Raw genomic sequence first — 56,270 nt, forward strand, 5'->3', positions numbered from 1 at the left:
CGGCAAAAAAATACGGGTAGAGATCCTCCGCAAGGGGGCGCGTATGAAAAAAGAAATGCAGCTAAGAGATCAAATCTGAGGCTCACGAAATTTTTTACTGCTGCCTAGCCGGCAGCCTACTGCATATATTCCATCAACTGCTTCTTGCGCTTTTTATACGCCTGGTATAAATACAGTTGTGTGCGACGGAACCGCAGGGAATTTTTTATGCTGTTATACAGGTCTTCCGCCGACAAATTTTGCTTGAGTAAATAATCCAGGATGCTGCCCGAAGCCAATGCTTCGTGGTAGTTGGAATTTTTAAGGACGGTGATGGGAATGTCTTTCGTCTTATTGTGCGTCGACAATTCGTTCACGGTTTCCAGCAACTCGCGTTTGCCGATGTTGTCGTCGATGAGAATAAAATTCGGGCGAAAGCGAATCAGGCGTTCCAAAATGCTTGTCAGGTCGAACGCGATTTCGGTGTCCATTTTCTGGCTGCGAACCTGGTGCAACTTGTCCAGGACCTTGCCCATGTCGATGGGATTGTTTCCGATCAGTAAGACGTGCAAAGGCTCCAATGCTTGACGCTTTTGAAGAGGGGTAGAGATTGTTTCCATAAAGCCAACTAAGTCCTTAAACACTGTATAAACGTAAAAGGTTGCTTCGCAAGATCTATTCCAGCACGGATTTTAATAGCACAGTTGATTCTTTCTTTATAATTTTCTCACTTATGGAAAATAATTCTTGAAACGGGTTGTCGTGATCGGGGGTGGCCTGGCGGGCCTGGTGGCGTCTGTGCAGTTGGCGAAGGCGGGTGTTTCGTGTGCGCTTGTCGAAAAAAAGGTCTATCCCTTTCACCGGGTATGCGGCGAATACATTTCAAACGAAGCCGTTCCCTTTTTAAAGGCCAACGATCTCTTCCCCGAAGCATTCAACCCACCGCGCATCACGCGATTCACCCTTTCTTCGGCAACCGGAAAAAGCAGCACGATGCCGTTGGATCTTGGCGGGTTCGGCATCAGCCGATACACGTACGACCATTTTCTGTATGAAAAAGCAAAGCAGCTTGGTGTTGAATTTTTTCTTTCGGAAGAGGTTGAAGCCACTGCCTTTGATGGAGAACGATTTCAGCTTCGCACTTCGGCGCGAACGCTGGAAGCCGACGTCGTGATCGGCTCTTTTGGCAAACGCTCGCGCCTGGATCACACGCTGCAGAGAGACTTCATCCGCGAACGCTCGCCCTACGTGGGCGTGAAATACCACATCCGCACGCAGCATCCCGACGACCTCATCGCCCTGCATAATTTTAAAGGTGGCTACTGTGGTATAAGCAACATCGAAGACGGGAAGACCACCCTCTGTTATTTAACACACCGCGATCATTTGAAACGATTCAAAAATATTCGCGACATGGAAGAGCAGGTGATGTTTCTCAACCCGCTGCTGAAGGAAATTTTCACGCAGGCAGAATTTCTTTTTGAACGCCCCGAGGTGATCAATGAAGTGTCGTTCCTCACCAAGTCGTGTGTGGAGGATCATGTGTTGATGGTGGGGGATAGTGCAGGCATGATCGCGCCGCTGTGTGGCAACGGCATGGCGATGGCCATTCACGGCGCGAAAATGGTGAGCGAACGGATCATTCAATTCGATCGGGGAGAGGTGTCGCGCGAGGCGATGGAAAATTTGTACACGCAGCAATGGAATAAAAATTTTAAAGGCCGTTTATGGTCCGGTCGGCAGATCCAAAAATTGTTTGGCAGCTATTGGGCTTCGAACCTTGCGGTGAACCTGGCGCTCTACATTCGGCCCGTTGCCAACACCATTATGCGCAACACGCACGGTGAGCCGTTTTAATACCTGAAATCTGGCTTTTGCGCCACCCACGGAAAACAGGGATGGCCTTGCCGGAAAGTATCCTTATTTTAAAATATCATCAACCAGAAAATCATGAACCAGGAAACCAATCGCAGAAATTTTTTGCGCTCCCTCGGCCTCATCACCGTGAGTGCTCTTCCCGGAGCGGCCCTTTTAAGTGCATGCGGCAAAAAACCAACCGCCGCCGACACCGCCGCTGCCGTTGACTCGGCCGCCATCAAGGCTGCCGCTGCTGCTCCCAAAGAATTGTTCTTCAAGATCTCCCTTGCCGAATGGTCGCTGCACAAAACACTGTTTGACAAAAAACTCGACAACCTCGACTTCCCCGCAAAAGCCAAAAACGACTTCGGTGTGTCGGGTGTTGAATTTGTGAATCAATTCTTCAAGGACAAAGCCAAAGACCAAACCTACCTGACCGAACTGAAAAAGCGCTGCACCGACAATGACATCACCGCGGTGCTCATCATGATCGACGGCGAAGGAGGTCTGGGCGATACCAACAAGAAAAAACGCAATGAAGCAGTGGACAATCATAAGAAGTGGGTGGATGCCGCTAAATTTTTGGGTTGCCACTCGATCCGTGTAAACGCTCACGGCGAAGGCACCCGCGAAGAAGTGGGCAAAGCTGCCACCGACGGTCTGCACCTGCTTTCCGAATATGGAAAAGGAGCCGGCATCAACGTGATTGTTGAAAACCACGGAGGCTACTCTTCCGACGGCGGCTGGCTGACCAAGGTCATCAAAGACACTGGCATGGCCAACTGCGGTACCCTGCCCGACTTTGGCAATTTCTGTCTGAAACGCGAGAAGGATAGCTGCGTGGAAGAATACGACCGCTACAAAGGCACCACCGAAATGATGCCCTTTGCCAAAGGCGTGAGCGCAAAAACCCATGAATTCGACGCCGCCGGTAACTGCGTTGAGACGGATTACACCAAGATGCTCCAGATCGTGAAAGACGCCGGTTACACTGGCTTCATCGGCATTGAATACGAAGGCAGCAAGCTCTCTGAAGAAGAGGGTATCCGCGCCACGAAAGCCCTATTGGAAAAGGCTGGCGCTGCCATATCATAAACAGTATTTCCTCTGCGCCGACTTTCTGTACCCGCTGAAGGTGAAAAAAGTAGGCGCAAAAATCATCCATAGTTCAAAGGGCCGGTATACCGGCCCTTTCTGTTGAAATCGTCGGTGAACGACGAAACTCTTCGGAGCAACCGGGAGTTAATTTTTATGACGTTGCGCCACTTGCTGCGGAACCTCAGATCGAATTGTTCAACTAAAAAAAATCTCTATGGAAACCCTGAAGATGAACATGACAGCCACGTCAACGGTGCGTATAGACGCACCCGCCACCGAAGTTTGGAAAGCCCTGACCACGCCTTCCCTCATCAAATTATATTTCTTCGGAACCGAGGCCCAGTCCGACTGGCAAGTGGGCAATCCCATTGTTTTTAAAGGTGAATGGAATGGCCAGGCCTATGAAGACAAGGGCATCATCATCGCCAACGAGCCCAACCGGCTTTTGCGCTACTCCTACTGGAGCTCCATGAAGGGCACACCCGACCTTCCCGAAAACTACGCGAACATCTCTTACATCCTCACCCCCGACGGTGCCGCCACCCTGGTGACCGTGGCCCAGGACGGTGTGGAAACCGAAAAAGAGAAAAAACAAAGCGAGCAGAACTGGGTCAAGGTGCTGCACAACATGAAAGATCTGCTAGAAAAGAAGGCTTAAACCCTTCTTTTTCGGCCTTTTTATTTTTTTTGACGAGATCATTTCATAAATGAATGAACATTCATTTATATTTGAGGCGTCAATGAGAACACGCGACGAAGCAAAAGAAGTAGCCATCCGGGAAAAAGCGATCGAAATGATCGTAAAGGAAGGCTTTGACGGTTTCAGCATGCAGAAACTGGCCAAAGCGGCCAATGTATCCCCGGCCACTATTTACTTGTACTTCAAGAATCGCGAGGACCTGTTGAACCAACTTTACATCACCATTGATGAAGTGTTTTCGGATTCGAGCCTGAGAGGTTTTGATCCGGAAATGACTTTTGAGGAAGGCTTGTGGCTGCAATGGAAAAACCGCTTCGACCATCATGTGAATTATCCAAACCATATTTTGTTCATGGAGCAATTCCGGAGCTCGCCCCTCGTCGACCATAAGGACATCAAGATCACGAAGTTCAAAGCGGCCATGGAGCAGTTTTTTAGCAACGCCATCAAGCGTGGTGAGCTGACGGAACTGCCCCTGGAGATCTTCTGGGCCATTGCCTATGGGCCCCTGTACACCCTCATCAAATTTCACATGTTAAAAAAGTCGTTGGCGGGAAGAAAATTCTCACTGACCGAAGCCAAAATGCGCGACGCATTTAATTTGGTTGTGAAAGCACTAAAAAAATAAGTTTTACGTCTACAGCAGCGGAAAGCTTGTATCTACAATAAAGAATGAACATTCATTTATTTACCAAAATGCGCAACCCCATGAGAAATACCGCGTATGGCATTAGTAGCAACCTGGAAAACCACCCTATGAAGGGCACCTATATGAATGAAATATCCCCCGACATTCATGTGTTCAAGACCAACATCGGATTTGCACACGACGTAAAGAAGATTTCACCCGTTCTGGGCGAGGAATCGCGCATTAAGAAGTGGAGTGTGGATGTCGAGGATGTGGACAATGTTTTGCGTGTGGAGGCCCACCGCATCGAGCCCACGGAGATCATTTCGCTCATTACACAATGCGGCTATTCCTGCGAGGAATTGACCGATTAAATTAACACAACCTTTATATGACCCAACCTTTGACCACTAAGCAAAAGATTTTTTCCTCGTATGAGGTATTCATCATTGCCGTTTTAACCTTTCTTCAGTTTACGATCATTTTGGACTTTATGGTGTTGTCTCCGTTGGGAGCGATACTCATGCCCAAACTGCACATCACGACCGCCCAATTCGGGATGGTCGTGTCGGGCTATGCCATCAGCGCCGGTCTTTCCGGATTGCTGGCGGCGGGTTTTGCCGATAAGTTCGACCGGAAGAAAATGCTCTTGTTCTTTTATGCCGGCTTCATTGCCGGTACCGCTTTCTGCGCGCTGGCCCAGGACTATTACGCACTTTTATTGGCGCGCATCTTCACCGGAATTTTCGGGGGTGTGATCGGCTCCATCTCGTTTGCCATCATTACCGACTTGTTCAAACTGGAAGTTCGCGGCCGCGTGATGGGCTTTGTGCAAATGGCCTTCGCCGGCAGCCAGGTGTTGGGTATCCCGATTGGATTTTATCTGGCCAATAAGTGGGACTGGCATTTGCCTTTCGTGCTCATCGTCGTGGCGAGCCTCATCGTGGGCGTATTGATTGTGATGTACATGAAGCCGGTGGATAGCCACCTCCACAACAAGGTCCAGCGAAACGCCTTGAAGCACCTTTTCCAAACCGTGACGCGGTCGGAGTATGCGAAAGCTTTTGCGGCCACCACGTTGCTGGCCACGGGAGGTTTCATGCTCATGCCTTTCGGTAGCGCGTTCAGCATCAACAACCTCGGACTCAGTGCGGATGTGTTGCCTGCACTCTATATGATCACCGGTGTTTTCTCCATGGGCACAGGACCGTTCATCGGAAAACTTACCGACTCGATTGGCAAATACAAGGTTTTTGTATTGGGATCGGTGCTCACTTCGGTGCTGGTAGCCTACTACTGTAATCTGGGTGTCACACCGTTTTGGCTGGTCACGGTGATTAGCATATTGATGTTTGCCGGGGTATCGTCGCGCATGATTGCCTCTTCGGCGTTGATCTCGGCCGTGCCCGACCCTCAAGACCGCGGCGCTTTTATGAGCGTTAACTCATCGGTGCAGCAAATCTCCGGAGGTATCGCCACGTTTATCGCGGGGCTGATCGTGGTGCAGAGCCCCGACGGCAAACTTGAACGTTACGGAACGTTGGGATGGGTCGTTATCGGTGCCACCGCGCTGACCGTTTTCCTGATGTATTTCTTGAATCAATACGTGATGCAAAAAGCGGCGGCGACTCCTCCTAAACCCACCGTGGTAGAGGCGGCGCCACAAGAAGTTGCCCCTTCGATCGAATAGAAAATATTTTCTCCTTTATAAAGAAGAGCCAGCGACAACCTTCGCTGGCTTTTTTTATGCTATGAATTTCAATGTGGAAAGCGTGAGGTAAAGAAAAAAAGCGTTGAGACATGTCGCCGAAATAAAATTGAGCCACATCGTATGCTGGTAGTCTGCTTTGGTTTCATCACGGTAGGCCTGGGCGAACCAGTATAAGAAATAGAGCACCACGGGCGACAAGGCGATCAAAAATGCGATGGCCTGACGGTTTGAAAAAAATGCGTTGAAATAGATCACGAAGCCCAGCGTAACCACCCCAAAAACGGCGCCCACAAAATAGAACGTACCCCGGATGCCGAGCAAGAGGCTTAGCGTTTTGTCGCCGCGGCGTCCGTCTTCGTCGTGTTGATAGATCTGCGTCATGGGATAGTTGCCCCAAAGCATGAGAGTAGACAAGGCTGCGGGGATGAGCACGGGCCATTGCCAGGCGGTCTCCAGCGAAAATTTGTTTATGCCCACATAGCACATGATGAACGTGAAGAACCCCTGGAAGATCCCGGCCACCAACCAGCCGCCGATGGGATACTTTTTTAACCGGATGGCGGGATGGCTGTAGGCTTTCGACACCAGGCCGTAGACGAAGAGCATCACGGCAAAGGTGAAGCTGATCATCAACCATCCTAAACCAATGGCGAGTGCGTCGAAAAGCAAGGCGAGGGAATAGAGACCTTTGTTTACAGGAGGAGGATTTTTCAGACCGCCGATGCTTTTTTCATCTTTGTCGAAATAGCTGTTGTAACCGTTACTCGCCGGGTACAGCAACAGGTGTATAATGATGAATGTCCAGAACACCGTTGCATACATGCTGTTATTAGGAGATACCGAAAGGCTAAAAAGGAACACGGGCATCAGAAAATAAGAAAACGGAATGCGCATGTGCAACCATGAAGACAAAGAAAGCATAGGCGAAAAATTAATTTCCGAAGCTAAGAACAGCCTGATCTAAATTATAGTTTTTTGGAATATATTGAAACGCATGAGCCACATCAGCGCCATTGGAACGGCCAACCCACCGCATCGCTTCAGTCAGTCACAGATCGCCGACTTCATGACCCGGGCCATGCAGTTGTCGTATGAAGACGGTCGTAGGTTGCGGGCGATCTTCAATGCCAGTGGCATCTCCTACCGCCACTCGGTGCTGGAAGACTACGGACGTTCCGGCGAGTTCACTTTCTATTCCAACACCGACGACTTCGAGCCGTTTCCATCCACCTCCAAGCGCCTGCACTTTTTTAAGCAGAATGCGTTGAACCTCAGCTATTCGGCCGTGCAGAACATGTTGGCGCAGCGTCCTGGATTTGACGTGAAGAGCATCACGCACCTGATCGTTGTGTGTTGCACCGGCATGTACGCACCCGGTTTGGACGTGGACCTGGTGAAGAAGTTGAGCTTGTCAACAAACGTGCAACGCACAGGTGTGAACTTTATGGGCTGCTATGCCGCCTTCAACGCCTTGAAAGTGGCCGATGCCTTTTGCAAGGCCGACGCCAAAGCCAAAGTGCTGGTGGTGTGCACCGAACTCTGCAGTCTGCACTTTCAAAAAGTGGCCACGGAAGATAATCTTTTGGCCAACGCGCTTTTTGCCGATGGCTCGGCAGCCGTGCTGGTGGAAGGTGAAACCACAGCTTCCCCACGTTTGCTGCTCGAAAATTTTTGCAACGAGCTTGCCATCGAAGGCGAGGGGGACATGGCGTGGGCGATCGGTGACCTGGGGTTTGAGATGAAGTTGTCGACGTATGTGCCGGATATAATAAAGAGTGGCATCGCCCGCCTCACAGCTGCGCTACTGAAAAATATCTCGTCCGACATTTCGGCGATCCGTTTTTTTGCCATCCACCCCGGAGGCAGAAAAATACTGGAAAGCATAGAGGATGCGTTGGGGATCGACAAGGAAAAGAACGCACCGGCCTACCGCGTGCTGAAGAACTATGGCAACATGTCGTCGCCCACCGTCTTGTTTGTGTTGAAAGATATTTTTGACGGGCTGACCCCCGAGCACAATGGCCAACCCATCTTGAGTTTTGCATTTGGTCCGGGGTTGACGCTGGAAAGCATGGTGTTAAGAATAGAAACCGAATAAAAAAATCTATGCCCGATTTTTCGACCCGCAGCACCGACGCCGAGATCATGGACGACCTAGACTATGCGGGTGGATTGATGGACAAGACGCTGCGTGAGTTGGAGATCATCAACAAATGGCTTGGCGGAAATGCCGTTACGTTCTCGGCGTTGTCGCAGTTGTTGAATGGAGTTGATCGCGAAGGAACGGTCCGCATCGCCGACCTGGGTTGTGGCCGGGGAGATATGCTGGCGTTGGTGGATGCCTGGGCTTCGAAGCGCGGCTATAAAACGGAGCTCACGGGCATCGATGCCAATCCGTACATCGTCCGTGCAGCCGAACACCAACTAAAGCATTATCCACACATCCGGCTCTTGGCGCAAAATATTTTCTCGCCCGCATTCCGGGAACAGAAATTTGATGTGGTCATCGGCACGTTGTTCTATCATCATTTCACTCAAGAGGAGCTTGCGACTTTTTTCATGCAGCTGAAGCATCAATGCACCAAAGGATTTATCATCAATGACATTCATCGCCACCCCTTGGCCTATTACTCTATTAAATGGTTGACCCAGACCTTTTCGCGTTCGTCGATGGTGCAGTATGATGCGCCGCTGTCGGTTTTGCGGGCGTTTAAAAAAGGCGAATTGTTGGAGTGCCTGGAGAAGGCTGGAATAAAAAAGTATTCCATACGCTGGAAATGGGCATTTCGATGGCAGGTGGTGGTTTGGACGCACTAAAGTGTGGCGACCTGGAGGTGCAGGCAATATCCACTCGTGTATTCTCCCCCGACAATTGGCACAATTTTCGTAGTTTTACGATTGTTTAAACCGAATGGGCTTTATGAGGTCATTTTGTTCGCTTCTGATATTGTTTTCGCTGTTTTCGTGCGCTTCGGGGCCGTTTGGCAAGAAGGTGAAAGAACCTTTTCAGGGGAATGCCTATGAATCGAACAATCGTTTTTTCAGAGGCACCGGCAAGGGCACCAGTTCGCAAGACAACATTGCGCGCGCCAAAGCCGACCTGGAAGCCAAGGCTGAACTGGCGGGACAGGTGAACACCACTGTCAAACAAGTGGCTGACCAGTACCTGGGGCAAGCGGAAAATGAAAAGGGTGCCGACGTAGCCGACAAATTCCAGAGCCTGGTGCGCCAGGTAATGAACACCAGCATCAGCGACCTGCGCAAGACCGGGGAGAAGAAATATTACGATAAGAAGGAGAACGAATACACGGTGTTCATCGCCTACGAGATCAAGAAAAACGCCATGTTCCGGTTCCTGAAAAAGCAGGCCAAAACCGACCAGACCATCGATGAAAGACAACGCGAGGTGATCGAGAAGATCATCGACGAAGAAATAAAGAAAGCCGATGCCGATGATGCGGCGGGCGACAACTGATCATTAAAGATCGTTTTACAGGTAGAATCAGACCTGTTGGGCTTCGCGCCTGGCAGGTCTTTTTCATTTGCAACCTGCGGTCCAGGGAATGCGTCTAATGGGATATAGACTACCCCTTCACTATGAAAAATCTGATCCTAACCCTGTTTGCCGTGATCTTTGCCTCAAATCTTTTTGCCGGCGAGGGCGATTTCCATCTCGATAAAGAATATAAGATCGACAAGGCCGGGCTGCTGGACTTGCGGACGTCCGACGCCAAAGTGTTCATCACCGGCTCCGTGCGCGGCACGGCGCATGTGAAGATCGACCGCACCATCACGGCCAAGGGATGGACGTGGGGATCGGATGATTTTAAAGTGGAGGTGAAGGAAGAGAACGGCAACCTGATCGTGCAGGAAAGACAAAAAGGGGATCACGTGGCGGCCATCGGCTATTATATGGAAGTGTACCGGATCGAAATTGAAATACCCGAAGGCGTGAGCCTGAAGGTGCGGGGTGATGACGGCGACTATTACATCAAGAACGTGAACGGCGCCATCTCCCTGCGCATGGACGATGCCGACGCGGAGCTGGCCGGTTGCAAAGGCGACCACTTCGAGTTTAGGCTGGACGACGGCGACATTCACATGGACCAGGGCCGTGGCTCGCTCGAAATAGTGGGCGACGATGCGGATGTCGAGATCTACAAAGCCAACTTCACTTCCATCCGCGCCGATGTGGACGACGGCGACCTGGTTATTGAAACCTCGCTGGCCAACAACGGCGACTACAACATCGCTTCCCAAGACGGCCTCATTTCCCTGAACATCACCGGCGGCGGTGGCGAATTTGAGATTCGTCACGACGATGGCCGGGTCATTACGGATGGTGGCTTTAAAACCCTGGAAGAAGGCGAACACGAAACACGCCTGGCCCTGGCCAACGGCACGGCTAAGGTAAACCTGAAGGCAGACGATGCCCGGGTGAAGTTAAGAGCGCAATAATTTTCCGCAGCCGGTCTTTTCTACACATCGCAGAGTTGCACCGCCGCGCGCAATGACGTGAGCGGGTCTTTGACAGGAATGAATTCCTGCGCAACAAATCCTTTATAGCCTGTGGCCACGATGGCCTCCATGATGGCCGGGTAATACAACTCCTGGGTCGTGTCGATCTCATGCCGGCCGGGAACGCCGCCCGTGTGGTAGTGAGCAATGTATTTTTTGTTTTGCCGGATGGTCGCGATCACATCGCCTTCCATGATCTGCATGTGATAGATATCGTAAAGCAGTTTGAAATTTTCAGAGCCCAGTTTTTCGCAGAGGGCCACGCCCCAGGCGGTGTGGTCGCATTGATAATCTTTGTGGTCCACCCGGCTGTTGAGAAGCTCCATGCAAACCGTGATGTTGTGACGGGCCGCTATTTTCAAGATAGGTTCCAGTCCGCGGGCGCAGTTTTCCAGGCCTTGTGCGTCGCTGAGGCCGTTCCGGTTGCCGGAGAAACAGATCACGTTTTGGAGACCGGCGTCGGCGGCCTTGGGGATATTGAGGGAATAGTCCTTGAGCAATTGTGCGTGCAGCGACAAATCATTAAAGCCCGTTTCCAGACCGAGTGGCGTGGCATGGGCCATGGCGCAGGTGAGACCGTGTTTTGTCACCAGGGGCCATTGTTCGGGGGTGAGCAGTTCGACGGAGGTGATGCCGATATCTTTCGCGGCCACGATGAGATCTTCCAGGGGCATCGCGTAGCACCAGGGACAAACGGAATGACGGATATTGCCTTTTAAAGCCATAGAGTTTAGGGTTCGGTTGGAGGCGAGCGTGTAGACTGTGTCGTTAGGTTTTTATGATCCCTTCAAAAGTAATGAATCCACCCTTGTCTTGGGTGCCGGTCATCTGTCTTTGCAACCCAAAAAAGTAATGAAACAATAAAGACTTGGGATGGAGAAAACGGGGTCAAAATCGAAATAATGGTAATAAATTTGCGCCGGAGGGTTTTATTATGATCCGCGTCTACACCATCAGCCAGGGAAAAATCAACCAATACAAAAATCCGTCTTTTAAAGAGATCGATTCGCTGGAAAATATGGTGTGGATCGACCTTCAGTCGCCTACGCGCGAAGAGAAGGAATTCATTGAAAAGAACTATCACATCGAGTTTTTTACCTCGCAGGAGTTGCAGGAGATCGAAAGCAGTTCGCGCTTCCTGGAAACCGACGAGACCGTGGAAATGAACCTGGGCTTCCTCAGCAATGAGGCCGAGCTCACGGTGCAGAGCGTGACTTTTATTTTGAAGGAGAACCTGTTGTTCACCTATCGCCAGGGGGACTTGAAGATCTTTGCGGAAACGGTGCGCCGTCTGAAATCGGCCAGCTCGTCGGAAAAGAAGGAACACGGGCTCAACGTTTTCCTCACCGTTTTGGAGACCCGCATCGACGGCGATGCCGACTTGATTGAAGGGATCAATCGCAAGCTGAATGGTATCAGTAAGGAGCTCATCTCCCAACAATCGTTGAAACAAGATCTGCTGTTGGGGATCGCGCAATTGCAGGAGAACGTGATGCTGCTGCACGAGACCATCACGGAGAAACAACGGGTGGTGAGTTCGCTGGTGCGCATCCCCGAATTTAACCGGATCGAAAGCGAGCGGCTCAAGATCATCCTCAAAGACATTGCCTCCCTGTTGCAACACTCCCAGTTCAGCTCCGAGCGCTTGGAATATTTGCAGAACACCTTCCTGGGTTTGGTGAACATCGAACAAAACCAGGTGATCAAGATCTTTACCGTGGTGACGGTGGTGTTTATGCCGCCGACCCTGATCGCCAGCATTTACGGCATGAACTTCACGTTTATGCCCGAACTGCAATGGATGGCCGGCTATCCGTTTGCCATTGCTTTGATGATCTTTTCGTCGCTCATCTTTTTATGGTATTTCAAGCGAAAACGTTGGCTATAATCGTCTACTGAATCCTTCAACTTTTAAAAACGTGCAAGCACGATGAGCAAGAATCGCGAAAAAATAATGCACGACCTCCAGCGGCTGCTCGCTTCTCAAAATTTTCAATCGAAAGAGGAAGCGGAGAAGTTTATGGACAAACTCAAAGGTCAGTCCATCGGTGAAGGGTCTGCCACGCCGGAGGGACGTGCTCAACACCTGGTGTATGAAGCGCGCGAACTACGCTCGGCCTTGGACGCGGACAAGAAGATCTTCTCTGCGCTGAAACTGGACCCGGAATGCGTGGAGGCCTTTGAGTATATGGCGGAGTTTGCGGTCAGCCCGTTGCAGAGCCTTATTTTTTATCGGAATGGGATGAACGCCGGCCGTCGCAAGCTGGGAGAAAAATTCTTTGAAGAAAATAAAGGACGCTTTTGGGCACTGCATGAAACACGACCTTTTATGCGATGTCTGTTCGGCTATGCTATGACGCTCTATGAACTCGATGAGAAACAGGCTGCCTTGAACCTGTTCAAAGAACTATTGACGCTCAACCCGAACGATAACCAGGGCGCCCGCGACTACGCCATGCTTTACAGCCTTGATCTTTCACAACCCGATGTGTTTGATGAAATTCAGTCGCTATACGTCGACGATCGAAGCACGTTCAGGTTATTCAATAAGACTCTGCACATCTTTAAAAAAGAAGGCGACACCGCCGCAGCCAGGGAAATGTTGCAACAAGCCCGGTCGCAAAACGGTCATGTGATGGCGTTTTTGATGTCGGATAAAACGCTGCCACCGGGTGGAAGTGAATATGTGAAGGGAGAAAAAAGTGAGGCGGTTTATTATGCCACTGTTGCCCGTGGTGTTTGGCATCATACTCCGGGAGCGCAGGCTTGGCTGAATAATGTTTACCGGAAAAAGTGACACTATTCATAAAGGACACCATCCTTCATCACCCATTTCACCTGGCGCAGATCCGAAATGTTTTTGGAAGGGTCGCCTTTCACCACGAGAATGTCGGCTTTTAAATTTTCCTTGATCCTTCCCACTTCCTTGTCGAGGTGAAATACTTTGGCGTTGACGCTGGTGGCTGAACGCAGAACTTCCAGTGGATTCATGCCATAGGCCACCATCAGCTCGAGCTCATAGGCATTTTGACCGTGCGCGAAAACGCCCACATCGCCACCGGCGCAGATCACAACGCCTGCCTTGAGTGCTTCCTGAAATGTTTGGCGTTTTTGCACCAGGCGTTCAGGCTCCGGCTGTGAATCTTTTTTCCATCCACGATACTGGGCAATCGAAGCGCCTGCCGCGAGCGTTGGACAGAGGGCAATGCCTTTTTCCTTCATGAGCCTGAACACTTCCGGTGTTCCATTGTCGCCGTGTTCGATGGTTTCCACGCCGGCGACCGCAGCCCGTCGCATGCCTTCGGCGGTGACGGCGTGAGCGACTACGGGACGGCCACTGCTTTTGGCAGTTTCTACCACCAGCTTAAGTTCTTCCACAGAAAACGTCGGTTGTGCTTCTTCTTTCAGACCCCAACGATAGTCGGCGTATACTTTTACGATGTCGGCGCCTTTGCCAATCTGGTCCCGGACCACCTGGATCAGGTTGGGGCCGTCGGCTTGTTCGGCGCCCAGCATCACCGTGAAGTCGGTGTCAAATCCTTTGGGGCCATAGCTTCCGGTGGCTACGATGGCGCGACCAGCCACCAACATGCGGGGGCCGGGGATGATGTTTTGGTTGATGGCTTGTTTCAAACCCACGTCGGCATAGCCGGCACCCTCCGAGCCGAGGTCGCGCGTTGTGGTGAAGCCGGCGCGCAATGTTTTTTCGGCATGCACGGTGGCGCGGGCTACCCGCAAGGCGTCGGATTCTTTGAGCACCTGGTCGTCCCACGGCGTTTCGTTATAAGGATGGAGGAGCAGGTGCGAATGACCTTCGATGAGTCCCGGCAGAAGTGTGCAACCGGGTAGCTTTAGCGTGGTGGCCTCCGGGGGCAGGTTGAGTTGGGATGGGACTCCGGCGGCCGTAATTTTGTCGCCGGTCACCACCACCACCCAGCCACTGTGCAGTTGTTCGCCATCGAAAACGCGGTCGGGCTCGAGAATATATTTTTGTTGGGCATGAACGGCGATCACCAGCAAGAAACCAACGGCGGCCAGCGTTGTTTTAGCGAAGGGTTTTTTCATGATTAAAAGGTAACTTTAATTGCAGATGCTTACAACACTTCTATGATCAGGATATTTGCCTTCATCTTTTTTATGATGTGTGGCGGACTGGCCTATGCACAGCCCGGCACCGAAATTTATCTCTTCGACCTGTCGCTGGAGAAAGATCGCATCACCTTGGTGCAATCCAAAAACATTACCGACCGGCCCGGCTATGACAACCAGCCGTTCTTTCATCCTGACAAAACCGTGCTGTACTATAGTGCCGCCGACAGCGCCGGGCGAACGGACATCATCGAGTTCAACTATGCGACCTTCAGCCGGCGAAACATCACGCGAACACCGGAAAAGGAATTTTCACCCACGGTCACCCCCGATAAGAAATTTCTCAGCTGCATCATCCAACGCGACGATGGCAAACAGGACCTGGGTAAATATCCCATCGACGGCGGCGCCCCTGTGGTGTTGATCGACAATCTGACGGTGGGCTATCATGCCTGGGAAAATGCTCAAAGCCTGGTGCTATTTGTTTTGGGCGAACCCCATACGTTGCACCGTCACGCGATAAAAGATCATACCGATAATGTGGTGGCCGAGAACATCGGGCGTTCACTGCACAGCATCCCCAAATCGTCCAACATCAGCTTTGTTCAAAAAACGGGCGACGATGCCTGGATCATCAAAAGACTGGAGAAGGACGGCACATCTACCGAACTGGCAAAGACGCTTCCAGGCCGCGAGGACCTGACCTGGACGCCCGACGGACGGATCATCATGAGCGATGGGGAAAAATTATTTTTTATTCGTCCCGGCAAAGATGCAGTGTGGAAAGCGGTGGAGATCAACACGTCACTGCCGTTGAAGGGGATTACCCGCCTGGCCGTGAATGCTAAAGGCGACAAGATGGCGATCGTGGTTTCAGAATGAAAGGCTTAACGACAGGGAATTATTTTTACCTTGGCGCCTTGAAAAAATAAGGATGCAGCACAAGATCAAACACATTGCCATCAGCGGCAACATCGGATCAGGGAAAACCACGTTGGTGGAAAAACTTTCCAAACACTATAACTGGCTCCCGGTCTACGAGTCGGCGGACGACAATCCTTATCTGAAAGATTTCTATGAGGACATGACCCGGTGGGCATTCCACCTTCAGATCTATTTTCTCAACAGCCGCTTCAAACAGGTGACGTCCATCAAGCACAGCGACCGGACCATCGTGCAAGATCGCACCATCTATGAAGACGCCTATATTTTTGCATCCAATCTCCGCGAAAGCGGTCACATCGCCGAACGCGACTATCAGAACTACCTCGACATTTTCAACTCGATGGTAAACTTTGTGCAGCCCCCGGACCTGCTCATCTACTTGAAGGCCGACATTCCCAAGCTGGTGCAGCAGATCCAAAAGCGCGGCCGTGAATACGAATACGCGATGAGCCTGGACTATCTCAGAAAGCTGAATACACACTACGAGCAATGGATCAGCAACTACACGCTGGGTAAATTGCTGATCATCGATGTGAACCATCTGGATTTCGTGGAGCGCATCGAGGACTTTGCTTTCATTATCGGTAAGGTAGAGCTGGAGTTGAACAACCTGTTCGAGATGTGACCATCTCCCTCGAAGACATTCGCTTTACTTTTTCTTTACGCTGATCATCAGCACGCCCATGAGGATCAGCAACGTGCCCACTAGTTGCAACGCGTGAATCGGCTCCTGCAAGAAGAAATAGGCCTGCAAGATCGTGGACACCGGTCCAATGCTCCCCGCAATGGCGGCATTGTTTGAGCCAACACGTTTAATGCCCCAGGTGACGAGATAAGAAGGAATGACGGTGCCGAGAATGGCCATGAGAAAACTATAGAGATAGGTGGAAGCATCCTGATCCCACAGCGAATTGGATGACGTCACAAAAAAATGAAGCAGCACGGCCGCTGCTGCAAAGCTCATGGCATAGCTGTTGAACTTGGCTGCACCCACGGAAGGGATGAGCCGCCCGCTGCCCACGATGTACATGGCATAAGTGATGGCGCACGTAAAAATGAGCAGCGCACCTTTGTAAAAATCATTGGCCACGTCCACACGGGCCTCGCCCCAAAAAGCGATGAGCAAACCGCCATAGGTAATGAGCAAGGCCAGCCACTGCTGAACGCTGATCTTCGAGCGAAACACCAGGGCCGACATGAGCAGCACAAACGTGGGATAAATGAAGAGAACTAGCCGCTCGATGCCTGCCGAAATGTATTTCAGCCCCATAAAGTCCAGCAAGCTGCTCACATAATAACCGAGGCATCCCACCAAGGCAATGCCCAACCATTGTTTTCCCGTGAATTTCACGTTATCGCTTTTTTGAGACGACACAAACGCAGACACGACAAAGAAAGGAAGCGAGAAAAGCATGCGCAGGGCCAACAGCGTGATGGCATCCACGGGTGCTTCACGATAGGCGAGCTTGACAAAGATGGCCTTCGTGGAAAAGAAAATTGACCCCAGTAAGCAAATGACAATCCCACCAATGAAGTAGGCGTACGATTTTTTGTCAGACATGCTCTAGCGTGATATCAACGTAGCGAATTTTTTCAGGTCTTTTTCCGTGTTGTACACGTTGGGTGCTACGCGGATGGCGTTGCCCCGGAACGACACATAGATATTGTTTTTAAGCAGTTGGGTTTTGATCTTTTCAGGATCGTGCTGACCAAGCCGGATGCCGAACAGGTGTTTCGCACGATGGGCTTCATCTTCAATGAGAAACCCTTTGTCGCGCAGGGTTAGGGTGGCCTCGCGACTGATGTGACCGCAATACTCCTGGATATTGGCTACTCCCCAACGGTTGAGCTGTTGGATGGACTTCAGCAGCATGGGCACCAGCACAAAGTTGCTATGCTCACCCACCTCATAGCGCAAGGCTCCCGCCTGGTATGTGGATTGATAGTTGGTGAGTTGTGAAAACTGCTCGCTATGCGCCCGGTTCAGCCAGCTTTCTTCGATGGGCTTGCCGTGATCAAAATACTCCCCGTAGTACGCCAGGCCGGTGGAATAGGGACCGAGCAGCCATTTGTATCCTGCGCAAACCAATGCATCGGGTTGGAAAGCTTGTACATCGAAGGGCAGGGCTCCGACGGACTGGGTGCCGTCGATGATGAGCGCGGCGCCCACCTCGCGGGTGCGCCGGCGAATGGCCATCAGGTCAAACAGGGTTCCGTCCACCCAGTGGACGTGCCCCAGGGCGACTGCTTTTGTGTGGATGTCGATGGCGTCGAGGATGCGCTCGTTCCACTTTTGGCCGCGGCCTGAAAATTCTTCGGGAGGGGCGATGGATTTTAGTTGGGCGCCGGTCTCTTCACACAGGCGTTGCCAGGGATAGTAGTTGCTCGGAAACTGCTCGGCGGCCACGATCATGTTGTCGCCGCGACCGATCTTGAGGTTGCGCGCCACGTTGGCCATGCCATAGGAAACCGAGGGAACGACGACAATGCGTTTGGGATCGTCCGCATGAATGAGTGTGCCAAATTCCTGTCGCAACAATTCGGTGTCGCTGAAAAAATCTTCGGGTTTGATAGCGGCCGGGTTGCGCTTGCGGCGCAGGTTCCGGATGCCCACCTTCTCGGCATCTTTCAATTGAGGCGACATATAGCCGCAATTGAGATAGGTGATGCGCGGCGGCAAGGTGAAAGCAGAGCGTTTACAAGTGAGCATGGATGATGTTAAGCGATATACGATCAGGATTTATAGCGATTATAGAGAAACAGCAGGAGCGACAGCAGCAGACTGATGAGGATGCAGGTGGTGAGCGGAAAATAAAATTTGAAATTTCCCCGCTCCACGGAAATATCGCCCGGGAGTTTGCCCAAAGGGAACTTGTCGGCATAGGTAAGGATGAGTCCTATCGCGATGCAGACGATGCCTATTACGATCAGCCACTTGCCCATATTAAAAATTTCTTCTCAACTTGGAGCCTCAAACCGCGACTTTGTCACGAAGCATGCCAGGAAAGCTATACCTCATCCCCAACGTCATTGCCGACGACACGCAGAACGTGGTGATAACGGCACAAGTCCGGAACGAGTTGCCCCACATAGCTCACTTTCTGGCCGAAGATATACGCACGGCCCGACGATACCTAAGCAGCCTGAAGATTTATGAGTCCATCGAGCCGTTGCATTTTGGCGTGCTCAACAAGGACACGAAACCCCAGGAGCTGGAGCAATTGTTCGAGCCCATCACACAGGGTCACGACATGGGGGTCATTTCCGAGTCGGGTTGCCCGGGTGTGGCCGACCCCGGGGCGCTGGCCGTGAAGTATGCACACGATCGCGGCATTCGGGTAGTGCCCCTGGTGGGTCCGTCGTCGTTGTTGCTGGCATTGATGGCCTCGGGTCTGAACGGTCAGCGCTTTGCTTTTCAAGGCTACCTGCCCATCGATGCGCGCGAAGCCGCCAAGGCGGTGAAAGAATTTGAGAAGGAGTCCCGGCAAAAGAACCAGACGCAGCTCTTTATTGAAACGCCCTACAGGAACAACGCTGTTTTCGAGGTGTTGCTAAAAAATTTAAACCCGGAGACCTTGCTTTGCGTAGCCGTAGAGGTTACCGGCAAGGAGGAGTCCATCCTAACCCAACCGGTAAGCCGGTGGCGCAAGACGAGCCCCACCTGGCCGAAGGCCCCGGCCATATTCTTGTTTTTAGCCATTTAATTCGATTGATTTGGTAGACTTTTTTCTTTTTCAATAATCGCTCTAAATTTGCGATTCGAAATTTTTCAAAACAGTCCTTTAATCTATAAACACTTTAATCCAAAAATCCTTATGCCGTATTTATTCACCTCAGAGTCCGTTTCGGAAGGGCACCCCGACAAAGTAGCCGACCAGATCTCGGACGCGCTTATTGATTACTTCTTAGCCTACGACCCCAATTCCAAGGTGGCTTGTGAAACCCTGGTAACTACCGGACAGGTCGTATTGGCCGGCGAGGTGAAATCTGAGGCATACCTGGATGTGCAGGACATCGCCCGCGAAGTGATCCGCAAGATCGGTTATACCAAAAGCGAATACATGTTCGAAGCCAATTCGTGTGGTATCCTTTCAGCTATCCACGAACAGTCGCCCGACATCAACCAGGGCGTTGAGCGCAAGAAGAAAGAAGATCAAGGCGCCGGCGACCAGGGGATGATGTTTGGTTATGCCACCAACGAAACCGACAACTACATGCCGCTGCCGTTGGACCTGGCCCATGCCCTGCTCCGCGAAATGGCCACCATCCGCAGAGAAGGCAAAGTCATGACCTACCTCCGCCCGGATGCCAAGTCGCAAGTGACGATCGAATACAGCGACGACAACAAACCCATGCGCATCGACACCATCGTGGTCTCCACCCAGCACGATGATTTTGCAAAGGATGCCGTGATGTTGAAGCAGATCAAAGAAGATGTGATCAACATCGTTGTTCCCCGCATCAAGAAAAAGCTCCCGAAACGTGTTCAAAATCTTTTTGGCGACGATATCAACTATCACGTGAACCCCACCGGCAAGTTCGTGATCGGCGGTCCCCACGGCGATACCGGTTTGACCGGCCGCAAGATCATCGTAGACACCTACGGTGGCAAAGGCGCTCACGGTGGTGGAGCCTTCTCCGGTAAAGATCCCTCTAAAGTAGACCGCTCGGCAGCCTACGCAACCCGTCACATCGCCAAGAACCTGGTTGCTGCCGGTGTATGCGACGAAGTGCTGGTGCAGGTAGCTTACGCCATCGGCGTGGCACAGCCTGTGGGCTTGTATGTGAACACCTACGGCACCGCCAAAGTGGGACAAAGCGATGGCGAGATTGCCAAGCGCGTTGCCAAGATCTTCGACATGCGTCCTTACTTCATTGAACAGCGCTTCAGCCTCAGAACTCCTATCTATGCGGAAACCGCTGCCTATGGTCACATGGGCCGCGAGCCGAAAGTGGTAGAGAAGATCTTCAACAAAGGCAAGAAGAGCGAGAAGAAAGTGAAAGTAGAATTGTTCCCCTGGGAAAAATTAGACTTTGTGGATGCGGTTAAGAAAGCTTTCAAAATAGCGTAAGCATCTTCCAGATATTCAAGGAGAAGAGGTTGCCGGAAGGCAGCCTCTTTTTTTGCTTATTCAAATACAATGAACACCCCCGAACCCATCGGTGTGCGCTGTGTTCAGGTTGATTGACCATTGAAACCGCCATTTCACGAACTCTTCCCAAAACGAAATGGAGGAATGCTTTTCCTTCCCTATCTTTCTTTCATAATCAGATCCCGTGAAAAAAATTCTACTCTTTAGTTTTTCGATACTCTCCGCCGGCTTTGCTTTTGCTCAGGAGGCCGCAGCCCCTTCGGCACCAGCGGATACGACAAAAATCCTGAATGAGGTGGTGGTGCAGGCCTATGTTTACGACCGGCCCATGAGTGAAGTGCCCGCCGCGGTGGGTGTTGTGTCCACCAAAGACCTCGAACGTTTTAGCAACACGTCTATTCTCCCCGCGGTGAACACCATACCCGGTGTGCGCATGGAGGAGCGGTCGCCCGGAAGCTACCGCTTTAGCATCCGGGGCAGTTTGCTTCGCTCGCCGTTTGGTGTGCGCAATGTGAAAATGTATTGGAATGGTTTGCCGTTAACGGATGGTGGCGGCAATACCTATTTGAATTTGATCGACTTCAACGCCATCACCAACGCCGAGATCATCAAGGGGCCCGGTGGAAGTTTGTATGGCGCCGGTACCGGTGGAGTAATGTTGTTGACAAAACAGATCGAGCCGGTTCCCCAGCTTCAGTTTTCAGCGATGGCAGGCAGCTATGGTTTGCAGCGTTATCAATTGTCGGCCTCCGGCGGATCGGATAAAGTGAAAGCATCGGTACAATTTGCGCATCAACAATCGGATGGATACCGGCAGCAGACGGCTATGCGCCGTGATGCGGTGAATGCGGATCTGGCATTCAAATTAAATTCAAAGAGCACGCTGTCGGCTACGATTTTTTATACGGACCTTTTTTATGAAACACCCGGTGGCCTCACGAAAGCGCAGTTCGAACAGGATCCCAGCATGGCTCGACCCACTACCCCGGCAGCGAAAGGCGCCGTGGATCAAAAGGCGGCGGTCTACAATAAAACAGCGTATACAGGACTTGTGTATGACTATGCCTGGAACAACCGCTGGTCTATAAAGACTGCGGCCTATGGCTCGATCACGGATTTCAAAAACCCCACGATCCGAAACTTCGAAAAGCGCCATGAAGACAATGTCGGTGGGCGCGTGACGACTCAATATAATTTCGACAAAGAAAAATGGAATGGAAAGATCTCCTTTGGCGGTGAGTATCAATACTTTTATTCACCTGTAAAAGTATACGACAACAACCTCGGCGTCGCGGGCAACATCCAATCGGACGACAAGTTGAAATCCAATCAGCTCCTTGCTTTTGCGCAAGCCGACCTGGAATTACCAGGCGATCTTTTTTTGACGTTGGGAGGCAGCATGAACTTTTTGAAATATGACTATGCATCGCTGATCGTCACACCGGTGATCAATCAAGAGCGCAAATTCGATCCTGTATTTTCACCGCGGGTCGCGCTGTTGAAAAAATTAACGCATACACTTTCGGTGTATGGCAGTGTGAGCAAAGGCTTCTCGCCGCCTTCCTTAGCAGAAGTACGCCCGTCGACTGGAAATTATAACAACAGCCTGAACCCCGAGCGGGGCCTCAGCTATGAAGTGGGCATACGCGGCAGCGCGCTCAATCGTCAGGTCTCCTTCGATCTGACAGCCTATGACTTCCGCCTCGATGAAACCATCGTGATCCAACGCACACCCGATGGTGCCGATTATTTTATAAACGCCGGCAGAACCTCTCAACGCGGGCTTGAAGCCACCCTTTCGTGGATGCCGTCGCTCGCGGCCGACCAAACTGTGTCCTACCTGCGCGTGTGGGGAAGCTATACGTATAATCACTATCGTTTTTCGGACTACGTACAAGACGGTGTGAATTATTCCGGCAACCAACTCACGGGCGTTGCACCCAACATCGGGCTCATCGGGGTGGATCTTACGGTGAAGAAATTCTACGCGAACATCACCACCAGCTTCACAGACGACATTCCGTTGAACGATGCCAACAGCGAGTTCGCCAAGTCCTATGTATTGGTGGGTGGCCGCATTGGTTACCGCACCCTGCTCACAAAGAATGTTCCGTTTGAGGTCTTCTGCGGCATCGACAATGCATTGAACAAGACCTATAGTCTTGGCAACGACTTGAATGCTGTGGGCGGCAGATTTTACAACGCCGCTGCGCCGCGTAATTATTATGGAGGCATTCGCATCAAGCCGCTGCTAAAGAAAGGATCGTAGCGATCATGTTGACAGAAGTTCCATCGGAGGTTCAACAGGCGGTGAGCGCCTTTCTGCAAACCACGATGCCTTCTGTAGCGTTGAAAGATTTTTCGTTTGTGAGCGGGGGCTGCATCAACAGCGCTGGCAAGTTGAAAACCACTGCGGGTGATTTCTTCCTGAAATGGAATCTGGCCGGCAAGTATCCGCGCATGTTTGAAAACGAGCGAAGCGGACTGCAACACCTTCGCCAACCAGCCGTGATCGATATCCCGGAAGTACTCACCGCAGGACAGGCCGGTTCTTTTCAATTTATTCTGATGGAATTCATCGCCAAAGCACCCATTGCAAAACGGTATTGGGAAATGCTCGGCGAAAGACTGGCACAACTGCATCGCGTCACAGCCGCCCGGTTTGGGTTGGACCACGACAATTACATCGGATCACTTCCCCAAAGCAACGCACAACACGACGCCTGGATCGATTTCTTTATTCATGAACGACTGGGGCCGCAATTGCAACTTGCCTACAACACCCATCGCATAGACCCATCGTGGCTCCACGCTTTTGAAGGCCTCTATCCCAAGCTTCGTTCCCTGCTCTCGGATGAAAAGCCGGCGCTGCTACACGGCGATCTCTGGAGTGGCAACCTGATGGTAAATGAAAAAGGGGAACCGTGTCTGGTTGATCCGGCCGTATATTTCGGTCACCGCGAAATGGAATGGGCCATGACAAAACTTTTCGGAGGTTTCCACGAAGCGTTCTACGCATCCTATCACCAGGCCTTTCCCTTGCAACCTGGCTACGACGACCGTGAGGATATTTACACCCTGTATCCTTTACTCGTGCACCTCAATTTGTTTGGTGCATCCTATAAACTTTCGCTCGATAGCATTCTGCGAAAATATAGCTGACGGGTCAGCGGCTCAAAGACGGACAAACTTTTTCTTCAGCGCGTCCACGATCATGACCGCATGCACACGGCTATTTTCGATAAACCATTTATTTGTTTTCAAACCTCCCACCATAACACCCGCCAGGTAGAGATTTTCAACATTGGTTTCCATGGTCTCCTCGTTGTATACGGGCGTGTGAAAGGCATCGTCGTGAAACGTGATGCCACACGCGCGCATAAATGCGAAAGGAGGCTGGTAGCCGGTCATGGCCAGCACAAAATCGTTCTCCAGCGTTTTTTCGCCTTGCGGCGTTTTGATGACTACGGTGGTGGGATTGATCCGCAGCACTTCCGACTCGAAATAGGCCGTGATGGAGCCTTCGGCGATCCGGTTTTCAATGTCCGGCCTCACCCAATATTTGACGCTTTCGCGGATGGTTTTTTCGCGGATCACCATGGTGACCTCGGCGCCCTTGCGAAAAGTTTCCAAAGCCACGTCCACCGCCGAATTGGCGGCGCCTACCACCACGATCTTTTGCGCGTAATAGGGGTGGGGCTCGTCGTAGTAATGTTTCACTTTTGGCAACTCCTCGCCGGGCACGTTGAGCAGATAGGGCAGATCATAAAATCCCAGCGCCAGGATCACCGCCGCGCTGCGATAGTTTCCTTTGGATGTGACGACCTCGTGCGCGCCCTGCCGGTTGTGAATGGAGAGCACCGGCTCATACAAATTGACATGCAACTTCCATGTTGACGCTACCCGGCGGTAATATTCCAGCGCTTCCGAGCGAACCGGCTTGGGTCCGTGCGAAACAAATGGCACCTCGCCGATCTCCAGCCGGTCGGACGTAGAAAAAAAGGTCATGTTCAACGGATAGTGATAGAGCGAGTTGACAAGACAACCCTTTTCCAAAATGCAATAGCGCAATCCCGCCTTTGCCGCCTCAATGCCACACGCGAGGCCGATGGGTCCTGCGCCAATAATAATAAGATCGTATTCGGATTCTGAATTCATGAATAATTGCTAATTTTAATCTATCGGCTATGATCTGACCCCTGATTAGCTCTCACCTTTAAAGTGATATCGCGTGTTCCGTAACAATTTCAGGGTGGCTTTTCGAAGCTTACTCAAAAATAAGGTTTATTCGCTCATCAACATCGCCGGACTTTCCATCGGCATGGCGGTGTTTGTGCTCATCCTTCTCTACATTCAACACGAGCGCACCTTCGACCAGTTCCACACCAACAAAGACCGCATCTTCCGCATCCAGCAAGATCGTTTCAACCGTGGCGAGCGCACGCTGCATTCGGTAACGGGCTGCTATGCGGCAGGCCCCGCCATAAAAGCCTCTTTCCCCGAAGTGGAAGACTATGTGGCCCTCCACAAAGTGGAACCCATCATCGCCTACAAAGGTGAAGGCTTCAAAGAAGAAAACACCTGCTTTGCTACCGATAAATTTTTCAAATATTTTTCATTCCACCTGCTAGAGGGCGTCGACACGCTTGTGCTCAAGGAACCACACACGGCGGTGGTGTCGCGCTCGTTTGCAAAACGGGTTTTTAAAAACGAAGATCCCATAGGCAAGACGTTAAGCTTCCGAGGCACCTACGACTTCGATGTGACCGGCGTGTTTGAAGACATGCCCGAAAACTCGCAGATGAAGTTCGACCTCATGATCTCCTATCCCACGTTGGAGCAACATCCTTACAAGGGAGTGCTCGATCTACCGTGGCAATACGACGGCATCATGACCTATCTCGTGTTGCGCAACGGCGCCAGTGCAGCCGAATTGGAAGCCAAGTTCCCGGACTTCATCATGGCCAACACCGGCACGTGGCTGGAAGAGACCGACCAGAAGATGACCTGGCAACTTCAACCACTCACCAGCATCCACCTGTACTCGGATTTCGATCACGAGCTGGAACAAAACGGCGACTATCACAACATTGAATACCTCACGGTAGTGGCTATTTTTATCCTGGTCATCGCATGGTTCAACTACATCAGCCTGGCCACGGCCAAATCGCTGGAGCGCGCCAAGGAAGTGGGCATTCGAAAAGTGCTGGGGAGCTACCGGATCCAACTGGTTGGGCAATTTTTACTGGAGTCTATATTTCTAAACCTGGCGGCGGGCGTGCTGGCGTGTTTTATTGTGTATGCCATGCTGCCTACGTTCAACAACCTGATGAGCACGCACGTAACGCTATCGTTGCTGCGCCCGGAATTTTGGTGGATCATGGCGGGGATTCTTTTTGGCGGAAGCTTCGCGTCGGGAATGTATCCTGCTTTTTTTCTCAGCACATTCAAGCCGTCGCTTATCCTGAACGGAAACTTCACCACGTCGAGTTCGGGGCGGTGGGTGCGCCGCGGCATGGTAATGATACCCTTCATTACGGCCATTATTCTGGTGAGCTGTTTGTATATTATTTTTAGCCAGATCAGCTTTCTGCGCAAACAACAGCTGGGATTTGATGTGACCCAAAGGTTGGTGATCCGCGATTCGGAGATCTACGACTCACTGGCAGACCAGCGCATTGCGACCTACAAAAGTGAGATGATGCGCATTCCCGGTGTGAAAGCCAACACGTTTTTGAACGTGGTGCCGGGCGACCACATTTTATACTCGGCCAACGGTGTGCGCCGGGTCAAAGACGATGACACCAAGTCGTATCAATACCAGCGCATGTGGGTGGATGAAAATTTTGTCGACGTGCTCGATCTCCGGTTGCTCGCGGGCCGGAACTTCACCCAGAAGAGCATCCCGCGCAAAACGCTTTTTGTGAACGAACGAGCCCTGTCTACGCTGGGCTTCGAGAAGCCAGAGGACGCCATCGATGAGAAAATTCTTTTTATGGACGACACGGCCACCATCATCGGGGTGGTGAACGACTTTCATCATGAGTCGCCGCGCGATCCGATACTCCCCGTCATCTATGCCTACCGGCCCGAAGGCGGGTTGTTCTATCTGATCAAGATCGAAACCGCCCAAGCCCAGCCGGTGGTGCAAAAATTGGAAACGCTTTTCAAACAGGTTTTCCCCGGCCAGCCTTTCAGCTATTATTTCCTGGATGAAAAATATAACCGCCAATACAAACGCGACATACAATTTGGAGAGCTGATCGGATTTTTCTCCACGCTGCTGGTCCTTGTCACGGCCTTGGGCCTCTTTGGATTATCGGCCTACATGGCGTCGGTACGGACCCGGGAGATTGGCATTCGCAAAGTGTTGGGCGCCACCGAGCGGGGCATTGTGTTGTTGCTCTGCCGCGAATACCTGATCCTGATTTTTTTGGCCACCTGCATCGCCATCCCTGCGGCTTGGTATGCGATGGACAATTGGCTTAACAATTTTGCGATCAAGGTGGAGATCAACCTTTGGATGTTTGCGCTGCCAACCTTATTGCTGTTGCTCATCACGCTATTGACCATCAGTTTCCAAACGTTGCGGGCGGCCCTGTCGAACCCGGTGGATGCGTTGCGTCACGAATAGAAAATTTGTTTTGCCCGCAAGAGGGAAAGTGTAGCTTTGCCGAAATTTTTTTTAAGCTATGCACCCACGTCTTGTCCTGATTCTCGTTTTGGCGGCCTTTTTTACGAGCGCAATCGCGCAAAAAGAGATCACCGTAGAAGATTTTACCACAAAAAACACCTTTGCCGAAAGAACCGTTACGGGCATCAATTGGATGAACGACGGCAAATTTTATTCGACCCTCGAGGGCAATAAGATAGTGAAATACAACATCGCCACCGGCCAACCGGTGGAGACGCTGCTGGATGGTAACCAACTCACGCCAGCGCTGGTCATCCAACAATACAGCTTTAGCGCCGATGAACAGAAGCTGCTCGTGCTCAATTCGCGCGAAAGCGTTTACCGCCGGTCGTTTACGGCGGAATATTATGTGTATGACCGGACCGCGAAAACACTAACGCCATTGTCCAGCCAAGGCCGGCAATCGTACGCCACTTTTTCGCCCGATGGAAAACGCGTGGCGTTCGTGCGAAAGAACAATGTGTTCTACGTGGACCTGGAAACCAAAACGGAAACCCAGGTGACTTCCGATGGTCAGTTTAATGCGATCATCAACGGCACCACCGACTGGGTATATGAAGAAGAATTTTCATTTGTAGAAGGTTTCTATTGGTCGCCCGATGGAAAGAAGCTGGCCTATTATCGTTTCGACGAATCGGCCGTGAAGGAATACGACATGCAGGTGTGGGGCACGGCGTTGTATCCGCGTGAATACAAGTTCAAATATCCGAAAGCCGGCGAAGTTAATTCTTCCGTGGAAGTATGGATCTATGACCTGGCCAGCCGCCAAAAAGTGAAGGCTGCTCTTCCGGAGGAAAAGGATTTTTACATTCCCCGCGTGAAATGGACAACCCATCCCAATGTTTTGTCCGTGTCGACGCTGAACCGTCTTCAAAATCATTTCCAGCTTTTTCACGCCGACGCCACTACCGGTGCGTGCACACGCGTTCTGAATGAAAAGAATGAAACGTATGTGGACTTGGAATTGCTCGACGACCTGATCTATCTGCAAAACGGCAAGCAATTCATTCGCGCCAGCGAGTCCAGCGGGTTCAAACATTTTTACCTGCATAACCTGGATGGATCGCTTGTGCAGCCCATCACCACGGGGCCCTATGAAATTTCCACCGTCGTGGGATGTGATGAAAAAACAAAGACGTTGTATTACACGGGCACGGAAGCTTCGCCGATGCAGCGCCAATTTTATTCTATTTCGTTCGATGGAAAAAAGAAAACAAAGCTTTCCGCAGCGGCCGGCACACACGTGATCAACATGAGTCCCGACTTTCAATTTTATCTCGACTATCACAACAGCACGACGCAGCCGAATGTGGTGAGCCTGTATCAAACGAAAAAGAACACGCTGGTGAAAGTCTTGGAGAAGAACGAGAACTTGTCAAAAACTGCCACAGAGTACAAACTGGCGCAAAAAGAATTCTTCACCTACAAGACCGTGGACGGCACAGAATTGAACGGTATGATGATGAAGCCCGAGCATTTCGATGCATCCAAAAAATATCCGGTCTTAATTTACCAATACAGCGGCCCGGGTTCACAGAACGTGAGCGATGCGTTTGCCGGCGGTCATTATTATTTCCACCAAATGCTAACACAAAAGGGCTACATCGTGGCTGTCATCGACACGCGGGGTACAGGTGGCCGGGGAGAGGCTTTCCGGAAAATTACTTACAAGCAACTCGGCAAGCTGGAACTGGAGGATCACATCGCCGGGGCAAAATTTCTCTCGGGTCTGAATTATGTCGACGGCAAACGCATCGGCATTTGGGGATGGAGCTATGGCGGCTACATGACCTCCCTGGCGATGACCAAAGGCGGCGACACTTTTGCGATGGGCATTGCCGTGGCGCCGGTGACCAACTGGCGTTTTTATGACACGATCTACACCGAGCGCTACCTCCAAACTCCGGCCCTCAACGCGGCCGGCTATGACGAAAACTCTCCCCTGACCTTCGCCGCAAATCTGCAGGGAAAATTCCTGCTGGTTCACGGCACGGGCGACGACAACGTGCACTTCCAAAACTCCGTCGCCTTCGAAAATGCGCTGGTCAATGCGGGCAAACAATTCCAGTCGTTCTACTACCCCGACAAGCACCATGGCATCCAGGGAGCAAAGACGCGCCTGCATTTGTATACCATGCTCGTCAGCTACGTTGTGGAACATCTCTAAGGACCGGCGGAAAACCGGGTTTTTACGGAGAGGGGAGGGGTACTGTGGGGAGGCAAAAAGGTTTGAAATCCTGTCGTAAATCGCAAATTCACTTTACCTTTGCAGTCCGAAAAACGGAAGCTAAGGAATGAGAGATGTTCGCGTAAGATTTGCCCCCAGCCCCACCGGCGCCCTCCATATTGGTGGAGTCAGGACGGCCCTGTACAATTATTTGCTGGCCCGCCAGAACAACGGCACCATGATTCTGCGCATCGAGGACACGGATCAAACCCGCTTTGTGCCCGGCGCCGAAGAATATATTTTGAAATCGCTGGCCTGGGTGGGCATCAAGATCGACGAAGGCATGGGCGTGGGTGGACCCCATGCGCCGTATCGCCAGTCGGAACGCAAACCCATGTACATGGAACACGCATTGCGCCTCATCCAGGAGGGCAATGCCTACTACGCTTTTGATACCGAACAAGAACTGGAAGCCATGCGCGAGCGCCTGAAGGCAGGCGGTGTGGACTTGCCCCAATACAACAGCATCACGCGCACACAAATGCGCAACTCGCTCACCTTGTCGGAAGACGAAGTGAAAGCGTTGTTGCAAGCCAACACGCCCTATGTGATCCGCCTCAAAGTGCCCCGCAAAGAAGAGGTGCGGCTCAACGACATGATCCGCGGATGGGTGATGGTGCACTCCTCGCAGATTGACGACAAAGTGTTGATGAAAAGCGACGGCATGCCCACCTATCACCTCGCCAACGTGGTGGACGATTACCTTATGAAAATTTCGCACGTGATCCGCGGAGAAGAATGGTTGCCTTCGGCGCCCCTCCACGTGTTGCTGTACAAATACCTGGGCTGGGAAAAAGAGATGCCTCAATTTGCTCACCTTCCCCTTCTGCTAAAGCCCACCGGCGATGGCAAGCTGAGCAAACGCGACGCCGACCAGATGGGCTTCCCCATTTTCCCGCTGGATTGGGTTGATCCCAACACCAACGAAAAAGCCTCCGGCTTCCGCGAGTCAGGCTACCTGCCCGATGCCCTGGTGAACTTCCTGGCCTTCCTGGGTTGGAACCCCGGCACCACGCAAGAACTGTTTTCGATGGACGAGCTCATCAAAGAATTTTCCGTGGAACGCATCGGAAAGGCAGGAGCGAAATTCGACATCCAGAAAGCGAAATGGTTCAACCAACAATACCTGCGTGCCAAACCCGACGAAGCGCTGACGGAATATCTCCTCGCTTCGCTCGCGAAAGAAAACATCGCCTGCACCAAGGAGAAAGCCCTCAAGATCGTTTCCATCATGAAGGAGCGCGTAACGTTCCCGAAAGATTTTTGGGAACAAGGCAAATTCCTGTTCCAGGCCCCGGCTACATTCGATGAATCCGTAGCGGCCAAGAAGTGGAACGATGAAGCGGTGAAGGTGCTGACAGCTTATAAAGAAGAGGTAACAAAGCTGGCGCAATTTGACGCCGCGATCGCCAAAGCCACTTTAGAACAAGTGGCGGCTAGCCTTGGCGTTGGCACGGGCAAGATCCTGCAGGCCTTGAGACTCTCCATTACAGGAGCCGGGGGCGGGCCTGACCTGATGATGATCATGGAGATCATTGGCAAGGAGGAAGTGGTGAAGCGGATCGGGTTTGCATTGGAACAATTGAAAGTGAAAAGCAGCGTATAAATATTAACCACCTTTGCAAAAGCTTCGGCGGGGCCCTCCTTCGCTGAAGCTTCGACGGGCCCTCCTTCGCTGAAGCTCCGGCGGGCCCTCCTTCGCTGAAGCTTCGGCGGGCAAGCAAGCAAGTACGACATAGGAAAGGCGCAGACGGGTTCTGCGCCTTTTTCGTTTTGCCTTGGAGATCATTTTTAGGGGAAATTGTTACCTTTGGTCTATGGCCAAGAAAGAAAAGAAACCCACTCCCAAAGCGAAGCCGCGCGTGCATAAAGAGCTGCAGGGCCTCGACATCACCATCGATCAGTTTGGTGAGATCAAGGCAAACATGAACATCGACAAGCTGAACGAGTTCCTCGACAAGAACGTGGACGACAAGAAGCTGGCCGAGCGCGATGATTATGATGAAATGAAGAAAGGGAAAAAGAAAAAGAAGTAGACCACCCCAATCCCGGCCCCCCGCGTCTCCACTTTTTTCATTTTCATCCTCCCCTTACCGGTTTCCCGGCCTTTGGAATAATCCGTTTTTTTCGAATGCAGTCGGTAACGAGGTGAGGGTATGTTCCGTTTTAGGAAGATAGTCTAGAAGCAGGTTTTAATTTTAATCTATCCCCCATGAAAAAATCACACGAAATTGATTACGAGATCAAAGGCGAGAGCATCCAGATCGTAGAAGTGGAGCTGGACCCCAACGAAACCGTTGTTGCCGAGGCGGGCGCCATGCTCTTTATGGAAGACGGCATCCAGTTCGAAGCCAAGATGGGCGACGGCTCCAATCCCAGCCAGGGGTTGTTCGACAAATTGCTTTCGGCGGGTTCGCGCGTGCTCACCGGCGAATCGCTTTTCATGACACACTTCACCAACCGCGGTGGCCGCAAAGCAAAGGTGGGCTTTTCGGCTCCCTATCCTGGCACGGTCATTCCTGTAGACCTTTCACAAAGTCCCAATAACGAACTCATCGTTCAGAAAGATGGCTTCCTCTGTGCTGCCTTTGGCACGAAATTGTCCATCACCTTCAACCGGAAGTTGGGCTCGGGTCTGGTAGGTGGCGAAGGCTTTATCTTGCAAAAACTTCAAGGCGACGGTAAAGTATTTGTTCACGCCGGCGGCACCGTGATCGAGCGAACACTCAACAATGAAACCCTGCGTGTAGACACTGGGTGTGTTGTGGCATTCGAATCGCAGATCGACTTCGACGTGCAAACTTCCGGCGGCCTTCGCTCGATGGTGTTTGGCGGCGAAGGCGTTTTCCTGGCCACGCTGCGGGGCACGGGTCGCGTGTGGCTGCAATCCATGCCCATCCGCAAGCTGGTGCAGGCGCTGGCGCCCTATGGCCGCAACCGGGGAAAAGAAGCCAGCTCGTTGCTGGGCGGATTATTTGAGGAATAGGCCTGCCCATGAACGCGGAGCAGGAGAAACTCATCGCTATTTTCAATTCGAAGATCACCCTCACCGGGGAAGAGGCAACCGCATTGCTGGACCGCTGGCATCACGCGTCCACGCTGAAGCGAAACGATTTCCTCATCAGCAAGGGCCAGGTGGAATCTAACCTGTTTTATGTGATCCGGGGCAGTATGCGTATTTACTACCCGCATCGCGACGACGAGATCTGTGTGGGCTTTGCGCACGAGGGAAATCTGATCTGTTCGTATCCTTCTTTTATCCGAAACCAACCCTCGGACTATTTTATCCAGGCCCTTGCTAAAACGGATGTGGTGGCCATCCGGCGACAGGATTTCTATGGGTTGTTCGATGCCTATCCACGCATAGAAAGGGCGTGGCGCTTGTTGGAGGAAGAAGCGTTGCTGGGCAAGATCGAAAGAGAAGTGGAGATGCTCACGTTCACACCCGAAGAGCGCTACCACCGGCTGCTGGAACGCAGCGGCCACATTTTTCAAACGATCCCCCGGAAATACATTGCGTCCTACCTGCGGATGACGCCGGAGACGTTGAGCCGCATACGGCCTTCGTGAGCGCAACGAACACACCGGGTTACACGTTCTTCTTGACGGCGATCAATTTTTACGACGTCTTGCCCCGGTAGTTTTGTCAAAAAAAATCACATGACAACAAACCAACTCCTCTCCACGCTACAATCCAACATCCACGCCCTCGTCGAAACGGTGGAAACCGAATTTATGCCGTTGCCCGATGCGGCCTTGAACACCAAAGAGGCTCCGGATCGCTGGAGCATATTGGAATGCCTGGAGCACCTGAATCGTTACAGCCGCTACTACAATACGGCCCTTGCCAAAGCCATTGCCCGAGCAAAGACGCAAAATCAGGCCCGCGATGAACAAGCACGATCCACCTGGCTGGGACAGAAGTTTATCGCGATGGTCCATCCCTCCAACGTGAAAAAGCAAAAGACCTTCAAATCCATGAATCCCGCACAAAGCGTATTGGACCGTTCGGTGGTGGACGAATGGATGCACCACCAGGAACAACGCCTGGAGCTTTTAAAAGAGGCCCGGTCGATCAACCTAAACCAAAGCCACGTGCCCATCGAATTCTTCAAATGGCTGCGGTTGAACGTGGGCGACACGTTTCAACTGCTCGTGGCACATGAGCAACGGCACCTGTTGCAGGCTTTGCGCGTGAAAGCGAGGGTAGAGCCCGTCTTTGCTCCGGCGTTGAAGGTTTGAGGATGTGAAGGCAGGTGTTAGCTTTGTGTCCGTTAAACAATCCCTATGCGACTAGGTCTTATCCGCGAAGGAAAAACTCCGCCCGACAAACGGGTTCCCTTCACTCCCCATCAGGTTGAAGAAATCGTACAACGGTTTGCCCACGTCACCGTGGTGGCGCAACAAAGTGAGTTTCGATGTTTTAAGGATAACGAATATGAAGCCCTGGGCATTGCCGCACAGCCTTCGGTGGCGGATTGCGATATCCTGATGGGTATTAAAGAAGTGCCCGTGGCACAGCTCCTCGAAGGCAAGACCTACCTTTTCTTTTCGCACACCATCAAAAAGCAACCCTATAACCGGAAGCTGCTGCAGGAAGTGCTGAAGAAAAAGATCAGGCTGATCGACTATGAAGCTTTGAAAGACAAACAAGGCAACCGCCTGGTGGCCTTCGGACGCTACGCCGGCATTGTCGGCGCGTTCAACGGGTTGTGGACCTATGGCAAGCGATATGGTGGCTACACCTTGCGCCGGGCCTTCGAATGTTTTGATGTGAACGACCTGAAGCTGGAGTTGCGCAAAGTAAAACTCCCCGCCGTGAAGATCATTTTAACCGGCGCGGGCCGCGTGGGCAAGGGTGCTATGGAGACACTGGACACCGCCGGCATCCGCAAAGTGTCGCCCCAGGATTTTTTAACACGCACGTTCGACGAGCCGGTCTATGTTCAACTGGCCAGCGCCGACTATCACACACGCAAAGACGGCGGACATTTTAACCGCGAAGAGTTTCATGAATACCCCGAACGTTACACCTCGCACTTCAAAGACTTCACAGCCGTGACCGACATCCTGATGGCCGGTGCCTTTTGGAATCCGAAGGCCCCTGTGCTGTTCACCCGCGAAGAAATGATGTCGCCCGATTTCAAGATCAAGATCATCGCCGACATCACGTGCGACATTGGAGGATCTGTCCCCAGCACCAAACAAGCGAGCTCCATCGCTGACCCCATCTACGATTTCGATCCGCGCACCGATGCCGTGAAGCCTCCGCTGAGCAACTCCGGGTTTGTTACCGTGATGGCTGTCGATAATTTACCCTGTGAATTGCCGCGCAGTGCCTCCGAAGAATTTGGGCGCGATCTGATCGACCGCATTCTCAAGCCGCTGTTGCTGGACGATCCCGAAGGCATTATCGAGCGTGGCACCATTGCCCGCGACGGAGCGCTGACGGAGACTTTTCAATACCTGAGCGATTACGTGAAGGGAAATTAGAAGGTGAAGCCGTGACGGCGGGGGAAAACTAATTTTAAGCCGCGTTTATTTTTTCCGGCAATGTCCAGGAACAGGTAAGACTCGCGCAGATTTCCCTGCATATCCCAATAATAATAGCGACCGATTTTTCCCTGGTTATACGACTGGCTGGTGACCGACCCGATCCAATACGATTCGCTGACGGGCAGGCTGGCGGGTGTGATCATGGAGGGAACGGTGGGTTTATAGACCACCCTGTCTCTGTCGCCGGTCAGGCCGGGAATAAACCATTTTCCGGAAATCTTGGTTTTTGTGCTGTTGTCCGTGGGCATGGGTACGCGCATGGGCCTCGGGGCATAGCTCGGTCTAAATTGGGCCATGGCCGTGGAGGTAATCAGCACGGTGAAGAAAAGCACGGTAGGTAAAGCGATGCGTAACTTCATTTGATGAGGAAGATACTATTTTTTCGGATCATTCCGTTACCTGACCACAGATATTCACGTTCAAAAAAAGAATTATGGAACACAAAACTCCCTCGCTCGGTGAAGAAATAGCCAACGCCATAACGCACGGTGTGGGTGCCTTGCTGGCCATTGCCGGACTGGTGTTGCTGGTGGTGTTTTCGTCGCTCTATGGAACGGCGTGGCACATTACAGGCTTCACGGTGTTTGGAACGATGTTGGTGATCCTGTATGTAATGTCCACCCTGTATCACAGTTTGCCGTCGCCCCGTGTGAAACGGCTGTTCCGGAAATTTGATCACATGGCCATCTTCCTGCTCATTGCCGGCACGTACACGCCCTTTTGTCTCACCGTGCTGAACGGCTGGTTGGGTTGGACGATCTTTGGATTGGTGTGGGCATGCGCCATCGGTGGCGTCGTGTTGAAAGCCTTTCACACAGGCAAAGCCGAATGGATCTCGACGTTGCTGTATGTGACGATGGGATGGGCGGTCGTATTCTTTATTAAACCGGTGTACGACCACATGACGACGCAAGGATTTCTTTTTTTGGTTTTGGGTGGAGCTTCCTACACCGCCGGTGTTTTCTTTTTCATAAAAGATAAAATGAAATATGCCCACAGCATCTGGCACCTGTTTGTGTTGGGTGGCAGCGTCTTTCATTTTTTCTCGGTGATGAGTTTGTTGTAACGCAAATGCCTATTTTATTCTATCCTCCAATTTATGTTAAACCCCGTATCGCGCGTTCGTTCTGAAACTAGAAAGCGATACCTTTGAACATGCTTCTATACAACGTAACGGTCGGCATCGATAAGGAAATTCAGGAAGAATGGCTCGCCTGGATGAGAGAAAACCACATTCCCCGGGTGATGGCGACGGGGATGTTTGTGGACTGGAAAATCTATAAAGTTCTGCACGACCAGGACGACGGCGGTGTTTCGTACAGCGTTCAATATTTTGCAAACACCATCAATCACGTGACCACCTATCTCGAAAAATATGCCCCCAAGCTCGTAGAAGAGCACCGCACACGTTTCCATAACCGGCATGTGGCGTTCATGACCTTGCTGGAAGAGGTATGAAAATCCCCCAATAGAAAAATAATATTTGGTTGCCTTCACAATAAAAAATATTTATTTTCGTCTCTCTCCATAAGAGAAGTATAAAATGAAAGTAAGGCTCACCACATTATCGCTTAGCATCCTGTTCTTATGGGGCAGTCTGGTAGCGTATGGCGAGAGCGTTGGCGACACCCACCCTGTGCAGGTAAAGGCCTCCAAGGAATGCGTGTCGAGCACGCTCATCTCGCTTGATGATGCAGACGAGGTGAAGCCCATGCATTTTCAGGATGCAGTTCCTTTCAACGCGCTACTTCTGGTGCCCACGTGCGGGCAGATCATAAACAACAACTTCCGTTCATCGCTGTATAAGCCCATCCGGGCCTATATCGTATTCAGGGCCTTGCGGAATTAGACCGCCAGGATGTCTCGCCCCATAACAGTTTTGTAAAAGCTGTGTTCCCGCAAGATCGTCTTGCACACTTTTTTTCTATTTATCAACCTTTTTAATTTCTCTAGGCCATGAAAGACACCAGAGTGATAAACCCTTCTGATATTCGTCTGTTTTATTTTGGATCGAAAGACGTGCTCTCCAACACAGAAGAAAAGGAAGCGCGGAGGAACAAGCTTCTGCGCGCCATGATCCTCAGCAACTGCGAACACATTCCCATTAGCCTATATATGCGACTGCCCAACGGCGACACCCTCGAAACAGAAAGCGACGTGATCGACTACGCCGACGACTTCGTGATCTTGAAAGGAGGCATCAGCATTCCGGTGTGGACGATATTCGACGTGGATGCCTAGCACCACAAACAAAGAGGCCGGAACGATCCGGCCTCTTTGCTTTTATAACGTTTGCAAGGGCTTACGCCTTTAGCAATTTTTCGATCTGCTCTTTTTCCAACGCGCAGTTGATCCACTCCTGGCCGAGTGTTGAGCCATATTTTTTGTAGAACACAATGGCGGGCTCGTTCCAATCGAGCACCTGCCACACCATGCCCGAGCAATTTTCCTGCAGGGTCACTTCCAGCGTCTTGTCAAATAAAAGTTTGCCGATGCCTTTTCCGCGTTCCGATTCGGTCACGATGATGTCTTCCAGGTAGAGGCGGCGGCCTTTCCAGGTGGAGTAGCGGTAGTAGTAGAGCGCCAGGCCCACGATGCCGTTCTCGTTTTCGGCTACATAGAATCCGTAGATGGGGTTGGGGCCAAAGCCGTCCTTCTCCATCATTTCGACGGTGTTGATCACTTCGTCGGGTGCGCGCTCGAAGGTGGCGAGCTCCTGGATCAGTTCAAGGACGCGGGGAAGATCTGATTTTATTCCTTTGCGGAGGGTGGTGTTGTTCATGTGATAAAAATAGAAAAGTATGGTTGATACAAACGGTCACGTGAAAGACTTTTCACAGCCTTTCCATGCCCCGTCGCGGTTATATTTATTTTTTCTCCACGACGGTGACCTTCATCGGAATTTTGCGGAGTGGTTTCTCGAGGTCGTATACTTTTTCGTGGGCGATCTTGTCGATGACATCAAAGCCTTCCACCACTTCGCCGAAGACGGTATATTTTTGATCGAGGGTCATATAGCCGCCCACGTTTTCGTAGACCTTTCTTTGTTCGGGAGTGTGCGTGATCCCCAACGTTTTTTCCTCTACCGTAATGTCTTCGGGATAGTAAGTAGTGCCGTGAATAATAAAGAACTCAGCGGCAGACGACTCCAGGTTGGGATTGTTCTCGTCCTGGCGGGCCATGGACAGGGCTCCTTTCTTATGATAATGCTCCGGTCTGAATTCAGCAGGCACGCGGTATTTTAGTTTCTTGTTCAGATCGCCGCCCTGGATCATGAAGCCGCTGGCAATGCGATAGAAATCGGCGTTTTCATATTGGCCGTCTTTGATGAGCTTGATGAAGTTGGCGCGATGAAGCGGGGTGTCTTCATACAATTTCAGCCGCATGGTGCCAAAAGAGGTTTCGATGATCACTTCGTTCTCGGGATTTTCCTGGCCGTATTTGGTGAGGACGTCGCGGACGTTTTCTGGGGTGATGAGGATGGTTTCTTTTTTGGTGCAGGAGGCGAGGAGGAGAATGAGCAGTGCGGCGGTGATTTTTTTCATGCGCAAGGGATTAATGGTCAAGAAAGGCTAAAATTAATTTTAATCCGGTTATTTTGGAGCACATTTTAAATTAAAAACGATGTGTAGAATAATTGCTTTACTGCTTTTAAGCGGGATGTCATGGGCCGCAACTGCGCAGAATTATTCACCTAAAACGGTTGGGAACAAATGGACTTTCAGAATGCAGGAACACTCTTTTGTGGACGAGGTTATCAAAGGAACGTTGAAACACAAAGGAAAGGAATATAGCAGAACGGTACGAAAGTATTCATGGGGTTCAACAGACACCATTTTCAGCAGGGTCGATCATAAGGGAACGAGCTATTATCTTGACGTAAAATCACGACAGGAAACTATGGATATTCCTGGTGAGTTAAAAGTCGGTCTGGCCTGGATCAGTTCCGACGGAGCTTGGAAGTATATGATCAAGAGCTTGTCAGAAACATTGTCCACGCCCGGTAATAAATTTGAGAATTGCCTTGTGATCAAAGCGGAACAGGTTACCGGTAGGGACAAAGAAAAACTTCAGACCTACTATATCTATTACGTAAAAGATATTGGATATGTCGGCAGCAAAGTTGAGCAAGGACTGATGGCATACTTGGAAAAATGGGAATTGAAATAGGTTGCCTCGGGCAAGAAGAATCACTCGCTACTCTTCAACGAATGGTGAACCAATAAACCCCACGCACCCCAAAAAACCGTGTCCTCGTTGCTTCGGCGCCCTGCGTTCCAAGCCCGTGATTATAAAAGAGCGAGGCTTCAATTGCCCGTCTGTCCTTCAATGCGTGACTGAAGCCTAGCGACAGATTGATCGCTCCGGAATAAATGCTCGTTTTTTTTACGGTTGCGTTAGAAATAATCGATGTTGGATTTGCGGTTTGGTTATCGAACCGGTAAGTATACTCCAGGTCTTCGTTCAGGTAGATGGTCGAAGAATACCCGATGCCCGCAAGCCAATGGTTGGACAACGAAAGCGGGTATCGGAATTTCAGATTTAGGGGGATCTCGAGCATGCGGTAGTCGATCTCAACGCGTTGCAGGTCGCCAAAATGGGTGTCTACTCCGGGTAAGGAAGCGTTCGCCAATAATTGTTCATCATGGATAGCATAGTAACGCGCGCTGTACTTCGCTCCCGTTTCCACGGCTAGAGACGGCGAAAAAATCAAGTCCGCCAGAATGCCGCCACTGAAATTTGCATGACCGTCGCCCAAAGAATATAGACCATTTGAAAATTCAAAAGAGGGGCCCAGTTTTAGTCCAACACCCCGGCTATAGTGCTTCTCCAGGTTGTAGACGGTTTTTGCAGAAAGTGATCTTTCAACGGTTGAGCGCAATTCCCTATGTTCACGAACAACGCGAAAACTCTTGTCTTCCATTTTATGCGGCACCACGCGTGTCGGGGCGGCGTCGTTCATCGTTTCATACTCCGGTGTCGAATCGCTACTGGCAGCAAAAGCTGCTCCTTCGTGTTGCAAAAGGTTATAGGCCATTAATTTTCGATTGGCCTCTTCGAGTATCGCGATTCGCCGGATCAGGGATGCAGCCAACAAAGATCCTGGCTGCCTGCTCTCGATGATCCGGACAGTATCAGGCTTCCGCATTTGCAATTGATGTACTTCTACACGCAATTTCTCGATCTCCCGGGTCTGCGCGGTCAGGGTTTTAACGGCTTCTTCCCGTTCGCGTCTTGTCAACCCTTGTTGTCCAAGAGTGATCATCGCGAAAATCAATAACCCCGTGCCGATCAGCAATTCGACGCGGTAGCGTGAATACCATGACGCCGTGGACATTGCCGCAATCTGGTGATGAAATCCGGTCAGCGCACCGGGGTCACCGGGATGCTCATATTCGCGCAATTTTTTTCTTAGGGCACTATCAAACTTACTGTCATCCATGCTGGCTGTACTTTAACTTTTCTTCCTGGTCCGTCATCAGCATTTTCTTAAGTTTATTTCTGGCAATCGCCAGATTCGATTTCGACGTGCCTACGGTGATGTTGAGCTTGGTTGGCGATCTCTTCATGTTGATATCCTTCGATAACAAAAAGATTGAACACCATACGATAGGAGGGCGGAAGCCTTTGGATCGAAGAAATGATCTCTTGAGCCGAAAGATTGTCCAGGGCGGTTTCGGATAGCGATTCATTTTGAACATGCGAAATATCCAGGCTGTAATAGTGTTTCTCGTTTCTCCTGAAATAATCGATGGCTGAGTTGATCATGATCTTCCTCAACCATCCGTTGAACGACAATCCTTTGGAATACAAATTGAGCTTAGAGAAAATTTTGATAAACCCATCATTCAAGATCTCGATGGCCTCTTCGCTTGTCCTGGCGTAGCGCAGGCAAATGCCCATGGCGTAGGCGTAAAATTCTCTGTAGAGCCGGTCTTGGCTCATGCGATCCCCACTTCGACAAGAATCCAACAGTTTATATAGTTCGGTCTCTTTGATCGGCGGAGTTTTAGGTGTGACCGTCAAATAGTAACACGCAATTTTTTGCCAGAGGGTTGGTTGCGTCTTGTTAAGAAATTGAAATAAACCGCGTGAACCAACCTATTCTCTTTTTCTCCCGTGATGTTAGTGTTTCTTTATCCACCATCAATTTACCTGCTTTATGAAAAATATGATCCTGTATTCATTTCTTTTGATTGCGCTAATGTGTTGCGACAAAGACGAAGATCCTGTACCAGAAAATCCTGCGGACACGCCATACGATGTTAAGATCGACCCCACCGATTTTGAAAGCACCGGCATCGTCGGGAACGAGTTCTTTCCACTCATTTCGGGAAAAACCTATGTGTATGAAGGCAAGAGCGACGAGGGTGGCGACACCCGCATCCTGGTAGCGTATACCAGCAATATCAAAATGATCCAGGGCGTTACTTGCGTGGAGGTGCATGACCAAGCCTATGAGAATGGTAGTTTGATCGAAGACACGTACGATTGGTATGCTCAGGATAAGCAAGGCAATGTGTGGTACTTTGGCGAAGCAACCCAAACTTTGGAGAACGGTCAGGTGACGGGTACAAAGGGATCGTGGGAAGCGGGCGTCAACGGGGCCTTGCCGGGGATTATTATGTTGGCAAATCCCCTTGTCAGCATGTGGTACAGACAGGAGTACTTTAAAGGTGAGGCCGAAGACGTTGCCCAGGTACTCGGTACTTCGGCGTCTGTCAGTGTGCCCTATGCCTTATTTGAAAACTGCTTGCAAACGGCTGAATGGAGCTTGTTGGAGACGGGAATAGTAGGTCAAAAATACTACGCCTCAGGTGTTGGGGTTGTGAAGTCGATCGGGGTGAAAGGCGAGTCGGGCTATGAGGATTTGAAGGAGATCCAATGATAGTTCCCGTGTCAGAAAAGGCAACGGAAAATGAGCGATAGAAGACCGATTGCCTAGAAGAAAGCTTCCCCTCGAATCGAACGAGGGTGTGCAGCGGCTGACCTTGTTGCTGCAGATTGATTTTTTACGAGCGACAACAGCATACATGAACAAGCTTGTCACTTTTGATTAGTGTGTGAGCAAGGAAGCAACATTCATCGCAGAGAATTTTATAAAGGGAAAACCTGGCGACGGAGTTTTCCTTATGAGTACCCAGGGCGGGACTTGAACCCGCACGACCTTTTAGGGTCACAGGATTTTAAGTCCTGCGTGTCTACCAATTTCACCACCCGGGCAGGTTTTGCTTGTGGGCATTTCTTCTGACAACGTGGGAGATCTTTTTACAAACCTCCTGAAAAAATAATCCCCTTTCCATCTGGAAAGGGGCTATTCTTTTGAGCGGGAAACGAGACTCGAACTCGCGACCCCGACCTTGGCAAGGTCGTGCTCTACCAACTGAGCTACTCCCGCAAAATCTTGGTTGTGTGTGGGTGTGATCGATTTGGGAGTGCAAATTTAATTCCGATTCCTAAATTTCCAAATTCACATTAAAAATCTTCGTTTTTTAATGAATTTAAGCAAAAAATAGGTGCTTCGGCTCACTGCCAAAGATCACGGTTTCAGGGCGATACACGAGATCTCCACATTCACATCCTTGGGCAGGCGGCTAACCTCCACCGTTTCGCGGGCGGGCGGGTTTTGGGTGAAATATTTTCCATAGACCTCGTTCACTTTGGGGAAATCGCCCATATTCTTTAAAAAGATCGACGTTTTCACCACGGCGCTAAAGTCCAGCCCGGCGGCTTTCAGGATCGCGGCGAGGTTGGCCATCACCTGGGTGGTCTCTTCTTCGATAGTGCCTTTCACGATCTCGCCCGCCTTCATGGGGATCTGTCCACTGATGAAAAGCATGTTGCCGGCCTGGATGGCCTGGCTGTAGGGACCGATGGGTTCGGGCGCTTCCGCGGAATAAACAACAGTTTTTGCCATGTTTGTGAAGTTTAAAAATTAATTTAGCAGTCGCCAAAAATAAACAATCGTTCAACGGATTTAGCTTCGCGCATGAATATTTTAGTTATCGGTGAGCCCGTCAACCTGCAGGAATGTCACCATAAATTTGGTGACAAGCACATTTACTCCCGGGTAGACGAGCACCGCGACGCAGAAAAATTTTTGAGGAACAGCGACCTGGTCTTTGACTTCATCATCGAAGAAGAAGTGCACCAGTTCGAGATCTACAATGAATACGCCGCCACAGCGTTTATCAATACATGTAAAGTAAGTCTGGGCGAGTTGGTGCACCTCACCGACCACGCGCTGCAGAGCACGATCTTTGGCTTCAATGGCCTGCCCACATTTCTTTCGCGCGAGGTCATGGAAGTGAGCTTGTGGAAACCTGAGGACGAGCCCCGTCTCCGGAAAATTTGTGGCGACCTCAAAACAGATTTCCTGCTGGTCGACGATCGCGTGGGATTGGTCACGCCACGCGTGGTGTGCATGATCATCAACGAAGCCTACTACACCGTGCAAGACGGCACCGCTACCCGCAAGGACATCGACCTGGCCATGAAGCTGGGCACAAACTATCCCTACGGACCCTTCGAGTGGTGCCAGCGCATTGGTGTGAAGCATGTTTACGAGCTCATCGAGGCGCTGTATGACGACACCAAAGACGAACGCTATAAGATCTGCCCGTTGCTGAAGAAAGAGTATTTGAAAAGCTAGCGCTTGCCCGGCGTATTAAGTTATTGTTAATGCAGGAGGGCCTGTGAATTTTAAAGGTATTTTTAGCGCACATTAAAGAAGTTGGAACCCGTCCCACACACCGAGTCGAACCTGAACGCGAATCACAACGCATGGAATAACGTCCGCATCGTGCTGGCTATTGCCGGGGCCTTCGTGTTGTTCTTGTTCGCCCTCGACCTGATGACGTCGTCGCTGCAACACATGGGGAAAAATGTGGCAGAGACCATCTTGCTGGCCACGTCAAATCCGTTTACGGGACTGTTCATCGGGTTGCTCATCACGGCCATGTTGCAAAGCAGCTCCACCACTACTTCATTGGTCGTAGCGTTGGTCGCATCGGGATCCATTACCCTGCAGAGTGCCATCCCCATCATCATGGGCGCCAACATCGGCACCACGATCACCAGCACCATCGTGTCGCTGAGTTTTATCAACAAGAAAAAAGAATTTCGCCGCGCCGTAGCCGCCGGCACGTATCACGACTTCTTTAATATCCTTACGGCCACGGTGCTCTTCCCGCTGGAATATTACTACGGATTTCTATCGTCGCTTTCGGCATGGATCACCAGTTTCTTTTTCAGTCCCGTGGCGGCACCCGTACAAAACAAGATCTCGCATTTTTGGGTGGGCTTCAGTCCCGTCATTGAATTTTTGATCCAGGAAATGCCGAGCCCATTTTTCCTGGCATTCATTGCGCTGGTCCTCTTGTTTTCGTCCATCCTGATCTTTCGCAGGCTGATCTCCAATTTGCTGAAGGCGAAGTCGCCGGAGCAGTTTGGCCGCTTCTTTCCAAAGAATCAGTTCAAGTCCTTTTTATGGGGATTGCTGACGACGGCGGCCATTCGTTCCAGCACGATCACCACGTCGGTGGTGGTGCCCATTGTGGCCAAGAAGATCGCCAATCTCAAACAGGCCGGGCCCTTTATCATGGGTGCCAACGTGGGCACTACCATCACCGCGTTTATCGCGGCCACGTTGAACGCCAACACTGCGCCGGCCATCAGCATCGCCATCGCGCACTTCCTTTTTAATTTTATCGGTGTGTTGTTGTTCTTCCCCGTGCCGGTGATGCGGCGGTTGCCGATGGCCCTGGCGGAGGGGTTGGGAAAGCTTGCGCTGAAATACCGGCTGGTCGGTTTCGTCTATATCCTGGTCACGTTCTTCTTCCTTCCCTTCACCCTCATTTATTTCAACCGCGACTCCATCAAGACCCTGGACCTGGGCTATGCCGAGACCACCGCTGCCGGCGAGACCGTGCCGTACCGCGTAGTGATCCGCATCAACGTGCGTACACAAACCGGGGAGTGGACAAAATATAACAACGACGAACCCGGCACCGAACCCGCCTTTATTTATCCGATGACGGTGAAGAACAACACCCTGCTGGTGGGCAAGCAAATGTTCCGTTTCAGCCGGCCGGGTTTCTGTTGGGACGGCGAAGATGAAAAGGGCAAGTTCAAAACCTGCATCGTGCAGGTGATGCCGAAAATGGAAATGGCCGGACAGTCGTTCGACTCGGTGTTTGTCGCGCAGGTCAACTATGCAAACGCGACCGACTCCATCGCGCACCGCTATTACATGAATGCCACCTACAATATCCTGTTGCAACACGAGATCCTGGCCCCCGGAAAAGCCCCGCTCGTGGCTGAAAAGCTCACCCGGTTTGGGATGGAGTGATCTTCTCTTTATATTGCATGATCACATTTACAGAACCGTGCTGAAAGATTCAATACTGAAATTTCTGAAACTGGATACCCTCGTCGAACACCTTACTGGCTTCGTGGAGACCCGCATCGAGTTGATGAAACTGGAGATCAAGGAGGAGGTGGCCAAGGCCGTGGCACGTGTGTTGATCCTGGGGCTTTTGATGGCCGTGTTCACTTTGTTTATTATGCTGATGAGCATGGCCGTGGCCTTTAAGATCGGCGAATCCCTTGGTGCATTCGGAGGCTTTGCCATCGTGGCGGGCTTCTATTTGCTGGTGGGCGTTTTGCTTGTGTTGATGCGGGATGGCATCCGCGAAGCGCTGGAAAAACAGCTTAGTGAAATCATGAAGAAAAAGAAAAAGTAGCGCGTATGGAGTTGCTGGAATCGAATGACCCGAAACTGGAGTTGCTAAAAAAATCTGCCAAACACCGGCAGGACCTGGAGGATGAAGTACGGTTGATCTCCGCCAAAACGGAAAGGATCATCACCAACGCCCTCATCATCGGCGGAACGCTGGCAGCCGCCTATGTGCTGGTGCGTCAATTCTCGGGGCCTTCCAAAAAACGCAAAGTAAAAACACAAAAATTGAAAGTGGTGCAAGCCGCTCCCGCAGACGCAGCCGAAATGGAAGAGGAGGAATCTTTTGCTCCCGGCATTGTGTCGCAAGTAGGGCAGGCCATCGCCAGCCAGGCCACCGTATTCCTGCTGGGCCTGGCCAAGGAAAAACTCTCGGAGTTTCTCCAGGGTCAATTCGACAAGAAAGAAGAACAAAGCAATGAGCGTCCTTAAAACCCTGCGCGACCGCCATGCGCTGGGAAAGAAATCCATCGCCGTATTAGTCGACCCCGACAAAGCGGAAGACCCCGCACGACTGCTGCAACTGGTGAACCTGGCCAGCGAAAACTGCATCGACTTTTTCTTTGTGGGCGGAAGCCTCGTCACCACGTCGAACCTGGCGGAGGTCGTGAAGGTGATCAAAGAAAATGTGACCATCCCCGTGGTGCTCTTCCCGGGCAACTCCATGCAAGTGGAGCCCACAGCCGATGCGTTGTTATTTCTCTCCCTCATCTCGGGCCGCAATCCCGAACTGCTGATCGGTCAACACGTGGTGGCTGCCCCCATCATTCGCAATACGAAACTGGAAGTTATTCCCACGGGATACGTGCTCATCAATTCGGGTCGCATCACATCGGTGGCCTACATCAGCAACACAACACCCATCCCCGACGATAAATATTCGCTGGCGGCTTGCACAGCACTGGCCGGCGAAATGCTGGGTCTTCAATCCATTTACCTCGACGCCGGAAGTGGTGCGGAAAAGGAGATCAGCGCCAAGATGATCGCCACCGTGCGCAAGTCGGTGAGCGTACCCCTAATTGTGGGGGGTGGCATCAACACCAGTCAAAAAGCATTCAACGCATTGGAGGCCGGGGCCGACATGATCGTCATTGGCAATGCGCTTGAGAAAAATCCCAATCTGCTTATGGAGATTTCCGACAAGGTGTATGAATGGAATCAAAGCATTGAAGCCGGTAAGTAGAACGATCGGCCTTCTATAAAATAAGAGAGGCTTCCTTGTGGAAGCCTCTTTTTATTTGGAGATAATAGGATCAGAACAATTTTTCTTCCGGGGGTTTGATGTTGCTCAACCGGAGATAGACGGTGGTTTGTCCACGGTGGTGGGTTTGGTGTTCGAAGGTTTTTGCCAAGGCCACCTGGCGGGTCATGTCCATGTTGAAGACTTTGCACGTTTCGGCACCCTTCGTGTCGTTCATGCCTTTGGCGATGTCGATCACGTAATCATAGCTATCCATCACGGCGGTAGTCAGTTCGGCTTTGGTTTTGTATTTGTCGGATTGCTCCATCGAGCCAAAAGGCACGGGAGTTTGTTTGCCCGCAGCGGCCGAGGATAGCCCGTAGTTCGCTTCGGCGAGGTGAAGCATTTGCTGGCGGAAGCTGCGCATCTCCCCCGTAGGCTTGAAGTTGATGGAGGCGTCGGTGGAAGCATCCAGATAAGATTTTGTGTAGGCTTTGGCGCGTTCCCAGTCGGCTACATTTTGCGCCATCTGTTCCATGGCGACGCGCTTATTTTCGGCGCGTTTAAAAGAGACGAGCACACTGGCCGTCACCAGCAAAGCAACAACCGTGAGTACGATTTTGGTGGTTTTCATAACTATTGGGTTTTTTTGGGTAGGGCGATAAAGATAGAGCTTTTGGTAGATATAAACAGAAGCCCTTTATCAGAATGTTCTTGGTTAACAGACCCACGCGGACGTACTTTGGATGAATAGTATTTGACCTATGAAAAATCTTGCAGTATGTTTATCCCTGATCGCCGTGATCTTTTACGGATGTTCTCCCGCTGAAAAGCCGACCGAAGTTATGATGATACAAGACCCGCATACTTTTGCCGCTCCCGGCACAGCCACCGTGACGCACCTGAAATGGAAAGCCACCGTCGATTTCGACACCAAGACCATCAGGGCCACCGCCACCTGGCAGATCAAAGCCCAACCCGATGCCGATGTCATCATCTTTGACACCAAAGGCTTGACCATCGACAGTGTGACCTTGGACGACGGCAGACCGGCCAATTTCAAATCCGGCAACCCGGATAGTTTGTTGGGGAGGCCGCTGGCCGTGCTGATACCCTCAGGCGTGAAGGCGGTCAATATCACCTATCAAACAGCGCCCGGCGCAGAGGCATTGCAATGGCTTTCGCCGGCACAAACTGCGGGCAAACGCGAGCCTTTTCTGTTCACACAATCGGAAGCCATTTTGGCCCGGAGTTGGGTGCCTTGCCAGGACTCGCCCAGCGTCCGGTTCACTTACGAAGCCGACGTCACTGTGCCGAAGCAACTTTTGGCGCTCATGAGCGCTTCCAATCCACAACAAAAGAACGCGACCGGCACCTATCATTTTGAGATGAAGCAACCCATACCGTCATACCTGTTGGCGTTGGCGGTTGGGGATATAGCCTTTAAACCGGTCAGTGCCCGCAGCGGTGTTTATGCTGAGCCTTCGGTGGTGGATACCGCCGCGTGGGAACTGGTAGATATGGAGAAGATGATTGCAGGAGCAGAGGAATTATACGGCGCCTATCCGTGGGAGCGCTATGATGTGATCGTGCTGCCGCCGAGCTTCCCGTTTGGTGGCATGGAAAATCCCCGGCTCACGTTTGCAACGCCCACCATACTGGCCGGCGACCGCTCCCTTACGTCACTCATTGCGCACGAACTGGCGCACAGCTGGTCGGGCAACCTGGTGACCAATGCCACCTGGAACGACTTCTGGCTCAACGAAGGCTTCACCGTCTATTTCGAGCATCGCATCATGGAGAAATTGTACGGCAAGGATTACTCCGAAATGCTGGCCATGCTCTCGCTCCAGGAACTGAAGGAGACCATCGCTTCGCTGAAAGCCGAGAACCTCTATGGCGACACCAAACTGAAGCTGGACCTCGAGGGGCGCAACCCCGACGACGGCATGACGGACATCGCCTATAACAAAGGCTATTTCTTTTTGCGTTCGATCGAAGAACAATACGGCCGCGACAAGTTCGACGCCTTCCTGAAAGATTATTTCGCCGCGAACGCGTTTCATGGTGTGGATACGGATGGTTTTATACGATACATCAAAACATATTACAAGGACAAATTCTCCATCGCGCTGGACGAGGCAAATTTCAAGGCCTGGATCTTTACGGAAGGCTTGCCGCAAAATTGCCCCGTGCCGGTATCCGACCGTTTCGCGAAAGTGGATGCGTTCCTGGCCCAATGGAAGGCCACCGGAAAAACCGACGATGCGGTGGCCAAATCCTGGAGCACCCACGAATGGCTTCACTTCATCAAAAATCTCCCCGACACGTTGTCACCGGCTCAACTGAAAGCCCTTGATACGTTCGGCCACTTCACCGCCTCGGGCAATTCCGAAATTCTCACCGCCTGGCTGATCAAGACCATACGGTTTGGCTACACGCCAGCAGATGCAAAACTGGAAGACTTTTTGATCCACAATGGCCGCCGCAAATTCCTGAGCCCGCTGTATAATGAATTGGCGAAGACACCTGAGGGAATAAAAAAAGCGCGGGCCATCTATCAGAAGGCGAGACCGAACTATCACTTCGTGGCGACAAACACCTTCGATAAATTGCTGAAGTAGAAACCTATTCAGGCATAAATCCCTCAAACTTTAACCGCTTCCACTATGTCTATCATCAAAAAATTCAAATCGACCCTGGGCCTTTTGCAAACGCTCGACCTGGAAAAGATCGGGAGACTCTCGCAAAAAGTAGACCTCAACAAAATGGTGGGGTTGGTGAGCAGTATGAAAGAAGAAGATCTGCAGAAGCTGATCAAATTCATGGAGGGCGGCAAAAAGAAACACGAATTCCCGGAGATTGATGGCGACTTCTACGATCTGCACGATCTCTTAAAACCAGACGAGCAAGCCATCATCATGCAGGTGCGCGAGTTCATGCAGAAAGAAGTGCGGCCCATCGTGAATTCGTATTGGTTGAAAGATGAGTTCCCACACCAGATCATTCCGCAGTTGGCCAAGCTCAACATTTGCGGGCTCACCTATCAAGGCTATGGTTGCCCCGGAAGATCGTCGCTACTGGAAGGCTTTCTGGCCATGGAGATGGCGCGGGTGGATTGTTCGGTGTCCACTTTCTTTGGCGTGCAAAGCGGGTTGGCGATGGGTTCCATATACTATTGTGGATCGGAAGAGCAGAAACAAAAATGGTTGCCCCCCATGCAACGCATGGAACTCATCGGCGCATTTGGTCTCACTGAACCGGAAGTGGGCAGCGGCGCCGCCGGCGGACTCACGTGCACCTGTAAACGGAACGGTGATAAGTGGATCATCAACGGACAGAAAAAATGGATCGGCAACGCCACGTTTGCCGACATCATTATTATCTGGGCGCGCGACCTGGACGATGGCAACGTGAAAGGCTTCATCGTAGAAAAAGACTCGCCGGGTTTTAAAGCGGAGAAGATCAAGGGGAAGATGGCGTTGCGGATCGTGCAAAATGCGCTGATCACACTGACCAACTGCGAAGTGCCCGAATATAACCGCCTGCAAGAGGGACACGGCTTCAAGGACACCGCCAAAGTGTTGCGCATGACCCGTGCCGGTGTGGCGTGGCAAGCCGTGGGCTGTGGCCGCGGGGCCTATGAGAGCGCGCTGCGCTACACCAACGAACGCAAACAATTTGGCCGGACCATCAGCAGCTTCCAGATGGTGCAGGATCTTTTGGTGATGATGCTGAGCAACCTCACGGCCATGCAAACCATGGTATGCCGCCTTTCGCAGTTGCAGGACAGTGGCAGGCTCACAGACGAGCATGCGTCGCTCGCAAAAGTATTTTGCACGCTACGCACCCGCGACATCGTGAGCCACGCCCGTGAATTGTTTGGAGGCAACGGTATTTTGATTGAAAATGACATTGCCCGTTTTGTGGCCGACGCGGAGGCGATCTATTCCTATGAAGGAACAAAAGAGATCAACACCCTCATCGTAGGCCGGGCCATCACCGGACAAAGTGCCTTTGTATAAAATTTTATAAACGCTATTGCATCACGGGGCGGTGAACGCACGGCTCCGGCTTCAAAACTATCACGCATGAATAAACTGTTTACGGCAGCGCTCCTCCTGGTGGCCTGCCTGCCATTATCGGCACAAAAGAAGTCCGTTGTTCCACCCAAGAAGGCACTCACGGCCGACGCCTTTGCGATCTGGAAGGAGATACCCTACAAAGCCATCAGTCCCGACGGAAATGTGGCAGCGTTCACCATCAACCCGCAAGATGGCGACGGCAAAGTGGTCTTCTATCATTTGAAAACCAATGCGCAGGATTCCGTCCGCCGCGCGGCCGAAATAAACCTGACCGCCGACAGCAAGTATGCCGTGTTCAAGATCAAACCACCGCTCCTGCAAGTGAAGGAAATGCGTCGCCAGAAAAAGAAAAAGGAAGACCTTCCGAAGGACTCCCTGGGTATTTATTCGTTTGCTTCGCGGAAGACGGAGAAGATCGCGGAAGTGAGGTCCTATAAAATTCCGGAGAAGGCCGGGGGATGGATCGCCTACCAGCTTGAAGCCAAAAAAGATGTGAAGCCAAAACCGGAAGAGAAAAAGCCGGAAGAAAAACCAAAGACGCTGCCCGACACGCTTAAAAAGAAAGAAGTAAAACCCAAACCCGCCAAAAAGAACAACGACACCAATGGCTACACGCTAAAGCTCAAAAGGCTCGCCGACGGCAAGGAAGTTTCATTCGGCTTTGTAAAAGATTATACCCTCGCCAAATACGGCCAGGGCCTGCTCCTGACCACGTCGGGCAATGACAGCACGATGAAGGCCGGCGTTTATTGGTACGACTTAAAAGAAGAGAAGCTGACCACACTGTTGGAGGGAAAAAGCAAACAGAAATTCAAAAACCTTTCCATAAACGAAGACGGAACACAAATCGCCTTTGTCGCCGACCTCGACACGACCAAGGCGCCCCTGCGCTATCCGAAACTTTACTACTGGAAAACCAGCGAACCCAAAGCTGCGATACTGGCCGACGAAACCTCAGCATCGCTTCCAGCCAGGTGGATCGTGAGCGAACACAGCACCCCCTATTTTTCAAAAGATGGAACAAAACTTTATCTCGGCGTGAACCCCCAGCCGGTGGTGCAAGACACCACCTTGCTCCCGGAGGAAATCGTGAGCGTCGAGATCTGGAGCGCGCGCGACAGTGTGTTGTATACGCAGCAGAATAAACAACTCGATGCCACCCGCAAGCAAGCCTTCGCTGGGGTAATACACCTGCAGAATAAAAAGCTGGTCGTGCTCGCCAACAAAGACATCCCCACCGTAGCGGTAGCGGACGAAGGCAACGCCAACGTCGCCTTGGCCACATCCGACATCAACTATCGCTGGTCCGATTTTTATGATCCCTCCGGATTCAACGATGCTTACGTGTTGGATCTTAGCAACGGGGCACGTCAACAAGTGATCTCAAAAGTCAAAGGGAATCCAAATCTTTCCGCGAAAGGGAAATATGCTTATTGGTTTAACCTCGAAGACACGACGTGGTATTGTTATTCCGTAGCCACTCAAAAAACAGTGGCCCTCACCAAATCGCTGAAAACCTCTTTTGCCGACGAAGAAAACGATACCCCCGACTATTCTTCTGCCTATGGCGTTCTCGGTTGGACAGCCAACGATGCCGCGCTGTTGGTATACGACCGCTATGACATCTGGTCGCTGGACCCTGAAGCTAAAATCGCTCCGGTCAATGTCACCAAGATCGGCAGACAACAGAAATTAATATTCCGCTATATCCGACTGGACCCCGAAGAGCGTTTCATCGATCCATCGAAAGAATTGTTGCTGTCGGTTTTCAACGAGGACTCAAAACAATCCGGCTATTACAAGCTTTCGCTGAAAGACAACAAGCTCACCAAACTGTTGATGAGCGATCATCGCTATGCCGTTACCACCAAAGCCAGGAACGCAGACAAACTCATTTTCACCCGCGAAAATTTTCGCGAATTCCCCGACGTGTGGACCTCGGATGTGAACTTCACAGCATCAACAACAAAGAAACTGTCGGATGCCAACCCGCAGATGAAACAATACAAGTGGGGCACTGTAGAAATCGTGGAGTGGGTGTCGCTGGACAACGTTCCCCTGAAGGGCCTCCTCTACAAGCCCGACAATTTCGACCCGTCGAAGAAGTATCCTATGATCGTGTACTACTACGAAAAGAACAGTGACGGCATCCACACCTACGTGGCGCCGGAGCCGTTGCGCTCGTCGGTGAACCGCTCGATGTATGTGAGCAACGACTACATTATTTTCGTCCCTGACATTGTTTATCGCATTGGCTATCCCGGGCAAAGCGCCTACAACTGCATCATGCCAGGCGTCACAAAATTGCTTTCGCTGGGTTTTGTGGATGAAAAGAACGTGGGACTGCAAGGCCACAGCTGGGGCGGCTATCAAACTGCCTATCTTGTAACGCGCACCAACTTCTTCAAAGCTGCCGAGGCCGGAGCCGTGGTATCGAACATGGTGAGTGCGTATGGCGGCATCCGTTGGGAGACGGGATTGAGCCGCATGTTTCAATACGAACATTCACAAAGTCGCCTGGGAGCCACCCTCTGGGAGAAGCCATTGCTCTACGTAGAAAACTCACCCATCTTTTTTGCCGACAAGATCGAAACACCCTTGTTGTTGCTGCACAACGACGCCGACGGTCACGTACCCTGGTACCAGGGAATTGAAATGTACATGGCCCTCCGCCGTCTCAACAAGCCAGCCTGGATGCTCAACTACAACGGCGAGCCCCACTGGCCCGTGAAACGCGAAAACCGTATCGACTTTCAGATCCGGATGGGTCAATTCTTCGATCACTACCTGAAAGGCGCCCCTATGCCGGAGTGGATGCGCAAGGGAATACCCGCTGTGGAAAAAGGTATCAACAAGGGTTACTCTACAAAATAGTTGTTAATGAGTTGTTAAGGACGTGTGCGCGTTATGTTGAGTGGTATCACCTCAGCATACACTTTCGGCAATTCAGTTGTCGGAACAGACAGGTCATTGAAAATTTATGGGCAGGCTCCAACCTTTCCATTACTTTTCGTGTCTAGAAATCATGACCCTCGTGCACATGTTTACAAAACGCAGAATTTTATTGATCCTCGGCATCGTGGTAGCCATTATGGTTGGACTTTACACCGGCCTTTTTGGAATGACCTTGCCTTAAAAATGGGACGCCCCGGCTTCGTTAGGCCGGGCAAATCGTTTTTGCTTATCCCTGAAATCATTTAGATAGAAAATAAAAAAAGCCGACCCCTGCAGCCGGCTTTTGTGCTTTTAATAGCGCCAGCTCTTTGTGTCGGCGCCTTTCGGTGCGCTTTCCTGTATGCGCTTCAATATTTTTGGCAGGTACATGGTGTTGTAGCGAAGGCGTGAAACGTAGTTGGGGTTTTCGTGGTCGCCGTTCCAGCAGTGTTCGGCGCGGTCGCCATAGTCCACCTCGCCGTTGTAGAAAGGGTTGTTGGTCTTCTTGAGGAAGTCTTCCATGAGGTAGACAGCGTTGTTGAGATAATAGTTGTCCATATCACCACAGTAGATGTGGATCTTGCCTTTCAGTTTGGGGCCCAGCGTGGCCCAGTCGCGTTGCAGGATATGGCGCAGGTCGTAATGCTCTTTCCAGTAAGCAGCCACTTGGGGATCGATCTCACCCGTCAATTTGTCAAAGATGCGCTTTGGGTAGCCGTCTTCGCCCTGGGGTGAATACACCGCCTCCCAAATGTCCCACTGTTGACCAGAGCGCGACTTGGTGCCGAGCACCAGCTCCAGGTGGTTGCTTTCTTCCATGGTCGATTGGATCTGGCCGAGGTAATTCCGGTGCGAGGGTTTTGGCAATTTCTTGAAAGGCGCATCATACCAATAGGCGTTTTTGTCTTTGTAGATGTTCACCAGGCAGTAGGCGCTAAAGTCGATAGGGTCGGGGCAAGCCGCAAAGCAGCCGTTGAAGTCGTCGGGGTAGAACATTTGCACGGCCAGCGCCTCCCAGCCGCCAGTAGACCCCCCGTAGGTGAAACGTGCCCATCCCTGGCCGATGCCACGGAATTGTTTTTCGATCTCGGGCACAAGCTCTTTCATGATGGCGTCGCCATACGGTCCCAGGTTGGCGGAGTTCACGGCATAGGAATCGTCGTAGTAAGGATTGGCGTGTTGGATCTCCACAATGAGGAAGCGGGGAAAATTTTTGCTTTTCCATTGTTGGTGGAAGTTGTAGGCTTCCTGTTGTTGGAATTTGTTATAGCCATAAATGCCAAAGCGGGCGATGTAATCCGTAGTGTCCATCTTCGGATCGGGCGGGGTCTCGCTAAAGCCCCCGAAGTCGGCGGGGAAATGGCCGTGATAGATCATGAGGGGGTAGTGCGCGTTGGGATGCTCGTCGAAGCCTTCGGGAATGAGCACGTTGGCTCCGAGATACATGGGTTTGCCCCAGAACTCTGTCAGCAACTTGCTTTGGATCTTGATGTGCTTGATGTAGCGCGTGTCCTTTGGCGCTTCGATGGGGGCGATCTTTTGATCCATCACCAGCTTGACGGTTTGTGGTTTGGCGGGCTCGATGGTGACTTCGACAGGCTTGCTATAAAAATTTCCGGGCTTGCTTTGCCATTGTTGGCCTTCGCCCTGGTCGGGGGGAAGCTTCACGGTGTGGCCCGTCTTCAGATGAAAGGTTTCATAGCGGTTGATGAGAGCCTGCGCGAAATATTTCCCCGCGGGAACATCGGCCAGGCTGCGCTTGGGGAAACCGAAGGCCGATTCATCTATCGTGATCTCGTCACCAGGTTTCATGCCTTCCACGTCCACACCAAAAATGAGTTGGGCACTGAGGCCATCACCAATTTGAGTGCGGGGTTCCGAGGCATTGTTGTTGGCAAGCATCAACAGAAGCCGCCCGTCCTGGGCCTGGTCGCTCATTTCCTTGGTGAAGGAGATCGTAAATTTCAGAGGGGAGGCGGCCGGAGGCGATGAACATTGTTGGGTGACAAGGACCACCGCGAACAACAGTATAAATTTTGCACGCATGACAGTTCAGGTTAGGTTCATGGAAAATAGACCTTGTGCACGACAATTGCAATGCATGTTCCACGGCTGGCAAAGCGCCCCATGCCTGGCAACGATTACTGATGATTTGTTAACAAAAAGTGCTTCGAATTGCCTGGGGAAATTCCTTTCTTCGTGCCTTACTTAGCGATTGCGTGATGAAGCATGTTCTTT

At 51.4% G+C, this 56,270-nt stretch carries 58 protein-coding genes and 2 tRNA genes (2 of these 60 running past the window's edge); 42 read left to right on the forward strand and 18 right to left on the reverse strand.

What is annotated here, in order from left to right:
• Window positions 1–79, forward strand: partial view of a pepsin/retropepsin-like aspartic protease family protein gene (locus tag D4L85_RS08950; RefSeq protein ID WP_119754002.1) — the 3' portion only. The gene continues 1,172 nt to the left of window position 1, outside the view; only the last 79 of its 1,251 coding nucleotides appear in the window; its start codon lies beyond the left edge, outside the window; its stop codon occupies window positions 77–79.
• A gap of 37 nt (window positions 80–116) precedes the next feature.
• On the opposite strand, the gene D4L85_RS08955 is transcribed toward D4L85_RS08950, so the two are convergent.
• Window positions 117–599: a response regulator gene (locus D4L85_RS08955; RefSeq protein ID WP_119754003.1), complete on the reverse strand. Its 483-nt coding sequence runs from the start codon at window positions 597–599 to the stop codon at window positions 117–119.
• 127 nt (window positions 600–726) lie between these two features.
• Here D4L85_RS08955 and D4L85_RS08960 point away from each other — a divergent pair, with 127 nt between their 5' ends.
• The 6 genes from D4L85_RS08960 (at window position 727) to D4L85_RS08985 (ending at window position 5,952) form a co-directional block, all read left to right on the forward strand.
• Window positions 727–1,836: an NAD(P)/FAD-dependent oxidoreductase gene (locus D4L85_RS08960; protein WP_119754004.1), complete on the forward strand. Its 1,110-nt coding sequence runs from the start codon at window positions 727–729 to the stop codon at window positions 1,834–1,836.
• 93 nt (window positions 1,837–1,929) lie between these two features.
• Window positions 1,930–2,931 carry a sugar phosphate isomerase/epimerase family protein gene (locus D4L85_RS08965; RefSeq protein ID WP_119754005.1) on the forward strand — a complete coding sequence of 334 codons (1,002 nt, stop codon included), beginning with the start codon at window positions 1,930–1,932 and terminating at the stop codon, window positions 2,929–2,931.
• 217 nt (window positions 2,932–3,148) lie between these two features.
• Complete coding sequence (locus tag D4L85_RS08970; protein ID WP_228450829.1) at window positions 3,149–3,592, forward strand: SRPBCC family protein; 444 nt, start codon at window positions 3,149–3,151, stop codon at window positions 3,590–3,592.
• An 82-nt stretch (window positions 3,593–3,674) separates the two neighbouring features.
• On the forward strand, window positions 3,675–4,262 hold the full coding sequence (locus D4L85_RS08975) for a TetR/AcrR family transcriptional regulator (protein WP_119754006.1): 588 nt from the start codon (window positions 3,675–3,677) through the stop codon (window positions 4,260–4,262).
• A gap of 80 nt (window positions 4,263–4,342) precedes the next feature.
• Window positions 4,343–4,636 (forward strand): hypothetical protein, encoded by a 294-nt coding sequence (locus D4L85_RS08980; RefSeq protein WP_160143621.1) that lies wholly within the window; start codon window positions 4,343–4,345, stop codon window positions 4,634–4,636.
• A 17-nt stretch (window positions 4,637–4,653) separates the two neighbouring features.
• Window positions 4,654–5,952, forward strand: a complete 1,299-nt coding sequence (locus D4L85_RS08985; RefSeq protein ID WP_119754008.1) for an MFS transporter — start codon at window positions 4,654–4,656, stop codon at window positions 5,950–5,952.
• A 54-nt stretch (window positions 5,953–6,006) separates the two neighbouring features.
• On the opposite strand, the gene D4L85_RS08990 is transcribed toward D4L85_RS08985, so the two are convergent.
• The gene (locus D4L85_RS08990; RefSeq protein WP_119754009.1) at window positions 6,007–6,894 is read right to left on the reverse strand and encodes a UbiA family prenyltransferase; all 888 of its coding nucleotides are present in this window, start codon (window positions 6,892–6,894) and stop codon (window positions 6,007–6,009) included.
• Window positions 6,895–6,967: 73 nt separating this feature from the next.
• Here D4L85_RS08990 and D4L85_RS08995 point away from each other — a divergent pair, with 73 nt between their 5' ends.
• From D4L85_RS08995 to D4L85_RS09010, 4 genes are all read left to right on the forward strand, one after another.
• Window positions 6,968–8,071, forward strand: a complete 1,104-nt coding sequence (locus D4L85_RS08995) for a type III polyketide synthase (RefSeq protein WP_119754010.1) — start codon at window positions 6,968–6,970, stop codon at window positions 8,069–8,071.
• 8 nt (window positions 8,072–8,079) lie between these two features.
• On the forward strand, window positions 8,080–8,790 hold the full coding sequence (locus D4L85_RS09000) for a methyltransferase domain-containing protein (RefSeq protein ID WP_119754011.1): 711 nt from the start codon (window positions 8,080–8,082) through the stop codon (window positions 8,788–8,790).
• A gap of 103 nt (window positions 8,791–8,893) precedes the next feature.
• A complete protein-coding gene (locus tag D4L85_RS09005) occupies window positions 8,894–9,448 on the forward strand; it encodes a hypothetical protein (protein WP_160143622.1) in 555 nt (184 codons plus the stop codon).
• Between the two features lie 122 nt (window positions 9,449–9,570).
• Window positions 9,571–10,431: a DUF4097 family beta strand repeat-containing protein gene (locus D4L85_RS09010; RefSeq protein WP_119754013.1), complete on the forward strand. Its 861-nt coding sequence runs from the start codon at window positions 9,571–9,573 to the stop codon at window positions 10,429–10,431.
• 20 nt (window positions 10,432–10,451) lie between these two features.
• On the opposite strand, the gene D4L85_RS09015 is transcribed toward D4L85_RS09010, so the two are convergent.
• Complete coding sequence (locus tag D4L85_RS09015; protein ID WP_119754014.1) at window positions 10,452–11,216, reverse strand: hydroxypyruvate isomerase family protein; 765 nt, start codon at window positions 11,214–11,216, stop codon at window positions 10,452–10,454.
• A 209-nt stretch (window positions 11,217–11,425) separates the two neighbouring features.
• Between D4L85_RS09015 and corA the strand changes: the two genes are divergently transcribed.
• Together corA and D4L85_RS09025 are read left to right on the forward strand one after the other, a co-directional pair.
• Window positions 11,426–12,379 carry a magnesium/cobalt transporter CorA gene (gene corA, locus D4L85_RS09020; protein ID WP_119754015.1) on the forward strand — a complete coding sequence of 318 codons (954 nt, stop codon included), beginning with the start codon at window positions 11,426–11,428 and terminating at the stop codon, window positions 12,377–12,379.
• 42 nt (window positions 12,380–12,421) lie between these two features.
• The gene (locus D4L85_RS09025; RefSeq protein ID WP_119754016.1) at window positions 12,422–13,288 is read left to right on the forward strand and encodes a tetratricopeptide repeat protein; all 867 of its coding nucleotides are present in this window, start codon (window positions 12,422–12,424) and stop codon (window positions 13,286–13,288) included.
• 2 nt (window positions 13,289–13,290) lie between these two features.
• On the opposite strand, the gene D4L85_RS09030 is transcribed toward D4L85_RS09025, so the two are convergent.
• Entirely contained in the window at window positions 13,291–14,556 is a 1,266-nt protein-coding gene (locus tag D4L85_RS09030) for a metal-dependent hydrolase family protein (protein ID WP_119754017.1), read from the reverse strand.
• Between the two features lie 42 nt (window positions 14,557–14,598).
• Between D4L85_RS09030 and D4L85_RS09035 the strand changes: the two genes are divergently transcribed.
• Window positions 14,599–15,462, forward strand: a complete 864-nt coding sequence (locus tag D4L85_RS09035; RefSeq protein WP_119754018.1) for a TolB family protein — start codon at window positions 14,599–14,601, stop codon at window positions 15,460–15,462.
• A gap of 52 nt (window positions 15,463–15,514) precedes the next feature.
• The gene (locus D4L85_RS09040) at window positions 15,515–16,150 is read left to right on the forward strand and encodes a deoxynucleoside kinase (protein WP_119754019.1); all 636 of its coding nucleotides are present in this window, start codon (window positions 15,515–15,517) and stop codon (window positions 16,148–16,150) included.
• Window positions 16,151–16,174: 24 nt separating this feature from the next.
• On the opposite strand, the gene D4L85_RS09045 is transcribed toward D4L85_RS09040, so the two are convergent.
• From D4L85_RS09045 to D4L85_RS09055, 3 genes are read right to left on the reverse strand one after another with little or no spacing between them, the layout of a single operon-like run.
• Window positions 16,175–17,086 carry a DMT family transporter gene (locus D4L85_RS09045; protein WP_119754020.1) on the reverse strand — a complete coding sequence of 304 codons (912 nt, stop codon included), beginning with the start codon at window positions 17,084–17,086 and terminating at the stop codon, window positions 16,175–16,177.
• A gap of 3 nt (window positions 17,087–17,089) precedes the next feature.
• Window positions 17,090–18,235 (reverse strand): aminotransferase class V-fold PLP-dependent enzyme, encoded by a 1,146-nt coding sequence (locus tag D4L85_RS09050; protein WP_119754021.1) that lies wholly within the window; start codon window positions 18,233–18,235, stop codon window positions 17,090–17,092.
• A gap of 23 nt (window positions 18,236–18,258) precedes the next feature.
• Window positions 18,259–18,468 carry a DUF2905 domain-containing protein gene (locus tag D4L85_RS09055; protein WP_162500954.1) on the reverse strand — a complete coding sequence of 70 codons (210 nt, stop codon included), beginning with the start codon at window positions 18,466–18,468 and terminating at the stop codon, window positions 18,259–18,261.
• 41 nt (window positions 18,469–18,509) lie between these two features.
• On the opposite strand from D4L85_RS09055, the gene D4L85_RS09060 reads away from it, so the two are divergent.
• From D4L85_RS09060 to D4L85_RS09075, 4 genes are all read left to right on the forward strand, one after another.
• The gene (locus D4L85_RS09060; protein WP_228450830.1) at window positions 18,510–19,229 is read left to right on the forward strand and encodes an SAM-dependent methyltransferase; all 720 of its coding nucleotides are present in this window, start codon (window positions 18,510–18,512) and stop codon (window positions 19,227–19,229) included.
• A 111-nt stretch (window positions 19,230–19,340) separates the two neighbouring features.
• Window positions 19,341–20,597, forward strand: a complete 1,257-nt coding sequence (gene metK, locus D4L85_RS09065; RefSeq protein WP_119754024.1) for a methionine adenosyltransferase — start codon at window positions 19,341–19,343, stop codon at window positions 20,595–20,597.
• Window positions 20,598–20,802: 205 nt separating this feature from the next.
• Window positions 20,803–22,887: a TonB-dependent receptor gene (locus tag D4L85_RS09070; RefSeq protein WP_119754025.1), complete on the forward strand. Its 2,085-nt coding sequence runs from the start codon at window positions 20,803–20,805 to the stop codon at window positions 22,885–22,887.
• Between the two features lie 5 nt (window positions 22,888–22,892).
• The gene (locus tag D4L85_RS09075) at window positions 22,893–23,780 is read left to right on the forward strand and encodes a fructosamine kinase family protein (RefSeq protein ID WP_119754026.1); all 888 of its coding nucleotides are present in this window, start codon (window positions 22,893–22,895) and stop codon (window positions 23,778–23,780) included.
• 12 nt (window positions 23,781–23,792) lie between these two features.
• On the opposite strand, the gene D4L85_RS09080 is transcribed toward D4L85_RS09075, so the two are convergent.
• Window positions 23,793–24,776, reverse strand: coding sequence for a YpdA family putative bacillithiol disulfide reductase (locus D4L85_RS09080; protein WP_119754027.1), 984 nt, complete (start codon window positions 24,774–24,776; stop codon window positions 23,793–23,795).
• A 73-nt stretch (window positions 24,777–24,849) separates the two neighbouring features.
• Here D4L85_RS09080 and D4L85_RS09085 point away from each other — a divergent pair, with 73 nt between their 5' ends.
• The 8 genes from D4L85_RS09085 (at window position 24,850) to D4L85_RS09120 (ending at window position 35,032) form a co-directional block, all read left to right on the forward strand.
• Window positions 24,850–27,252 (forward strand): ABC transporter permease, encoded by a 2,403-nt coding sequence (locus D4L85_RS09085; RefSeq protein ID WP_160143623.1) that lies wholly within the window; start codon window positions 24,850–24,852, stop codon window positions 27,250–27,252.
• Window positions 27,253–27,310: 58 nt separating this feature from the next.
• Entirely contained in the window at window positions 27,311–29,479 is a 2,169-nt protein-coding gene (locus D4L85_RS09090) for a S9 family peptidase (RefSeq protein WP_119754029.1), read from the forward strand.
• Between the two features lie 127 nt (window positions 29,480–29,606).
• The gene (gene gltX, locus D4L85_RS09095) at window positions 29,607–31,145 is read left to right on the forward strand and encodes a glutamate--tRNA ligase (protein ID WP_119754030.1); all 1,539 of its coding nucleotides are present in this window, start codon (window positions 29,607–29,609) and stop codon (window positions 31,143–31,145) included.
• Window positions 31,146–31,356: 211 nt separating this feature from the next.
• Window positions 31,357–31,575, forward strand: a complete 219-nt coding sequence (locus D4L85_RS09100) for a hypothetical protein (RefSeq protein WP_073143250.1) — start codon at window positions 31,357–31,359, stop codon at window positions 31,573–31,575.
• A 176-nt stretch (window positions 31,576–31,751) separates the two neighbouring features.
• The gene (locus tag D4L85_RS09105) at window positions 31,752–32,525 is read left to right on the forward strand and encodes a TIGR00266 family protein (RefSeq protein ID WP_119754031.1); all 774 of its coding nucleotides are present in this window, start codon (window positions 31,752–31,754) and stop codon (window positions 32,523–32,525) included.
• An 8-nt stretch (window positions 32,526–32,533) separates the two neighbouring features.
• The gene (locus D4L85_RS09110; protein WP_119754032.1) at window positions 32,534–33,109 is read left to right on the forward strand and encodes a Crp/Fnr family transcriptional regulator; all 576 of its coding nucleotides are present in this window, start codon (window positions 32,534–32,536) and stop codon (window positions 33,107–33,109) included.
• A 90-nt stretch (window positions 33,110–33,199) separates the two neighbouring features.
• Window positions 33,200–33,781 carry a DinB family protein gene (locus D4L85_RS09115; RefSeq protein WP_119754033.1) on the forward strand — a complete coding sequence of 194 codons (582 nt, stop codon included), beginning with the start codon at window positions 33,200–33,202 and terminating at the stop codon, window positions 33,779–33,781.
• Between the two features lie 45 nt (window positions 33,782–33,826).
• Complete coding sequence (locus D4L85_RS09120; protein WP_119754034.1) at window positions 33,827–35,032, forward strand: NAD(P)-dependent oxidoreductase; 1,206 nt, start codon at window positions 33,827–33,829, stop codon at window positions 35,030–35,032.
• Here D4L85_RS09120 and D4L85_RS09125 read toward each other — a convergent pair.
• Window positions 35,029–35,454, reverse strand: coding sequence for a hypothetical protein (locus D4L85_RS09125; RefSeq protein ID WP_160143624.1), 426 nt, complete (start codon window positions 35,452–35,454; stop codon window positions 35,029–35,031). The two genes, D4L85_RS09120 and D4L85_RS09125, sit on opposite strands and share 4 nt — an antisense overlap.
• Before the next feature lie 74 nt (window positions 35,455–35,528).
• Between D4L85_RS09125 and trhA the strand changes: the two genes are divergently transcribed.
• The 4 genes from trhA to D4L85_RS09145 all read left to right on the forward strand — a co-directional run bounded on the left by trhA (window position 35,529) and on the right by D4L85_RS09145 (window position 37,336).
• A complete protein-coding gene (trhA, locus tag D4L85_RS09130; RefSeq protein ID WP_119754036.1) occupies window positions 35,529–36,161 on the forward strand; it encodes a PAQR family membrane homeostasis protein TrhA in 633 nt (210 codons plus the stop codon).
• A gap of 89 nt (window positions 36,162–36,250) precedes the next feature.
• Window positions 36,251–36,553 carry a DUF4286 family protein gene (locus D4L85_RS09135; protein ID WP_119754037.1) on the forward strand — a complete coding sequence of 101 codons (303 nt, stop codon included), beginning with the start codon at window positions 36,251–36,253 and terminating at the stop codon, window positions 36,551–36,553.
• Window positions 36,554–36,638: 85 nt separating this feature from the next.
• Complete coding sequence (locus tag D4L85_RS09140; RefSeq protein ID WP_119754038.1) at window positions 36,639–36,944, forward strand: hypothetical protein; 306 nt, start codon at window positions 36,639–36,641, stop codon at window positions 36,942–36,944.
• A gap of 107 nt (window positions 36,945–37,051) precedes the next feature.
• The gene (locus D4L85_RS09145) at window positions 37,052–37,336 is read left to right on the forward strand and encodes a hypothetical protein (RefSeq protein ID WP_119754039.1); all 285 of its coding nucleotides are present in this window, start codon (window positions 37,052–37,054) and stop codon (window positions 37,334–37,336) included.
• A gap of 61 nt (window positions 37,337–37,397) precedes the next feature.
• On the opposite strand, the gene D4L85_RS09150 is transcribed toward D4L85_RS09145, so the two are convergent.
• Window positions 37,398–37,877 carry a GNAT family N-acetyltransferase gene (locus D4L85_RS09150; protein WP_119754040.1) on the reverse strand — a complete coding sequence of 160 codons (480 nt, stop codon included), beginning with the start codon at window positions 37,875–37,877 and terminating at the stop codon, window positions 37,398–37,400.
• Window positions 37,878–37,962: 85 nt separating this feature from the next.
• On the reverse strand, window positions 37,963–38,640 hold the full coding sequence (locus D4L85_RS09155) for a peptidylprolyl isomerase (protein ID WP_119754041.1): 678 nt from the start codon (window positions 38,638–38,640) through the stop codon (window positions 37,963–37,965).
• Between the two features lie 79 nt (window positions 38,641–38,719).
• Here D4L85_RS09155 and D4L85_RS09160 point away from each other — a divergent pair, with 79 nt between their 5' ends.
• Complete coding sequence (locus D4L85_RS09160) at window positions 38,720–39,265, forward strand: hypothetical protein (RefSeq protein WP_160143625.1); 546 nt, start codon at window positions 38,720–38,722, stop codon at window positions 39,263–39,265.
• A gap of 34 nt (window positions 39,266–39,299) precedes the next feature.
• Here D4L85_RS09160 and D4L85_RS09165 read toward each other — a convergent pair whose 3' ends face one another.
• Complete coding sequence (locus D4L85_RS09165) at window positions 39,300–40,538, reverse strand: hypothetical protein (protein ID WP_119754043.1); 1,239 nt, start codon at window positions 40,536–40,538, stop codon at window positions 39,300–39,302.
• A 53-nt stretch (window positions 40,539–40,591) separates the two neighbouring features.
• The gene (locus D4L85_RS09170; RefSeq protein ID WP_228450831.1) at window positions 40,592–41,041 is read right to left on the reverse strand and encodes an RNA polymerase sigma factor; all 450 of its coding nucleotides are present in this window, start codon (window positions 41,039–41,041) and stop codon (window positions 40,592–40,594) included.
• A gap of 217 nt (window positions 41,042–41,258) precedes the next feature.
• On the opposite strand from D4L85_RS09170, the gene D4L85_RS09175 reads away from it, so the two are divergent.
• The gene (locus D4L85_RS09175) at window positions 41,259–41,984 is read left to right on the forward strand and encodes a hypothetical protein (protein ID WP_119754044.1); all 726 of its coding nucleotides are present in this window, start codon (window positions 41,259–41,261) and stop codon (window positions 41,982–41,984) included.
• A gap of 249 nt (window positions 41,985–42,233) precedes the next feature.
• Here D4L85_RS09175 and D4L85_RS09180 read toward each other — a convergent pair.
• The 3 genes from D4L85_RS09180 to D4L85_RS09190 all read right to left on the reverse strand — a co-directional run bounded on the left by D4L85_RS09180 (window position 42,234) and on the right by D4L85_RS09190 (window position 43,013).
• Window positions 42,234–42,319: transfer RNA gene (locus D4L85_RS09180), tRNA-Leu, on the reverse strand.
• A gap of 102 nt (window positions 42,320–42,421) precedes the next feature.
• Window positions 42,422–42,494 (reverse strand) — tRNA-Gly (locus tag D4L85_RS09185).
• A gap of 141 nt (window positions 42,495–42,635) precedes the next feature.
• Window positions 42,636–43,013, reverse strand: a complete 378-nt coding sequence (locus tag D4L85_RS09190; protein WP_119754045.1) for a RidA family protein — start codon at window positions 43,011–43,013, stop codon at window positions 42,636–42,638.
• A 72-nt stretch (window positions 43,014–43,085) separates the two neighbouring features.
• Between D4L85_RS09190 and D4L85_RS09195 the strand changes: the two genes are divergently transcribed.
• From D4L85_RS09195 to D4L85_RS09215, 5 genes are all read left to right on the forward strand, one after another.
• A complete protein-coding gene (locus tag D4L85_RS09195) occupies window positions 43,086–43,748 on the forward strand; it encodes a 3-hydroxyacyl-CoA dehydrogenase family protein (RefSeq protein WP_119754046.1) in 663 nt (220 codons plus the stop codon).
• Window positions 43,749–43,829: 81 nt separating this feature from the next.
• Complete coding sequence (locus D4L85_RS09200; protein ID WP_119754047.1) at window positions 43,830–45,446, forward strand: Na/Pi symporter; 1,617 nt, start codon at window positions 43,830–43,832, stop codon at window positions 45,444–45,446.
• Between the two features lie 37 nt (window positions 45,447–45,483).
• A complete protein-coding gene (locus tag D4L85_RS09205; protein ID WP_160143626.1) occupies window positions 45,484–45,840 on the forward strand; it encodes a phage holin family protein in 357 nt (118 codons plus the stop codon).
• Window positions 45,841–45,845: 5 nt separating this feature from the next.
• Window positions 45,846–46,265 (forward strand): hypothetical protein, encoded by a 420-nt coding sequence (locus tag D4L85_RS09210; protein ID WP_119754049.1) that lies wholly within the window; start codon window positions 45,846–45,848, stop codon window positions 46,263–46,265.
• Window positions 46,252–47,016 (forward strand): phosphoglycerol geranylgeranyltransferase, encoded by a 765-nt coding sequence (locus tag D4L85_RS09215; RefSeq protein WP_119754050.1) that lies wholly within the window; start codon window positions 46,252–46,254, stop codon window positions 47,014–47,016. The genes D4L85_RS09210 and D4L85_RS09215 overlap by 14 nt, the downstream gene beginning before the upstream one ends.
• Window positions 47,017–47,086: 70 nt before the next feature.
• Here D4L85_RS09215 and D4L85_RS09220 read toward each other — a convergent pair whose 3' ends face one another.
• Entirely contained in the window at window positions 47,087–47,647 is a 561-nt protein-coding gene (locus D4L85_RS09220; RefSeq protein WP_119754051.1) for a DinB family protein, read from the reverse strand.
• 130 nt (window positions 47,648–47,777) lie between these two features.
• Between D4L85_RS09220 and D4L85_RS09225 the strand changes: the two genes are divergently transcribed.
• The 3 genes from D4L85_RS09225 (at window position 47,778) to D4L85_RS09235 (ending at window position 53,972) form a co-directional block, all read left to right on the forward strand.
• Entirely contained in the window at window positions 47,778–49,637 is a 1,860-nt protein-coding gene (locus D4L85_RS09225; RefSeq protein WP_119754052.1) for a M1 family metallopeptidase, read from the forward strand.
• 45 nt (window positions 49,638–49,682) lie between these two features.
• A complete protein-coding gene (locus D4L85_RS09230) occupies window positions 49,683–51,038 on the forward strand; it encodes an acyl-CoA dehydrogenase family protein (protein ID WP_119754053.1) in 1,356 nt (451 codons plus the stop codon).
• Window positions 51,039–51,104: 66 nt separating this feature from the next.
• The gene (locus tag D4L85_RS09235; protein WP_119754054.1) at window positions 51,105–53,972 is read left to right on the forward strand and encodes an alpha/beta hydrolase family protein; all 2,868 of its coding nucleotides are present in this window, start codon (window positions 51,105–51,107) and stop codon (window positions 53,970–53,972) included.
• 372 nt (window positions 53,973–54,344) lie between these two features.
• Here the strand turns inward: D4L85_RS09235 and D4L85_RS09240 are convergent, their stop codons facing one another.
• Window positions 54,345–56,078 carry an alpha/beta hydrolase gene (locus D4L85_RS09240; protein WP_119754055.1) on the reverse strand — a complete coding sequence of 578 codons (1,734 nt, stop codon included), beginning with the start codon at window positions 56,076–56,078 and terminating at the stop codon, window positions 54,345–54,347.
• A 176-nt stretch (window positions 56,079–56,254) separates the two neighbouring features.
• Between D4L85_RS09240 and D4L85_RS09245 the strand changes: the two genes are divergently transcribed.
• Window positions 56,255–56,270 carry the beginning of a hypothetical protein gene (locus tag D4L85_RS09245; protein WP_119754056.1) on the forward strand. The gene runs 857 nt beyond the window's last position, so only the first 16 of its 873 coding nucleotides appear in the window; it begins with the start codon at window positions 56,255–56,257; its stop codon lies off the right edge, out of view.

This window comes from Chryseolinea soli (assembly GCF_003589925.1).
Classification (GTDB): Bacteria; Bacteroidota; Bacteroidia; order Cytophagales; family Cyclobacteriaceae; genus Chryseolinea; species Chryseolinea soli.

Excerpts from the sequence above, each read along its gene's own strand:
- D4L85_RS08955 (WP_119754003.1), bottom strand. The coding sequence starts at position 599 with ATGGAAACAATCTCTACCCCTCTTCAAAAGCGTCAAGCATTGGAGCCT.
- D4L85_RS08965 (WP_119754005.1), top strand. The coding sequence starts at position 1,930 with ATGAACCAGGAAACCAATCGCAGAAATTTTTTGCGCTCCCTCGGCCTC.
- D4L85_RS08970 (WP_228450829.1), top strand. The coding sequence starts at position 3,149 with ATGGAAACCCTGAAGATGAACATGACAGCCACGTCAACGGTGCGTATA.
- D4L85_RS08975 (WP_119754006.1), top strand. The coding sequence starts at position 3,675 with ATGAGAACACGCGACGAAGCAAAAGAAGTAGCCATCCGGGAAAAAGCG.
- D4L85_RS08980 (WP_160143621.1), top strand. The coding sequence starts at position 4,343 with ATGAGAAATACCGCGTATGGCATTAGTAGCAACCTGGAAAACCACCCT.
- D4L85_RS08985 (WP_119754008.1), top strand. The coding sequence starts at position 4,654 with ATGACCCAACCTTTGACCACTAAGCAAAAGATTTTTTCCTCGTATGAG.
- D4L85_RS08990 (WP_119754009.1), bottom strand. The coding sequence starts at position 6,894 with ATGCTTTCTTTGTCTTCATGGTTGCACATGCGCATTCCGTTTTCTTAT.
- D4L85_RS08995 (WP_119754010.1), top strand. The coding sequence starts at position 6,968 with ATGAGCCACATCAGCGCCATTGGAACGGCCAACCCACCGCATCGCTTC.
- D4L85_RS09000 (WP_119754011.1), top strand. The coding sequence starts at position 8,080 with ATGCCCGATTTTTCGACCCGCAGCACCGACGCCGAGATCATGGACGAC.
- D4L85_RS09005 (WP_160143622.1), top strand. The coding sequence starts at position 8,894 with ATGAGGTCATTTTGTTCGCTTCTGATATTGTTTTCGCTGTTTTCGTGC.
- D4L85_RS09010 (WP_119754013.1), top strand. The coding sequence starts at position 9,571 with ATGAAAAATCTGATCCTAACCCTGTTTGCCGTGATCTTTGCCTCAAAT.
- D4L85_RS09015 (WP_119754014.1), bottom strand. The coding sequence starts at position 11,216 with ATGGCTTTAAAAGGCAATATCCGTCATTCCGTTTGTCCCTGGTGCTAC.
- corA (WP_119754015.1), top strand. The coding sequence starts at position 11,426 with ATGATCCGCGTCTACACCATCAGCCAGGGAAAAATCAACCAATACAAA.
- D4L85_RS09025 (WP_119754016.1), top strand. The coding sequence starts at position 12,422 with ATGAGCAAGAATCGCGAAAAAATAATGCACGACCTCCAGCGGCTGCTC.
- D4L85_RS09030 (WP_119754017.1), bottom strand. The coding sequence starts at position 14,556 with ATGAAAAAACCCTTCGCTAAAACAACGCTGGCCGCCGTTGGTTTCTTG.
- D4L85_RS09035 (WP_119754018.1), top strand. The coding sequence starts at position 14,599 with ATGATCAGGATATTTGCCTTCATCTTTTTTATGATGTGTGGCGGACTG.
- D4L85_RS09040 (WP_119754019.1), top strand. The coding sequence starts at position 15,515 with ATGCAGCACAAGATCAAACACATTGCCATCAGCGGCAACATCGGATCA.
- D4L85_RS09045 (WP_119754020.1), bottom strand. The coding sequence starts at position 17,086 with ATGTCTGACAAAAAATCGTACGCCTACTTCATTGGTGGGATTGTCATT.
- D4L85_RS09050 (WP_119754021.1), bottom strand. The coding sequence starts at position 18,235 with ATGCTCACTTGTAAACGCTCTGCTTTCACCTTGCCGCCGCGCATCACC.
- D4L85_RS09055 (WP_162500954.1), bottom strand. The coding sequence starts at position 18,468 with ATGGGCAAGTGGCTGATCGTAATAGGCATCGTCTGCATCGCGATAGGA.
- metK (WP_119754024.1), top strand. The coding sequence starts at position 19,341 with ATGCCGTATTTATTCACCTCAGAGTCCGTTTCGGAAGGGCACCCCGAC.
- D4L85_RS09075 (WP_119754026.1), top strand. The coding sequence starts at position 22,893 with ATGTTGACAGAAGTTCCATCGGAGGTTCAACAGGCGGTGAGCGCCTTT.
- D4L85_RS09080 (WP_119754027.1), bottom strand. The coding sequence starts at position 24,776 with ATGAATTCAGAATCCGAATACGATCTTATTATTATTGGCGCAGGACCC.
- D4L85_RS09090 (WP_119754029.1), top strand. The coding sequence starts at position 27,311 with ATGCACCCACGTCTTGTCCTGATTCTCGTTTTGGCGGCCTTTTTTACG.
- gltX (WP_119754030.1), top strand. The coding sequence starts at position 29,607 with ATGAGAGATGTTCGCGTAAGATTTGCCCCCAGCCCCACCGGCGCCCTC.
- D4L85_RS09100 (WP_073143250.1), top strand. The coding sequence starts at position 31,357 with ATGGCCAAGAAAGAAAAGAAACCCACTCCCAAAGCGAAGCCGCGCGTG.
- D4L85_RS09105 (WP_119754031.1), top strand. The coding sequence starts at position 31,752 with ATGAAAAAATCACACGAAATTGATTACGAGATCAAAGGCGAGAGCATC.
- D4L85_RS09110 (WP_119754032.1), top strand. The coding sequence starts at position 32,534 with ATGAACGCGGAGCAGGAGAAACTCATCGCTATTTTCAATTCGAAGATC.
- D4L85_RS09115 (WP_119754033.1), top strand. The coding sequence starts at position 33,200 with ATGACAACAAACCAACTCCTCTCCACGCTACAATCCAACATCCACGCC.
- D4L85_RS09120 (WP_119754034.1), top strand. The coding sequence starts at position 33,827 with ATGCGACTAGGTCTTATCCGCGAAGGAAAAACTCCGCCCGACAAACGG.
- D4L85_RS09125 (WP_160143624.1), bottom strand. The coding sequence starts at position 35,454 with ATGAAGTTACGCATCGCTTTACCTACCGTGCTTTTCTTCACCGTGCTG.
- trhA (WP_119754036.1), top strand. The coding sequence starts at position 35,529 with ATGGAACACAAAACTCCCTCGCTCGGTGAAGAAATAGCCAACGCCATA.
- D4L85_RS09135 (WP_119754037.1), top strand. The coding sequence starts at position 36,251 with ATGCTTCTATACAACGTAACGGTCGGCATCGATAAGGAAATTCAGGAA.
- D4L85_RS09140 (WP_119754038.1), top strand. The coding sequence starts at position 36,639 with ATGAAAGTAAGGCTCACCACATTATCGCTTAGCATCCTGTTCTTATGG.
- D4L85_RS09145 (WP_119754039.1), top strand. The coding sequence starts at position 37,052 with ATGAAAGACACCAGAGTGATAAACCCTTCTGATATTCGTCTGTTTTAT.
- D4L85_RS09150 (WP_119754040.1), bottom strand. The coding sequence starts at position 37,877 with ATGAACAACACCACCCTCCGCAAAGGAATAAAATCAGATCTTCCCCGC.
- D4L85_RS09155 (WP_119754041.1), bottom strand. The coding sequence starts at position 38,640 with ATGAAAAAAATCACCGCCGCACTGCTCATTCTCCTCCTCGCCTCCTGC.
- D4L85_RS09160 (WP_160143625.1), top strand. The coding sequence starts at position 38,720 with ATGTGTAGAATAATTGCTTTACTGCTTTTAAGCGGGATGTCATGGGCC.
- D4L85_RS09165 (WP_119754043.1), bottom strand. The coding sequence starts at position 40,538 with ATGGATGACAGTAAGTTTGATAGTGCCCTAAGAAAAAAATTGCGCGAA.
- D4L85_RS09170 (WP_228450831.1), bottom strand. The coding sequence starts at position 41,041 with ATGAGCCAAGACCGGCTCTACAGAGAATTTTACGCCTACGCCATGGGC.
- D4L85_RS09175 (WP_119754044.1), top strand. The coding sequence starts at position 41,259 with ATGAAAAATATGATCCTGTATTCATTTCTTTTGATTGCGCTAATGTGT.
- D4L85_RS09190 (WP_119754045.1), bottom strand. The coding sequence starts at position 43,013 with ATGGCAAAAACTGTTGTTTATTCCGCGGAAGCGCCCGAACCCATCGGT.
- D4L85_RS09195 (WP_119754046.1), top strand. The coding sequence starts at position 43,086 with ATGAATATTTTAGTTATCGGTGAGCCCGTCAACCTGCAGGAATGTCAC.
- D4L85_RS09210 (WP_119754049.1), top strand. The coding sequence starts at position 45,846 with ATGGAGTTGCTGGAATCGAATGACCCGAAACTGGAGTTGCTAAAAAAA.
- D4L85_RS09215 (WP_119754050.1), top strand. The coding sequence starts at position 46,252 with ATGAGCGTCCTTAAAACCCTGCGCGACCGCCATGCGCTGGGAAAGAAA.
- D4L85_RS09220 (WP_119754051.1), bottom strand. The coding sequence starts at position 47,647 with ATGAAAACCACCAAAATCGTACTCACGGTTGTTGCTTTGCTGGTGACG.
- D4L85_RS09225 (WP_119754052.1), top strand. The coding sequence starts at position 47,778 with ATGAAAAATCTTGCAGTATGTTTATCCCTGATCGCCGTGATCTTTTAC.
- D4L85_RS09230 (WP_119754053.1), top strand. The coding sequence starts at position 49,683 with ATGTCTATCATCAAAAAATTCAAATCGACCCTGGGCCTTTTGCAAACG.
- D4L85_RS09235 (WP_119754054.1), top strand. The coding sequence starts at position 51,105 with ATGAATAAACTGTTTACGGCAGCGCTCCTCCTGGTGGCCTGCCTGCCA.
- D4L85_RS09240 (WP_119754055.1), bottom strand. The coding sequence starts at position 56,078 with ATGCGTGCAAAATTTATACTGTTGTTCGCGGTGGTCCTTGTCACCCAA.